The following is a 57,671-nucleotide window of genomic DNA, read 5'->3' as shown; positions in this document are numbered from 1 at the left end:
TCATGGTTGTGAAATATGTAAACCTGCAATCGCTTCTATTTTAGCCTCAACGTGGAACGACTTTATTTTAGAACCTGCCCATGTTGGCCTACAAGATACTAACGACACCTACCTCGCTAACATGCAAAAAGACGGCTCGTACTCTGTAGTACCGCGTATTGCAGGCGGCGAAATAACGCCCGACAAACTCATTGTCATTGGCCAAGTAGCAAAAGACTTTAACCTTTATTGTAAAGTGACTGGCGGGCAGCGCATCGATTTATTTGGTGCTCGTTTAGAAGAACTCCCGGTTATTTGGGGAAGACTCATTGAAGCTGGCTTTGAAACAGGTCACGCCTATGGCAAGTCTCTTAGAACGGTTAAATCGTGTGTGGGAAGTACTTGGTGTCGCTATGGTGTACAAGACAGTGTTGGCCACGCAATAGACATTGAAAACCGCTATAAAGGTTTACGCTCACCGCATAAATTTAAAATGGCTGTGTCGGGTTGTACCCGCGAATGCGCCGAGGCACAAAGTAAAGATATAGGTATTATTGCCACCGAAAACGGTTGGAATCTATACGTATGTGGTAATGGCGGTATGCGCCCTCGCCACGCCGATTTATTTGCGACTGATTTAGATACACCCACACTTATCAAATACATAGACCGTGTGTTGATGTTTTACATAAAAACCGCCGACAAACTACAGCGTACCTCTGTATGGATGGAAAACCTTGAGGGCGGTTTAGACTACCTTAAAAGTGTCGTAATAGACGACAGCCTCGGTATTTGCCAAGAGCTTGAAGAACAAATGGAACTTATTACTCAAACATACGCATGTGAGTGGAAAAAAGCGGTAGAAAGCCCTGAAGCGTCTAAGCGTTTTCGCCAGTTTGTTAATAGCCCTAATCCTGATGACAATATTTTATTTGTACAGGAACGTAATCAAATTCGCCCAGCAACAGATGTTGAAAAACGCGAGCAAAAAATGACTCAAAACCGTATCCCAGTAATGGAACTTGAAGAGGAGCAAGCTGATGTCTTGGCATAATATTGGAACAATTGATGACCTAGTTGCTAATAGTGGTGTATGCGCATTAGTTAATAATCAGCAAGTGGCTATTTTTTATTTACCCCAAAGCAAAGAAAGCGTGTTTGCCATAAGTAACTTCGACCCAATCGGAAAAGCAAATGTATTATCTCGCGGTATTATTGGCTCTATAGAGGGAAAACTGGTCGTAGCTTCGCCGTTATATAAACAGCATTTTTGCTTAGCAACAGGCGAATGCCTAGAGGTAGAAGCAATACATTTACCGGTTTTTGATGCAAAAATACAAGACGGCAACGTACTTATAAGCGCCGAACCAAAAATAATTAAAGCGGTCGCTTAAGGAGATTATTATGAGCGTGCTTTCTTATTTTTCAGGTATTGAAAATGGTTGGCTGAACAAAATTGTTAATAAGCTCATTAATGGCGCTGAGCTTACTAGTAGAGGAGCTAAAAACGGCCAAGTTTATATTATAGGAGCAGGCCCAGGCGATGCCGAGCTAATTACCGTAAAAGCGCAGCGTTTAATACAAACAGCCGACGTCATTTTATACGACTGGCTTGTAAGCGAAGATTTACTAAAAACATTACCTAAAAAAGCGCAGCGGGTATTTGTAGGCAAACGAGCCGGTATGCATTCAATGACACAAGCCAATATATGCACCCTACTTGTTAAATATGCTCAACAAGGGCTAAACGTAGTGCGTTTAAAAGGGGGCGACCCTAGTATATTTGCGCGCATAAACGAAGAAGCCGATGCCCTTACAAAGCATAATATTAGCTTTGCAATTGTGCCTGGCGTTACCACTGCATGTGCGACCTCTGCATATACAGGCATTCCGCTTACAGCACGTGATGTAGCGCGAAGCGTCACGTTTTTAACTGCCCAGTTTGCTGATCCTAAAAAACTGCCTAACTGGAGCAATTACGCCTTTGTGCAAGGCAACAATAATCCAACTTTAGTGGTTTATATGGGCTTAGGACGATTAAAAGAGCTAAGTAGCGGCCTTCAATCGGTAAATTGGCCAAGTACTACACCAATATCACTTATCGAAAACGCCACAACGAGTAAGCAAAAAGTAATTACCAGTACATTAGAAAATATAGTAAATGATCAGCTTAGTCATAACCTGCAAGGCCCTACCCTTATAATTGTTGGAGAAGTAATAAATCATAAAATGACTATTAGCCCAGAGCTTTTAGCTCAAACGGTTAATACTTAATGCAATTTTAATCCATAATGCACTTTTCGCGCTTATTTCCTCCCCAGGGGTAAGCGCGCTTTTTACTGCAATGCAAGCAGTGTGCAATATTCCCTTTTTATGCACCAAAAAGGGTAAATGTGTGTGCCTAAAATAAAGTTTAAAATACTCATAAAATAAAAATATAACAATAAGCGGCTGTTTTAGATTGATTTTCTATTCAATAATTAATTTTTTTCATGATTGGAACAAGGGTTGCACTTTAAAAACTAAAAAGTGCGGAACTAAACCTATGCAAACAAGCAATCCTCTCACAAAACAGTTTTTACTTGCGGCAAAGTATCAAGAAATACATGCCTTAAAACAATTGCAAAATAGTTGTGCTTCACTTACTAAACTGGGTGATTTTGTACACCAGTTACAAAAAGAGCGCGCTATGAGCAACATCTATTTAGCCTCTAAAAGCGTACATTTTAGTAATGAACTAACACAGCAAATACCCATTACACAAAGCGCTCAAAATACGTTTTATGACTCTCTTAAAACAACCTTTATATCTGATAATGCCGACCCTGGTCATTCAAGATTATACAATTTAATTACCTACAGCCTACAGGCACTTGATGTTCTACCAGCTTTGCGCCATCAAATAAACAAACAAAATGTAACCGCTGTTCATGCCACGCAATCATTTACACAACTTATAGCAAGTTTATTAAATATTATTTTAGAAGCTGCTGATGGTGCAAGCGATCCACATGTTACTCGCCTATTAGTTGCTTATTTTAATTTTATGCAAGGTAAAGAATACGCAGGCCAAGAACGGGCTTGTGGAGCACAAGCATTTGCAGCGAGTAAATTTACAGAAGAGCAAAAAACTAAGTTAGCTCACTTTGTTCAAGAACAAAACCATAGTTTTTCGTTTTTTGATGAATACGCTGACGATCACTTACTTAAATGTTATAGCTCACTCATAGAGCACCCGGTAAACAAGCAAGTGGATCAGCTAAGAAGTTTATTACAAAAGCTCGATGACGAAAATACGCAGCCTTTATCGCAGCTGAGTGAAGTATGGTACGAAGTAACCACAACACGCATCGATATTATGCATAAAATAGAGCAAAACATTAGCGATCATCTAATCGATTGTGCCGCAATGCAAATTGCATGTGCACAACGAAAATTAAATTCAAATAAGCAAATACTTAATACCTTAGAGCAACAATATCTGCCTGCAACCGACGGGCAGTTAGCACTCAAAGACAATGAGCCAACTAATATGGCGGCCAGTAAGCTCAACAGTAATAAAACCATGTACGATTTAATTTTAGAGCAAAGCCAACACATCAAACAAATTAACCAAGCATTGGTTGATGCAAAAAGAGTGATCACCGAGCAAAAAGTGATTCATCAAGCAAAATATATATTAATAGAGCAATTAAAATTAACCGAAGAGCAAGCCCATAAACAATTGCAAAAGCAAGCTATGGATTCCCACAGCTCGCTTTACAATGTAGCGCAAACAATTGTTGAATTGAGTGATGATTAACACTAATTTTTAAGCATTAACTGCATGTGCTGATTTTTTTGATCGTAAAATATAGGCGCGTGTGTGGTCGTACACTAAATTAAAAGTAAAAGCGTAAAGGGTTATAAAAAAGGTGACCCCAATATCCATTATAAATGCTTGCCAAAAATTAACGCTTAATATGAATGCCATTACCGGAATAGTGAATATTAGTAAGCCACCTTGAAATAAAATGACATGAAATACTCTAAACAATAACGAGCGTTTTTCTTTAGCGCCCGTGGCCACTTGGTCAAAAAACCAGTTAAAAATAAAATTCCAACACATAGCAATGGTCGCAACAATGATCATCGTGCCCGATAAAGCCCCAATTGCATGCTCTGTAAATAGTGCTAAACCTAAAATTGATAACGACACGGCTAAAACCTCAAACAAAACTGCCTGAAACACTCGCTCTGTTGTACCCATTTTTTCTGTCATCATATCCCCTTTTATTTTTTAATATTTAAGTGCAGTGATAATGACAGATTTAGTTAATTACAAAAGTTAGCAACTATCACTATAAGTGATAAGGTGAGTGCGAAGTTTTAAATCGAGTAGAATAAAATGTATAGCTTAGAGCAACTAAAAATATTTGTAACCGTAGTAGAAACAGGTTCTTTTTCAGCAACAGGGCGCAAGTTAAAGCGTGCGCAGTCAGGTATTAGCCAAGCGATTTCTAACCTTGAAATTGCAATAAATCAAACATTGTTTGACCGTAATAAAAACACACCCACTTTAACAAATAGCGGAAAAGCTTTGCTTCCTGTTGCTTATTCTATACTGCACCAACAAACTTATTTCGATCAAAAAGTTGAGTCTCTTGCTAAAAACTACGAACAAGACGTAGTCATTGCTATTGACGAAAGTATAAGTAATCACGGAGTTTTAAAAATAATAGCCCCCTTTGCAAAGCAGTACCCTGTTACAAACTTTGAGCTAATATCAGCGACTACGTTTGATATTGAAGAACTTATAAAAACAGGTAAAGCGCAACTAGGTATCATATATAGTGATGGCGAACTAAAAGTAGATATGGATTTTTTTCTGCTAGGCCAAGTACGATTTTTAACAATTGCGTCGCCACAACATGCGCTGGCTAAACTGAGCAAAGTAAATAGCAGTGACTTAAAAGCACACAGGCAATGTGCTCACCGTAGCCTTAATCAATCAGAGTTATGGTTTAGCTACGCTATAAGCGCTAAGGTGTGGTACGCCAATACCCATCAAACGCTCATCGATTTGGTAACACAAAATGTGGGTTGGGCATTGGTACCTGAGTTGGCAATAAAACAACAACTTAAACAAGGTGACGTAGTTGCCCTACCCGTAACACATGAGCAAGGCGGTTGGCTGACGCCTATAGGTTGTGTGGTATCAAGAAGTAAACCTACAGGCCCAGTTACTGAAAGTTTACTCACCCTTTTACAACAACACTTTTTAAAAGAAGGTGATTGGAAAGCTAACGTTTAGTAACACTCAAACGGCGTTAAATTGCGAGCTTCTTTTTAATCTTAGTTTGCCACTCAAGCGCAAGCTCGGGTAGTTCAAGTGCTGCTAGTAATACGCTCTCAAAATCTGGGTATTGTTTATCAAAAAACGCCTGAAACAACGTTTTAACCGAAATATTATGCTTAGCTTTATATTCAATAGTGACTGCATCGCCCGTTTTTGCCATACCTTGCTCAAGCACTCTAAAGTAAACACCGGTGTGGTAATACTGAGTAAATAATTTTAGGCTTTGTTTATTATTCAGAGCAATAGCCAATTTAAAGCACGGCACTCGGGGCTGGCTTACTTCAAGCAATGCGCTGCCAACACGAATACGATCGCCTATATGAATATTTTGCTCATCAAGGCCTGAAATTGTAAAGTTCTCACCAAAAGCACCGACTGCTAAATCATCATTCTCAAGGGTGCGCCTCCAATAATCATAATGATTGTGTGAAAACGCATAAACCGCTTTATCCACCCCACCGTGATTAACTAAATCGGCTTGTTCATCACCTATTATATTTAGCTTTTCAATAACAACAGGCTCATTGGTTGGCGTTTTAAAAATACCGGTTTTAACGGGTTTTCCGTTATGAACAACCGTTTTTATTTTAGAGATATTGGTAGAGATTATATGCATTTACTTAATTGCATCCTGTTCGATACTTTGCCATTTACTCAGTGCTTGCTTGTCGCTTTGTTTAAACTCAACCCAGTTTGATGAATCTTTAAAATGCTCTTTTTTCCAAAACGTGGCGTGATTTTTTAAGTAATCCATAATAAATTGTGCGCCTTCAAACGCAGCTTGGCGGTGGCGGGAGGTTACGCCAACAAATACAATTTGCTCCCCAAGCGCTAAATAGCCGACTCGATGAATAATGCTTATGCGAGCAAGTTGCCAGCGTGTTTGCGCTTGCTCGGCTATCGATTGCAGTAGTTGCTCAGTCATACCCGGGTAGTGCTCAAGCTCAAGTGCGATTACGTTATCGCCGCTGCTAAATTCTCGCACTAGCCCTGTAAACGTGACTACAGCACCATCGCTTTTATTATTACTGCTAAGTGCATTATGTTGCTCACCGACTGAAAAATCGTGGGTTTGTACTTTAATGCTTATACTCATTAGCCACCTGTCACTGGTGGGAACAAAGCAAGTTCATCCCCTGCTTTTACAAGCTCATCGCTTGATGACATAGTTTGATTGAGCGCACACAATACATCACGCTCTTCAAGCCATGCCTGCCAATGCGGTTTTTGCTCAACCAGCATATGTTTAAACGCTGTAATGCTAAGGGGGTGAGCTATATCAACGGTTAACTTATCGCACTTTAGGCGTTCTTTAAGTTGGCCAAAAAACAGTACCTTTACCTGCCCTGCAGCTGCATTCATATTATCTAAATTAGTCTCGCTGCCAGCTGCCATGCTTGCCTCCTGCTTTTTGTGTTACACGCATACCGTGTATTTCCATAAGCGGATCGGCGGCTTTACACATATCAAATAATGTAAGGGTCGCCACAGATACAGCGGTGAGCGCTTCCATTTCAACACCCGTTTTGCCCGCCAATTTACAGTAGCTGGTTACTTTAATTTGGCTATTTGCTTCATCAAGCTCAAAATCAACGGCTACTTTACTCAGTGCAAGTGGATGACAAAGCGGAATTAAATCGGCGCACTTTTTAGCGCCCTGAATACCTGCAATGCGTGCTACGCCTAGCACGTCACCTTTTTTATTTTGATTAAGCAGCACTTGCTCAAAAGCCTGTTTGCTCATTTTAATGTAGGCCTCGGCAGATGCATCGCGCAAAGTAACCTCTTTTAGCGATACATCAACCATGTTTGCTTGGCCATTTTCGTCTACGTGGCTCAGCATATTATTGCTCTCGTGATTCGCATTTTTTACCAATAGTAATATGCGGGGCAAAGTTACATGGCTTGTGCATTGAGTCTAACTGATCTTTTATAATACCTGTCCAGGCTGTTTTACATGCGCCCGTAGAGCCTGGCATACAAAAAATAACCGTGTTATTTGCAAGGCCTGCCAGTGCGCGAGATTGAATAGTTGAGTTACCAATTTCGCCGTACGAAATATGTCTAAATAGCTCGCCAAATCCATCTACGCTTTTATCAAACAGCGGTGCAAATGCCTCGGGTGTTGAATCACGCTCGGTAAAACCCGTTCCACCGGTGACTAAAATAGCGTGAATAGTATCATCGGCAATCCACTGCGAGGCAACTGCACGCATTTGATAAACATCATCTTTAACGATGTCTTTATCAGCTAAGTGATGGCCTGCTTCAGTAAGGGCTTTAATTAAATAATGGCCTGAGGTATCCGTAATTTCATCACGTGTATCGCTTACTGTCATTACGGCAATGTTTAGTGCTATTTGTGTCTCAGTTGTGTGGCTCATAGGGTTCTTCTCAATAAATTAGGTTTGTGTTGGTCAAATTGCTCATTAACAGCTTTAAATTGCGCCGGTGTATTAGTATTAACAAGCGCATGTGCTTTATCACATTTAAGCGTTTGCACACCAATACTATGGGTAAACTGTTTAATTGATTTATGACTATTTGCGTTTATGAGTAATTGTTTTAAATGACGTTTAACGCTTTGGGTGTTACGAATATACAGGGGTAACGGTTCATTTTCAAAGTGCCACGCATGTATTTGTGGCTGATTTGTTTGAAAGTGGAGGTTATCGCTTGCTGCAGATGCAATTTGCGATAATAAATTACAGGTAAGCAGTGGCATATCTACAGCGGTTACAAGTATATCCTGCTCTGTTGCCATTAAGGTTGAATAAATCCCCCCAAGCGGGCCAGAATCAGGGTAAATGTCGGGTATGTATTGCGAAGTAGCACTTTGTACATTACGACTTATGAGTACATTACTTGCTCCTGCTGCTTTTAATAATTCACAGGCATTTTGCAGTAATGTTTTATTTTTTAAAATGAGATTGGCTTTATCGCTACCCATTCTTGATGATTGCCCACCAGCGAGCACAACCCCCGTAAATACTGCTTTATTGCTCATTTTAGCCGCCCAGCATAGCTAAATGGGTTGTGGCGCCCGTTAAGCGCTTATCAAGCTCATGGCTAATAGTTTTATTGCCCATTGCCGCTTGAATAGCGTTTACAGTGGCTGGCGTATCTTGCTCATTTAAATGCGGACGTAAATCTATACCTTGCCCGGCAAATAAGCACAAATGTAATTTCCCTAATGACGATACTCTTAATCGGTTACAGCTTTTACAAAAATCTTTACTGTAGGGCATAATTAAGCCAATGCGACCCTCAAAATCGGGGTGACAAAACTCTTCTGCAGGCCCGTTTAATTTACCTCTCACTACCTGTAACCAACCTTGTGCTAAAAGCTGTGTTTTAACACTTTGCCCGCTTAAATGATTTTGTTCAAAAAAGGTGGCGCCATTGCCTGTTTCCATTAGTTCGATAAAGCGTACCGTTACTTTTTTATATTTCACCCAGTTTAAAAAATCCTTTAATTGGTTTTTATTAAACTGCTTAGCCAGCACGGCATTTATTTTTATATCTTTTATGCCAAGCTCAATTGCTCGGTCTATCCCTTTTAAAATATGGGTTAGCTTATCGTGCCCTGTAATTAATTTAAACATGCTCGGGTTTAAGCTATCAATACTAATGTTGAGCGCATCTAAGCCTGCACTATAAAACTCATCAATTTTATTAAATAAGTTAAAACCATTCGTTGTTATGGCTACTTTTTCTATACCTGGCGTGTTCTTACATTGCTTTATAATATCGGTAACGTCACTGCGTAAACACGGCTCCCCGCCTGTAATACGCACTTTTTTAGTGCCTAATTGCGCAAATGCATTTACTAAGGTGTTTATTTCGCTTTTATTTAAAAAGTTTCGAGGAGTATCGCACTGATACCCGTTTGGTAAACAATACGTGCAACTAAAGTTACACACATCGGTAATAGAGAGGCGCAAATAGTTAAACTGCCGACCAAATTGATCATTAAGCATATGCTTCCTTGTTTATTTACATTTCAACTGCAACATCAATACTTTGAGCGCTTTGCGTACTATGTTGCTTTATTAGTTGGCTTAACTGCGTTTTACACGAGCCACAGTTTGTGCCGCATTTTAGTTCAGACCCCAATTGTTCCACTGTATTTGCACCACTTTTAATGGCACTTATAATGGGTTGCTCACGTACTTTAAAGCAACTGCACACCTGCGCGCCTTGGGTAAACTCTTCATCGGGGGTTGCATACAGCAATGACTGTAATTGGCTAAACGTTATTAAAGGCTCTGCAAATAAATGATTTATCCACTCAAGTGATATGTCTTTTTGAACAGATGAAATTACCGCAACAAACACTAACTGCTCATTTTGAATGCATTGAACATGCATGGCTTTTGCCGTGCTCATTGCCGACCACTGCCCTTGTAGCCCTGTTAGTGTTTGGCAGTAATAAAGTAAGTCATTTTGTGCCTCATTAAGCGCTAACTGGTAATTAACACAATTGCTTGCGTTAACTTTAAGCCAAAAATCACTGTTTATTTTAAGCTCGGTTTTGCTAAAAAATTGCATGTACTGAGCAAACTGCGCTTTGACTAAATCAACGGCACCATGCTTACACTCAGCTTGGCCCGAAATCGGGTCTACAACCGATTGATAAAGCCCACTTACCGTAGCGGATGAGGCAAATTGCTTGTTCCAATGAATAGGCATAAAACACTCGCCTTTGCGCACAGCATCCGTTACTTTTGCATGCGCTGTAACTTGCCCCGTTTTAGCATTTGCTGTTATTAAATCGTTTGGCTTTATATTTAGTCTGCTGGCATCAATGGGGTTAACTTCAATATACGGGCGCGTTATGTGTGTTGAAAGCGCAGTACTTTTTCCGGTGCGGCTCATTGTATGCCATTGATCGCGTATTCGCCCTGAGTTCATTACAAAAGGGTAATCACTTGATGTTTGCTGCACAGGAAGTTTAGGCGTTATAGGTATAAAGCGGGCTTTTTTATCTACGGTGCTAAATTGTTTATTAGCAAAAACCTGCCCGTTTTTATATGGCTCATTTTTTAGTACCGGCCACATAACCGGTTTTAAATTATCGTATTGCTGCTGCGTAAGCCCTACTAAGCCTGATAAATTAAGCGCTCTGCTGCCGTTATTTTCAAAATCAGTTAGCTGAGCCCACTCATCAAAAATGCCGCTTGGGTCTGTAAAGTCAAACCCTTCAAAACCCATTTTTTGAGCAACTGAGCATATTATTTGCCAATCGTTTTTTGCCCCCGAGAAAGGCTCAACTAACGGCCGCTGCCTTGATATTCTGCGCTCTGAGTTAGTTACTGTGCCGTTTTTTTCACCCCATCCGGTAGATGGAAACGCCACATTAGCAAATTTTAGGGTATCGCTTTTGGCAATACAGTCAGACACAACCACCAGCTCACATTGCTCAAGTGCATGTTGTATTGCTGCGTTATTAGGCAGGCTCACCATAGGGTTGGTGGCCATTACCCAAATAGCTTTTATTTTACCTTTGGCTATTTCATCAAACATATCAATTGCATTACAGCCTGCTTTTTTAGCTATTTTTGGTGAAAGCCAATAGCGCTGTACAAGGGATTGATGTTCTTCATTTTCTATATCTAAGTGAGCCGCTAATTGATTAGCCAAGCCACCGACTTCGCGCCCACCCATTGCATTAGGTTGCCCAGTTATTGAAAACGGACCACAGCCCGGTTTTAACAACTTACCTGACGCTAAATGCGCATTTATAATGGCGTTACACTTATCAACCCCTGAGCTTGATTGATTAATACCCATTGAATAAAAACTAATGGCAGTTGAACTTTTTGCAAATAAGGCGTAAAAGTCACTGACTAGCTGTACGTCAATATCACAAAAGTCACTTACCGCATTAACACTCCACTTTTTTGCCTCAGCTAGCGCGGTTTCAAAACCGTTTGTATGCTCGTTAATAAACTGCGTATCTAAAAAGCTATGTTTACTTAAATAATTAAGTAAGCCGTTATAAAGTGCCCCGTCGCTGCCTGGTTTTATATTTAAAAAGGTATCGGCAAGTTCAGCTGTATCGGTTTTACGCGGATCAATAACAACTACTTTCATGTTTGGATTAAGCTTTTTTGCGCGCTCCATACGTTGATAAAGCACCGGATGCGTCCACGCTGCATTCGAGCCAATTAAAATAAGTAACTCAGTTTGCTCTAAATCTTCGTAGGTACATGGCACTACGTCCTCACCAAACGCACGTTTATAACCGGCAACCGCCGATGACATACACAGCCTTGAGTTTGTATCTATATTGCCTGAGCCTATATAGCCTTTCATTAATTTATTGGCAACGTAGTAATCTTCGGTGAGTAACTGCCCCGATACATAAAACGCGACCGAGCCCGGCCCGTGCTCTTTAATAATGGCGTTAAATCTATTAGCCACATATTTGGTTGCAGCATCCCAACTGGTAGGCTCGTTATCAATAAGGGGGGATGTTAAGCGGTTGTCGTTTCCGGTGGTGTCAAGCAAATGCGTGCCTTTAACACACAAGCGGCCAAAATTAGCGGGGTGCTCGCGCGTGCCTTCAAGTTTTGTTGGGGTATTATTTAATAATGAAATATCAACCCCGCACCCTACACCGCAATAAGCGCACGTGGTTTGTTTAAGCAAAGGCTTATTTGAACATGTGTTTAAAGTTTCCATACTGCTCTCTTATTGTGAGTGTTAAGCGCTTTGTGATACAGGCTCATCTACTGGCGTTAGCGTGGCAATTTTATTATTAAGTGCGCTACTGATAACGCTTTGCACTAATTTTTCACAGCCTCCACACCCCGTACTTGCCTTAGTGGCTTGTTGCACTGTATTTAAGTCACTACAGCCTTGCATAACAGCGTGTTCAATAGTGTGTTTTGTCACTTTGTGGCACGCACAAATAATGGCATCACTTGGTAAATCATCAGCGCTTAGTTCGCCGGTTTCACCTGCAAGTGGCATTATTAACGACTCTGCAGGCACACTAAGCTCTATACTATTTAAGTGGTACTGCAATAAATTATCGTAATCACTGGTATCGCCAACAAGTACAGCACCTATAAGTTTGTTGCCTTGCTCATTGATGACTATTTTTTTGTAAATACCGTTTGGCTGATCTTCAAAGTAATAGCTAATTGCGCCTTCACTGCGGGCGTGGGCATCACCAATTGAGCCTACTTCAACGCCCATTAATTTAAGCTTTGTGCTCATATCGGCGCCGCTAAATTCATCAGTATTGTTTGAATAATTGCTTAAAGGTGTGTCTGAAGCAGTACTTGAAAAAAGCTGTTTTAAAACATGCCCTGCCGCTACTTTTGCCATAGCGTAGCCCGGTGCTACAAGTCCAAAAATAAAGTTATTCCAAAGGGCGCATTCGCCTATTGCGTATATGTTTTTATCACTCGTTTGGCAATGATTGTTTATTACTATGCCGCCGCGCTCACCTAATTCTAAATTAAACTCGCGAGCCAAGTTATCGTATGGACGAATACCAGCTGAAAACACTATCATGTCGGTTTCTAGGGTTTGACCACCCTTAAAGCACATTTTATAACGGCTATTTTCACCCTCAATAATTTGCTCTGTAGCCACTGAGGTATGCACTGTAACACCAAGCTCAGTAATTTTATTTTTAAGTAACCGCCCACCAGCCCCGTCTATTTGTACACCCATAAGTTGTGGCGCAAATTCTATTACATGAGTTTGCAAGCCAAGCTGCTTTAAGGCATTTGCGGCTTCTAGTCCTAATAAGCCACCACCAATAACCACGCCGACTTTACTACCTTGTGCTGATTTTTTTATGGCGTGTAAATCGTTAATGGTTCTGTAAACTAGGCAATGCTCACGATCTTTACCTGGAATGGGTGGCACGAATGCAAATGAGCCCGTTGCCAGTATTAGCTTGTCGTACGTAAATGACTCACCTTTTGAAGTAGTCACCGTTTTTGTATCTCGGTTTATATCAACCACTTTAGAATGAGTATGAAAACTCACTTGCCAATCTTGATAGGTTTTACTGCAGGTAAGTGCTAAATCGTCTTCGGTTTTACCTTTAAAAAACGACGAGAGCTGAACGCGGTCATAAGCGAGGCGGTCTTCACCGCTGAGCACTGTAATATCAATGTTTTTGCTATCACCTTGTTGCGACACTAGTTGCTGTACAAAATGATGCCCCACCATTCCGTTTCCTACGACGACAACACGCTGCTTAATTGGCATTAAAATCACCTGTTTGATTTAAAGTACTAAATGCATAAATTAATACTTCAAACGTATAATTTGTTATGTGGTTGTTATAGCAATATGCAAGCCAGATATATAAGCATTATATTTCAGCAAGTTATCCAACTTGGTGCAGTGAAAATAAGATGATAGCACCACAAGCTGGCGCTATTGCACCAACTTGTAACACGTTAAATTACGAGGATTAAACTGTGCCTAAATACCTGTGTTTAAGTACTTGTGTAAGTACTCAAAATTTGGCGCTTACCCACACCCACAGTTTTTGGGTGTCAACTTTGCCCGCCGCATTGTCGCCTGCTGAATAATCTGCATATTTAGCGCCCACGGCATAGGTTTTATTAATAGGCTTAACGTATTGCACATTAAGCTCTGAGCCTAAATCATCAACCCCATTGACGCTGTCGTTTGCATCAAAGTTGTGATACGCCACTAACCATTTACCGCCAAAGGCTTTACCATTTAAGCTTACATAAGTGTCATCAAGTCCTTGTGCAGGAGTTGCTAAAAACGTATCAGCCCAACCATTAAATTTATGCATTGTGGCAAGCGGCGTAGCAAAACCATAATCGCCATTATCAGAACCCAGTGATTCAATACCGGCTTTTAATGTAACGGTTTCAATACCTAAACCGCCTAAATCTATCCCGCCTTCAAATGCATAATAATCCGCGTCAAAATCACTCATGCTAGTTGATGCAGATTGCGTGGCGTACTCTGCTTTATAGTAAAATTTAATATCACTGAGCGTTTTATTTCCATTAAAAGACACGCCATAGGTATCTAAGCTGTCATCATCTACTGCGTCGTTACTTAATAAATAACTGTATAAAACTACCTTACCCACGCTTGTTTTAAAGCTTGCATTTATAAGGTGATCGGATGAATCAATATCTTTGCTATCGGCAAATATACGGTTGCGCTTGCTTATGTAGCTATAGTGCAAGTTAATATCATTAAACGTGTAATTTACTGTAGCAGCATCAAAGGTTTGTCTGTCTTGCCTAAAGCCAACATGGCCCACAAACCGTTGCCCATCAAGTGCTATTACTTGCCTACCCACTTTAATTGCTAAAGCATCTTTGGCGTATTTTATAAAACCCTGATCTACCTCTGTGGTTTCTGGGTCGGCTATTACTGAGTAATTAGTATTTTTACCCAGTGTATTATTGTAATCGTCCACACCTAACAGGCTTCGGCTGTCTTCAACTTCAATAAGTGCAGAAAACCCATTCACTTCATCTGTTTTATGAGTAAGGCGTGTACGCAGCGTTAAACTACTTGCATCTTTTAGTGCGTTATCTTGCTCTGCGCTTTCAAAACGCAGTCTAAAGTTGAGATCGGTTTGCGCCGCTTGGCTTATTGAAGGCGCAGTTAAGCTACCCAGTATAAAAATAATAGGTAAGTTTTTTTTATGATTAAACATGTTTATCTCTTAATTTTTAATTATGAGTACGCACATCAAGGCTATAAATAAACACAACGAAATACTTTTCCAGACTAAAACTGGATCGCGTTTCATTATTGAGTCTTTCGGGGCGGTACTTTTTAAATGTGGGTTAGGTTTATTGATATCACTTATAAACTCAGAAAATGCGTGGTATCTGAATTCGGGTTTGGGAGCCAATGCTTTCATTAAAGCCTGATCTAACCAAAACGGGATATCTGCTCTGTGCTTTTGAATACTTGTGTATTGCCAGTGACTGTAATCTTTTGGTACATGATTATGCGCGAGTGGCTGATACGGCAATTTTGAACATAATAATTCGTACGCAACAACGCCTAGCGAAAATAAATCACTTTTAAAATCGGCGTGCATCGTTATAAGCGTCTCTGGTGCGGTGTAATCTACCGTACCTTGCGGGCAATCATCAGCAATTTGCTTTACCGACTCATCCATAGCCGCAACACTTACGGTGCCGTAATCGATTAATGTTACTTTGCCGTGAGCGTCTATCATCACGTTATCGAGTTTTAAATCGCGATGCACCATATCCAAACGCTGAAACGCTCTAAGTGCTTGTACTATTTGTTCAATAATACTGCGCACTTGGGTAATTTCTGGATGCGGCACATCATGCTTCCAATCACTGAGTGTTTGCCCGTCCATGTATTCGCAAATATGATATAAAAATCGGCTTTGCGATTGCGTATTTAAAACTTTCATTACATTGGGATGATTAATACGCTGGCCTACCCAGCCTTCTCTTATAAAGCCTTGAAGGTAGTGCACGTCGTCTTCAAAATTTATCGAAGGCGCCTTCAATACAACAGGCGGCGTATCGGGTGTTTGTTGCACTAAATAAATGTGCGAGCGGCTACTAGCATGTAATTCACGGATAACAGTAAAGTCATCAATTTTTTGGCCAACCTTTAACGGTGGCGGAATTTTTCGCCTAGTTAAAGAGTGATATAACTCGTCTAAATTTTGTTTTGCAATACTATTCACTTTTACAAGTAAGCAGCTTACGTTGTCGTCACTGCCTCTTGTTATGGCAAGCTCTGTCACTGCTTTTGCTGCGTGCTCTAAATTAGTATGCTCATCAATTAGCTTTTGTATATCACTGTATTGCAACACATCATGTACACCATCGCAGGTAAGTATATAAATATCATCAGCTTTAAGTTCAACTTCGTATACATCAATTTCTTGATGAAGCTGTGCGCCTAAAGCCCGCGTTAGGGTATCATTTACTTTATGGTCGCGAGTTATCGCCTCCATATTTTTTGTCCGTAAACGCGTAATTCGGGTATCACCTAAATGAAAAATATAACCCGTAGCCGATTTTAAAATAAGCGCTGTAAACGTGGTCATCCAATCTGCTTGGCGCTGGCCAAGGTGATTGTAATTAACCGATTGCGAATACAGCCACTGATTTAAACTGGCCAATACCTTAGATACCGACTTTTTAACGGCCCAACTTGGTGGTGTATTTAAATACTCATTTATAAAGTGCGTTACCGATAACTGTGACGCTTGTTTAGCATTTTTTGCTGATGAACACCCATCGGCCAAGCAGGCAATAATCCCTTTTGACTCTTTTTCTTGCGCTTGAGTATTAAGGGCAGCAAACGCATCTTGGTTTTCGGTTTTTATACCTTTGCTGCTGTGCCCACCAAACTCAACGTTAAGTTCGTTTGTAAGTGCGCTGGCTTTTTGGGTTTCATCAAACATAATTATGCCCTAAGTCACAGAAATAAGTTCAACGGAGCCATCTTCGTTTACTTCAGTGATGTGGCCATCTGGTTCTTTCATGAAAAATAATGCACCTAAACCTAACAATGCACTCGCAGCGATAATCATAAAGAATGTTTGGTAATCAACTAACGAGAGCGCCGTTAAATATACAACAGCCCCTACATTACCGTAGGCACCTGTCATACCTGCAATTTGACCCGTTAAACGACGTTTAATAAGTGGCACTGCGGCAAATACTGCGCCTTCCCCTGCTTGAACAAAAAACGAACACGCCATAGCAGCGGCAACAGCAAGCCAAAGCGGCCAGCTTGCGTCAACTAAGCCCATAACAAAGTAACCTACAGCTAGGCCTGTGGTAAGTACAATAAGTGTTTTACGACGACCCATTCTATCTGAAATCCAACCACCACCAGGGCGAGAGGCTAAGTTCATAAATGCATAAGCTGATGCTAATAAGCCTGCGTACACCATATCAAGACCAAATACTTCCATAAAAAATAATGGCAGCATAGATACAACAGCTAGCTCTGAGCCAAATGTAGTAAAATAAAGAATATTTAAAACAGCAACTTGCTTAAAGTCGTAACGATGAGATTCTGGAACAGGTTGTTTAAAAATATGGCCGTTTATATCAAACGTTTTATACACTTCGTAAATATAAAGCAGCACTAAAAACACGTATGTGCCAATTACAAAATTTTCAGAAAGTAAGTTTGCGCCAGTAGGAGACAGCTTCCAGGTAAGTAACGCCAATGCACCATACATAGGGAGTTTCATTATAAGTAGTAGTACAAAGTCACCTTTACTGGTTACTTCCATTGCCCCTACTTTTTTAGGCTTAAAGTATGTGCCGCCTTTAGGCGTATCAGTTACGTTTATATACCAAATAACACCAAATATTACGCTTAATACACCTGTTACACCGACCGCATAACGCCAGCCATCTTCGCCACCAAACATAAGCGCTAATATTGGCAGTAACATAGCGGCGGCTGCTGAGCCAAAGTTACCCCAGCCTCCGTAAATACCTTCGGCTGTACCTAGCTCGTTTGCTGGAAACCATTCACTCACCATGCGAATGCCCACAACAAAACCCGCACCAATAAAGCCAAGTGCAAAACGGGCGATAGCTGCTTGCTCAAACGTTGTTGCAAGTGCAAACATAAAACACGGAATACTACACGTAATAAGTAGTGCAGCGTAAACAATACGAGGTCCAAATTTATCGGTTAGCATACCAACCACAACACGGGCAGGAATGGTTAAAGCCACATTTAGTATGAGGAGTGTTTTTACTTGAGCCATAGTGATGCCAAGCGAACCTGCAATAGCACCCAATAATGGCGCATGGTTAAACCAGACAAAAAATGAGATAAAAAACACCATCCAGCTTAAATGCAGTATTTTCATTTTTCCGCTAAACGATATGAGATTAAACCCAGAACTCGGTTGCATGTTATTTTTCCTTGTAACGATTGTTGTTTTAAGCAGCACATACTACTTTGGTAGCATATAAACCGCGCTAGTTGTTAAATTAACGTTAACCACATTCAGCAATTACTAAGCCAACAATTATTAATCAACCGATTCAAAGACTTGCATTTTTCACAGTTGATAATTATTTCGCTTTGCACTACTAAAGCAGATTAAATGTGCGTTAACAGTGCAAAGATTTTTAAAGCTTTACTTGCTCTGGGTTTTAACTACTTGGTATTGTTACAAAAAAATTTGAGCAAAAATTTATGCAAAAACCGCCATTAACTTATCAACAGCAATTACGTTATTCTCGCCACATTATGCTTGTACAACTTGATATAGATGGACAAGAAAAACTGTGGCAGTCTCATGCGCTTATAGTTGGTTTAGGTGGTTTAGGCTGCCCGGTTGCACAGTACTTAGCAGCATCAGGAGTAGGAACATTAACGCTTGTAGATAACGATGTAGTTGATGCGACAAACTTGCAAAGACAGGTGCTTTATAAGCAAACAGATGTGGGTAGCTTAAAAACACACGCAGCTAAGGCGCAATTAACTAGCTTAAATGATGAAATAGATATACATACAATCGATACATTTTTAGGTGAAAACTCAAACCTTGATGAGCTATTAAGTAATATTGACATAGTAATCGATTGCTCTGATAACTTGCCTACACGTAACTTACTCAATAGCGCCTGTTATAAGGCTAAAATACCGCTCGTTTCGGGCTCTGCAATTAGAATGGAAGGCCAAGTTGCCTGCTTTACCATGCAGCAGCATAGCCACTGCTACGCGTGCTTATCGCAATTTTTTAATGAACAAACACAAAGCTGCTCAGAATCGGGCGTGCTCTCGCCAATCGTAGGGTTAATTGGCAGCATTCAGGCCACAGAGGCACTAAAAATTATGGCGGGTTTGCCAAGTAGCTTAAGTGAACATTTGTTGCTGGTGGATGGGCTCAGCATGGAATTCAACCGCTTTAAAATTCCTAAAAACAGTCAGTGTCCAACGTGTAGTAAGTAGCTCGCGTTTTAATTATTTACTCTAGGTTATGGATAGCGGCATAAAGTGTATCGCCCACGTTATAATTACTTTGATCCCATACTCTTGCTGAAAGTAAGCAATACAATGTTTGCCCATCTACGTTAAGTGTGAGCTGCCAATTGCTATCAATAACTTCAGCACTAGTCAGTATACAAACCAATACATTAGTGTTCTCTGAGTGTATTGGTTTAATAGCACTAATTGCAATTTGCTCGCTCTCTATAACTAGCTTACCACCTTGCTCAACGGCGTTTGGGGATACAAATAACTGCTGCTCGCTTTGTTTTATTTGAAGGTGATAAACACCATATTTTTCATCAAATTTAATAATGTCATAATTAAGTAAGCTCAGGGGTGTTTGTTTGTTGTTAACATAAATAGCCTTGGCGACTAACCCACTTGGCCCTTGGTTTATCACCTTACCTTTTTCAAGCTGAATGAGTGTATCGCAGCAAAATAAAAGCTCCTTTAAAGAGTGGCTCACTATTATAAATTTAATGTTAAATTTAGCTGCTAAATTACTCATAGTTGTTAGTATTTTAAAGCGAAGTGGCCAGTCGAGCGCACTAAACGGCTCATCTAAAATTATAAGCTTTTGACCTGCTAACAAAGTGCGTGCAAACACCACTCGTTGACGCTCCCCGCCCGATAAACTTTGTACATTGCGTTTAAGAAGTGGCTGTAACTCAAGAGCTGTAATCACTTCTTGCTCAGATAAGTCAGTTTGCCTATTAGCGCAGTGCTTTTGAGTAAATGCTAAGTTGCCGGCAACATCTAAATGAGGAAATAACGGACACGATTGCACTTGCAGTGTTACTCCGCGTTTATCACTAGGTAAATGATGCACAGGCTGATTATTAATATAAATACTTTGCTTGCCTTCAAGGCCACTAATACAACGCAGCAATGTAGACTTACCTGATCCGGACGGACCAAAAACACCTGCAATATTAAACGACTCTAATTGCAGGTTTATATCTAAATTAAAGTTATTAAGTGCTTTAAATAGGGTTAATTTAATCATGTTATTGTTTAACCCCAACGATGCTTTTATTAAATTTGAACAACAGCACTAAACACGCAAATGAAATAGCCAATAATATAAGAGAAAGCTGATGCGCAGCCGCGTAATTTAGCGATTCAACATGGTCGTACAAAGCAATAGAAACCACTTGTGTTTGCCCTTGAATATTACCACCAATCATTAATACCAGACCAAATTCACCCAATGTATGCGCAAATCCCAAGGCAAACGCACTACCAATACTGGGCTTGAGTAATGGTAAAATTAAATACACAAAGCGTTTATAGTGGCTTAACCCCAATGCGATTGCAGCTTCATTATAGGTTTGGTTTATTTGTTTAAAACCTGCAACCAAAGGCTGCATTACAAACGGCAATGAATAAAAAAGAGAACCAATAACCACACCTTGAAAACTAAACGCAAGCTGTGTACCCGTTAACCAAAACCAAAACTGCCCAAAAGCGTGCGTAGGCGAAAAAAGAACCAATAAGTAAAAACCTAATAAAGTGGGCGGTAGTACCAAAGGCATAGCAATTAATGCCTCTAAAAAAGGTTTAAACTTACCTTTATAGCCAGCTAACTTATAAGCAACCGGAATGCAAAAAGCGAGTAGTAATATAGCGGTTATAAAGGCAAGTTTAATTGTTAACCACAGCGCAGTTAAATCACTTTGAAGCATTGCTGTCCTTTGATCTGTATCCTAATTTAATAAGCTTAAGTTGAGTGCTGCTTGATATTAAAAAATCCATAAGCTTTTTAGCACTCGCCATTTTTTTTGTCGATTTTACAATAACGCCTTGCTGAATAATATCGGGATATTCACTCGCCTCTAGCACTTTGTAATCTAAATACTTAGGGTTTTGTGTATTGCTATACGCAGCTTTTAACGTAGACACCGCCACCAAACCAATTGATACATTACCACTTTGGACAAACTGAAAGGCCTGCGTAATGTTGTTACCATATACGTAACTTATTGGCTTTTTAAAATGGGCATTGGCATAAAATTCAGATGCACGACCATAAGGTGAAAAACGCGGATTAGCGATGGCTACTTTATTATTTACCTTATCAGCATTGGGCTGCCACAATGCAAGCTCACCTAATGCGTAGGTAACTAAGCTACTTTGACTTGCCAACCCTTCTTTTATTAATGCTTGCGGGCGAACATCATCTGCTGATAAAAACACATCGAACGGCGCACCATGTACAATTTGCGAATATAAAACCCCGCTTGAAGCGGCCGATATTTTTACTTGTACACCGGGTAAAGGTGATTCTTGCAGTAAAGTTTGTAACACAGTTTTAAAGTTACTCGCTACTGCGACATGCAATGTTTCTTTTGCGCTTAACGTGCTTGAGAACACGCAAAATACAAACAAAAAATAACCCAGCAATGTATTGTAAAGCTTTGACATTATAAGTATTGTTTTAAAAATAAAATGATTTAAGTAAGCAATATATATGAACGATGTTTGCAATGCACCCGGTTTATTACCAATAGAAACGGCAATTCAAAACATACTAAGCTCTATCAATGCAATTTCGCATAATGAAACCATTCCTATTATGCAAAGTGTTGGCCGGGTTTTAGCCAGTGATGTTAAATCTAATATTAATGTGCCTGCCCACAATAACTCTGCTATGGATGGCTATGCTGTTTGTATTTCAGATAAAAGCTTAACCTATACACAAGTAGGGAGCGTATTTGCAGGGCAAACGTTTGAAGGCACACTTACTCCCGGACAATGCGTAAGAATAATGACGGGCGCAGCTATTGCACCAGGTGCTAACGGTGTTGTAATGCAAGAAAACGCATCGGCTGATGGTGATAAAATCACATTCACTGCGCAGCCGGCCATTAATGAAAACATTCGTTTTGCCGGTGAAGACATTGCAATTAATGACGTTATTTTAGATGCAGGCGATAAACTCAAAGCCGTTGATGTAGGCTTACTCGCCTCTTTAGGTATTGCCGACATAAATGTTACTCGCAAATTAAAAGTCGCCGTCTTTTCTACAGGTGATGAGCTCATTGAGCCTGGACAGCCCCTTAAAAAAGGCGCTATTTATGAGAGTAACCGCGCGGTAATAATTAGTGCATTACAGCAACAAAATATAGATGTGCTTGATTTAGGCATCATCAGCGATGATAAAGCGCTCATTACTGAAGCTTTTTTAAGTGCAGATGAAAAAGCAGATGCTGTAATAAGTTCGGGTGGCGTATCAGTTGGCGAAGCTGACTTTACTAAAGAAGTATTAAATGAAATTGGTAATATCCATTTTTGGAAAATAGCCATGAAGCCAGGTAAACCTTTTGCTTTTGGTAAGTTACCCAACAGCTACTTTTTTGGCTTACCAGGTAACCCGGTATCAGCTGCAGTAACGTTTAATCAACTAGTAGAGCCTGCACTACAAAAGCTCTCTGGACTTGGGCAACTAACCCCTAAAATGCGTTTTAATGCTATTACAACATCAGTTGTTAAAAAACGCCCTGGCAGAGCCGACTTTCAGCGCGCTACGGCCACAACAAATGAGCAAGGTGACTTGCTTGTAACGCCATTTAATAAACAAGGCTCAGGCGTACTTTCGTCACTCAGTAAAGCAAATTGCTTAATTGTAGTACCCGCACAAAGCGGTAGCATCGCAAAAGGTGAAACGGTAAGTATAGAGTTTTTGTAAAATATATTTCATATAAACAAAAGCCCAACAAAGGTTGGGCTTTTCTTTATAAGTTAGTACTTTAAGCTAGTTAAAATAACGATTCGAAATCACCGTTAGGAAATAATACACCCGGAATACCACGTACAGCCGTTACATCTGCTATTTTAGTATCGCCAAAGTATAAGCCACCGCTGTAGTTGCTCCCAGCTTGTTTTACGTCAAGCCAACGACCATATTCGCCTTTTGCAACAAGGTTTATATTACCATTCACGTCTCTTATTCTTAAATCTAAAGCCCTATCTTGTATGCTTACAAAAATGTTTGTTGAAGTAAGCTCTGATAAGTTTGCAGCATCACCCACATACGCAAATTTAAAATCACTCGCACCACTTAAGGGAAAATCTAGCTCAAAAGTAAATGCTAAATCGTCATTTTCTTCTCCTATAAATGGTGACGATTCCACTGCTGTAATATGAAAATCTGTATTTTGAATACTACTTTCGTAATTACCAACAAAATCGAATGTTGATAGTGTGTTTGATACTTCACCAAATGAGTTTACAAAGCGCTCTAAGCTTAGCGATAAATCACCATCAAGCTTACCTTCAGCTTTACTAATAATTACATTGGTAGTTAACTGGGCAATGCCTGTCTCGGCATCTGGGTTTAACTCATTAACTACGTCAATTCCATCAAACTGTATAAGTAAATCGCTTACATCTACATTGAGCACTGTTTCACCATTGGTGATTGAAGCAGTCATCACGCCTTCAATTTGATCGCCAAGCACGCCGCTAACACGAAATGTCGGAATAGATAAATCTATAGTGATAGGTAAATCATCATATGTGCCGGTTATAACCCAAGCATAAGGCGATTTACTATAATCAATATCTAAGTCTCTAAGTTTATATTGCCCTGCTGGTGTCGAATCACCTGCTAATGGCGAGTAATTAGTAATAACTTCGTTTAGAGAGTTAATAAGTGCATTAAGCGTTTGCTGAGTATCCTCATCAAAAGCCCCCTCAAGCTCTTCAAATTTAGAATCCAGCTCATCTGAGTAACTTTTTTCTTGAAGCCTTGCAACACCAATAATATTACGAGTATCAACAAGTAATTCTCTTGAATCTAAGCTCTGAGTGTCTTGTGTTCTAGCTTGCCAATTAGAGTAGGTAGTGACACTTGCTATCGTTTGTTTTACTTCACCAGCAACGTTTTGTAATAACGCGTTGCCTTGCTCACTAAATAAATTATCGGTAACGTATTGCGCTGCCAACTCGCTATAATCTTGCCATGCTTGCTGGTCTTCTTGTTTAGTAGCAAAGTCAGTAAATGCATTTTCAACACTAAAACTTGTATCTGTGGCACCCGCGATTATTGCAGCGTAAGTATATGCATTAGTTACCATTTCAGCTTCAACACTTGCACTTAAATTACTATGTGTTAAATGGTAAAAAGGAGTTGCTGCTAAACTTGCTGCAACAGCACTGTAACCTTCATCAGAAATCGTTTTACTAAGCGGCGATAAATAAACTGTATTTACTCCTGGCGCACTAAAAGCACTCGCTTTGTAATTTAAAATGACCGCTGTTGGCTCTTGATAATCAATCAAGCGGTTTTCGTTTAAATCGTTAATATCCCCACGAACAGTTCTACCACAACCTGTAAAACGAGGACATGTTAAAGTAGTATCATCTGGAATAAATTCAAAGCTGTTAAAGGTAAGTGGATCTACACTAACGCTTACGGTATTGATATCCTCTACTGCAATCGACTCTTGAACAACCCCATCGCTATTAATTACATTTAAAGTGCCTTGAGAAGGCTGCCAATTTGCAACATAAAAATTTACAGTGGAAGATGTTGAAGCAACTGTAACGGCAACACTTTGAGTATCATCACTATCAGATGAAGAACCACCGCAACCAGCTAATGCGATAACAGCCCCTAAAGGTAAGATTTGTTTTAGCATCTTCATTCCTTAAAACTTAATGTTCATATACCAATTCACATTTGCATAATAGGCTTTATCTAAATCTAAACTATCAGTTTGTAAATTAAGACCAAAATACTCGTTTTCTATACCAACCAAAAAAGCCTCACTTTTTGTTTCGTAACCAGCTTGCACTTTCCAGTGGTCCCAAAAGTGAACACGCCCTTTTACCTGATTAAATGTGTCTTGATCGTAGCGTTTAATTGTTAGCTGAGTAGAAAAGCGCTCATTAATTCTGTAATCAGCAAATGCTTGTAAACGCATCTCCATTTCTAAATCATGTGATTGCGTGTTTCCATATGCAGATGTTTGTAGTGAAACTGTTGGCTGAGTAACAATATCGCCATTATCGTCTTCACTAAAAGGGATCTCTGTTGTTTGCCCTTTTACAGAACCACTATCGTCGTAATCAGTGTTATAAAGTAAATCTTTTACACTAAAGCCTACTTGAAGCTCATCGTTTACTTGCCAATCAGCAAAAATATCCAGGCTATAGCCTAAGCCATCAGGCCTATCAGAAGGAGTAAACTCTTTAAATAATATGTCTCTTGAAAAGTTGTAATCTACGGTTACAGCTCCTTCAATTTCATCACTGTATATTTGTCCGTTTACGGTAGCATCTTGGAAGTGAAAGCTGGCAAAAATAGATAGCTTGGGTGTAATCGTTAATGCGCTTTTGTCTAAAAATTTAAAGTCATACGATACAAAAACACCATTAGAAGTTGCTTGTTTAGCATCTAGATAATAAGTGTAAAACCTACCTTCAAAAGCTAAATCGTTTTTTTCTGTATGTGTATATAGCGCAGTATCAGGATCAAAATTAAGTACGTAATCGTAACGACTCTGTAGGCCAACTTTAAAATTTCCGTAACCAACACCTACTTCAAATATATTGTAGGTAAATGCACTATCACCCGATTTAAGTGGCGCATCAAAATCATCAACAAAGGCTTGTACTGGTTGTGCCTCGGTATAAATTTCTGCGTCAAAGTGAGTAAAAATTTGAAATTGATTATCTGCGGATGCAAGTGGAGAAATAAGAGCTGTCGAAAATCCTACCAAGAGAATTTTTTTTTTCATAATAAAATCGCTTTCTATAAAAAAAGGGAAAAGCACACGGCTTTTCCCTTTTAAAGTTTTAAATTACTTACTTTCGTCGATTAAATCAACATCTGTGTAATCAATTACTTCATCATCAATATACGTAATCGACACCCCATTTGTTACTTTAGTTGCTGTACCAAAGGTCATCATCATGCCATCGTACATCGCTTTAACATCGCCCATGTAACCTGCAGATTCAGTACCTGACATAGACAAGGTGTAGCCCATTGCGGCGTCGCCATTTACTTTAATTTCAAACATGGTTTTGTCTTCGTCACCACTACCATCAACCTCATACATAACACTAAAGTCTAAATCACCCGACACACCAGCTGCTTCTAGCATTGTTATGTCTGCGTTTTCCATGACGCTTAGGTTTAGCATCCCCATAAAACCTGAGTCACCATCCATAATTTCAACACGATTCCAAGCTTCAGACTTAATTAGCTCAGCGTCATCTACTGAACTTGCATCTACTGCTTCGTCAAACGTAAATACTAAACATGAATCAATTTGTGTAGAGTCAGTAATCGTACCATCAGCAAATGCTTGACACTCTTCAAGTGCATCTTCGGCTACATCACCTGTAACAAGCTCAACTGTTGCGTCGCCTTCAGTAGTTAGCATACCGCCCCAGGCAACAACTAATTGGTTACCTTGATAAGCTGCAGACGCTGTAATCATGCTATCTGTAGTCGAGTTTATAAGCACTAAAGTTAAATCGTCTAAGCTATATTCGTAAGCCCACTCAGGTTGACGAGTAGAAGTGCCTTCACCTGAGTTACCCATCTCAGCTAATTCACCAATAACGTCTGCTAAAACATCAGCTGCATCAACAACAGCGTGGCCACCAGTGTTCGTAAGTACCGTCATTGTAGAAAGTGACATTGAGGTTTCTTTAACCGACGCTGTTGCAACCGCAAGCTCTGCTTCTGCTTTAAGACCAAGTGCGGTTACTAGCTGAGCATTAGCAAGTAAAGCCTGAGTTACAGCAGCTTTGGCCATCATTTCTGCACTTTCAACTAACTCTGTGGCTTCAGCCATATCAGCTTCAGTTACTGCTACAGCTTCATATTCCGTTGCAGCTTCTAATGCTTGTTCAATCGCAAGCTCAAGTGCATATACAGCAGCAGAAAACTCTGACGCAGCAGCTATCGCAACATCAACTGATTCAACAGTTGCTTGTGCATCGTCACCCGAGTCAACGGCAGCTTGCGCATCAGCAAGTGCACTTGTTGAAGCGGCTTCAGCAGTATCTGCAACTGATTTCTTAACATCTGCGGCATCGGCAGTGTTTAGCGCAATTTCTTTAGCAGCTTCAACTTCAATTCCGTATTCAGTAATAGCGGCTTCTGCATCAAGAACTAACTGTGCTAGCGCTGCATCATATGTACTTACGTTTTCAACTTCTTTTAAAGCTAATGCCTGTAGCGCAGTTGCAGAATCCTGTATGCTTTGATAGTCAGAGCTTTGAGTTACAAGTAAAGACGCAGTGCTAACATAACCTTGTGCTTTAACATAAATTATATTTGTCGCAATTGCTAAACCAGCAGCTTCAGCTTCATTTTCAAGTGCAGCTACAGCCGCAACAAACTCAATTGCAGTCGCTGCGTCAGTTACGGCATCACCGATTTCTTGAACATCAGCAAGCATTTCTTCAGCTGAATCTATAGATGTTTGTAGAGCAGTAAGCTTAGTAGATGATGCATCAATTTGCGCTGATAACGCAACCGCTAAATCTGCAAAAAAGTCATCGTCTGCAACACACTCATCGCCAGTACAACCCAGCTCTTCTAAAGCACTTTGTACTACAGAAGCAATCTCTGCCAGCTCTGCATCGGTTGCTGCACCGTTTTTAACTGCGTTGTCTTTTGCTTCTTTTGCTTTAGCTGCAATACCAGCGGAGTTTTGTGCAAATGCATTAATCTCAGCAGTTGATGCATTAGGGTTATTAGCTAAGTAGGCTGCTTCTAATGCCGTTTTAATTGCACCTTCATCACCCGTTGCAATAGCTACAAACACGCTTGCAGTGCTAGATACAGAAGTCTGCAATGTTGCAGCAATATCAGTTGTACTTAAAGTACCAGCCGCAATACCGGCTTTAATACTTGCCATAGCATCTGAAATTGATGGTAAGCCTTGTACCGAAGACGACAACTGAGCAAGCATCAACACACCTTGTGAAAGGCTTTCTTCGCCGTCTACATCACTTAAATCTACCGCGCCACCATTTGATAGATCACCAATAAGTGCAGATAATAAAATTGCTGCATCTGGTCCTAAAACCTGAATTACTGTATTTAAGTTTGTTGAGGCAATAGTTTCAGAGTCAATTTCACCCTCGACTTCAAGCAGAGTTTGAGCAACTAGCGAAGTTAAAAAGGTTACGTTAGCTTTAAACGAACGTGCTACGTTTGCATCGCCTGCTGCGCCGCTCGCCTCAGATGAGTCGGCTTCTGCTGCCGCTACATATTTAACAACGGAAAGCTCTAGATCTGTTTTATACCACTCACCAAACTCAATGTTTGTGTCACCATCGTTAACATCATCTTCTTCAGGCGCTTCATCGTAAGTTCCACAACCGACGTAAGCGTCACATCTTAAGAAACTATCATCGCCTTCTTCTGAGGTAGTCACTGTAATATATACAGGGCCAGAAAAATCATCTTCTAAGTAAATGCTGTAGCGACCACTATCGTTAGTGATTAGCGCATCAGGGTTACCTGCAATTTTGCTTGCTTCTACTGCCGCATCTGCCGTATCTTGAGAAGTTGCCTCGCCTGTAAACGTTTCAACATCAGCTGAGGCTTCTAATCTAAATGCAACAGGTACACTTTCGCCCGATGTGCCTAAAGTCATTACGCTGACAACGGCGCCTTTCATAGCACCTTTAACAGCTTTACCTGTTACTTCTACATTAAATTGTGCTTCATCAGATGATGTTACCGATTCAACGGGAGGAACGTAAATGTTTCTATCGTTGTCTGAACCACAACCAGCTAAACCTAATGTTAGTGCAACAGAAGCTGCGATTGGGGTAATCTTAGTCATACGTTGTGCCATTTATCTCTCCTAGATAGCCTGCAATGAGTACCAGTAATTATTTTATTAATATGAATGTTAAGATTTACATAAAATACAAACGCATACACAATTAAAACCTTTACTACCAGCTGGTTGAATTTATGTTAAATAATATTTTTTTTGCAACCTTCCTATACAATTAAAGTGAATGTTTTTAAAACAAGTCAAACGATGCTTTTGCATAACCTTTACCATTTTTCAATAACATATGTTAAAGACATTAAAAAGCATTGCTCTAACGTACAATATATCCACTATGTTAAGTGAATATTACATTTAATTTAGTTTGTTAATAAGATTCTTCAAGTAAATGCTGCATATACATGTAAAAAAACTCATTTAGGATTGTGTAGTGAAAAATCATGAGACTTTAAAGGCGGGTTTCTAGAGGGATAGCCTGAACACAAAGTTTATAACGTGATGAATCAATATGAGTTTTAGCTAAACATTAACGGCAACGCTTGTTGCCGTTAATGAGAATGTAAAACTATTGAGGAACCTTTACTAACCCCTCCATCAGTACGCGAGCGCTTCGGCTCATACTGGCTTTGGTAACTTGCCAGTCGCCCTTTATATTTTTAGCTTCGGCCCCTACTTTTAACGTGCCCGAGGGGTGACCAAAGTTAACTTCGTTTAACGCTCCGCCACCAGCTGCAATATTTACAAGTGTGCCTTCAATAGCTGCAGCTGTGCCAATAGCAACTGCGGCTGTGCCCATCATGGCATGGTGAAGCTTGCCCATCGACATTGCGCGTACTAATAAGTTAATACTGTTTGCACTAATATGCTTATTACTCGACGATGTGTAGTCTGCGGGTTTAGCAACAAACGCTACTTTAGGTGTATGTTGGCGCGCTTGTGCTTCGTCAATATTAGTAATTAACCCCATTTTTACTGCGCCATAAGCACGAATAGTTTCAAGCTTTTCAAGCGCTGCAACATCATTATTTATGTCATCTTGTAGCTCAGTGCCGGTATAGCCAATATCGCTTGCATTGATAAATACAGTAGGAATGCCTGCGTTGATCATGGTCGCTTTTAAAGTGCCAATACCTGGTACTTCTAAGTCATCCACTACACTGCCTGTTGGAAATAACGCGCCATCGCCGTCGGCTGGGTCTAAAAACTCAAGCTTTACCTCAGCGGCAGCAAAGGTAACACCGTCGAGCTCAAAATCACCGGTTTCTTGTACTTCACCATTGGTTATAGGCACATGAACTAAAATACTTTTTTTAATATTTGCTTGCCACACACGCACAATAGCAACGCCGTTGTCGGGCACTGTATTTTTATCAACTAAGCCATTCGTTATTGCAAATGCGCCTACAGCTGAAGTTAAATTACCGCAGTTACCGCTCCAATCTACAAACGGTTTATCAATGGCAACTTGCCCAAATAAATAATCAACATCGTGGTTAGGTTGCTCACTTTTACTTAAAATAACTGTTTTACTGGTACTTGATGTAGCACCGCCCATACCATCGGTTTGTTTGCCGTATGGGTCGGGGCTGCCTATAACACGTAGTAATAAATTATCGCGCGCCTCACCTGGCACTTGGGCGGGCTTTGGCAAATCAGTTAAATTAAAAAACACGCCTTTACTGGTGCCGCCACGCATGTAAGCTGCCGGTACTTTAATTTGTGGTTTAAACATAGTGTACGCCCCTTATGCTGATTGCGTTGCTTCTAAAAAGTCTTGTGCAAAACGCTGTAGTACACCGCCAGCGGCGTAAATAGAAAGCTCTTCTTGGGTATCAAGGCGGCACTTCATCGGTACAATTAGCACCTCACCACTTTTACGCGTAATCACTAAATCAATGGTCGCGCCAGGTGTTGGTTCGCCTTTAACATCAAAGCTTTCGCTACCATCAATGTTAAGGGTTTTACGGGTAGTGCCTGGTTTAAATTCAAGCGGTAATACACCCATGCCAATTAAGTTAGTACGGTGTATGCGCTCAAAGCCTTCTGCGGCTATCACTTCAACGCCTGCAAGCCTTACGCCTTTTGCAGCCCAATCGCGAGATGAGCCTTGGCCATAATCGGCGCCCGCTACAATTATTAGCGGCTGTTTGCGCTGCATGTAAGTCTCGATTGCTTCCCACATTCGCGTGTTTTCACCCTCAGGCTCTAAACGCGTGTATGAACCTTGTTTAACTTCGCCGTTTTCATCAAGCACCATTTCGTTTAACAATTTAGGGTTTGCAAACGTAGCACGCTGCGCTGTTAAGTGATCGCCTCGGTGCGTTGCGTACGAGTTAAAGTCCTCTTCTGGGACATTCATTTGGGTTAAGTATTCACCCGCCGCACTGCTTGCCATAATTGCGTTTGATGGTGATAAATGATCTGTTGTAATGTTATCGCCAAGTACAGCAAGTGCGCGCATGCCGGTCATGGTACGCTCACCTGCAAGAGCGCCTTCCCAGTATGGCGGGCGGCGAATATACGTGCTTTGCTCGCGCCAGTTATAAAGTGGATCGTTGTCTTCACCGTAATCTACGGTTAAATCAAACATAGGCTCGTACACTTTTTTAAATTGCTCTGGCTTTACGCTTTGTTTTATTACTTCGTCTATTTCTTCATCGCTTGGCCATAAATCTTTTAGCGTTATATCGTCGCCGTTTTGATCTTGCCCTAAACTATCTTTTTCAATATCAAAACGAATAGTACCCGCAATAGCATAAGCCACCACTAATGGCGGTGACGCTAAAAATGCTTGCTTAGCATACGGATGAATACGCCCATCAAAGTTACGATTGCCCGAAAGTACCGCTGTTGCGTATAAATCGCGATCGATTACTTCTTTTTGAATAACAGGGTCAAGTGCGCCGCTCATGCCGTTACAGGTAGTACATGCAAAACCCACAATACCAAAACCGAGCTTTTCAAGCTCTGGGAGTAAGTTTGCCTCTTCAAGGTAAGATTGCACCGCTTTAGAACCCGGCGCTAGAGATGTTTTAACCCACGGTTTACGCATTAAGCCTTTGGCATTTGCATTACGAGCAATAAGCCCAGCAGCAATCACGTTTCTTGGGTTACTGGTGTTAGTACAACTGGTAATAGCCGCAATAATACATGCGCCATCTGGCATTAAGCCTTCTTCGCTTTCAACAACCCCCGAAATACCTTCTTTAGCTAAATCGCTTGTTGATACTCGGCGATGCGGATTTGAAGGCCCAGCAATATTGCGTCCAACGCTTGATAAATCAAAGGTCAAAACACGCTCATACTTTGCGGTTTTTAAACTATCGCTCCAAAGGCCTGCCGTTTTAGCGTAGTTTTCTACAAGCGCTATTTGCTCTTCATCACGCCCTGTTAAACGCAAATAATCTATTGTTTTATTGTCTATATAAAACATGGCCGCAGTGGCACCAAATTCTGGCGTCATGTTTGAAATAGTTGCCCTGTCGCCAAGGGTGAGAGCATCGGCACCTTCTCCGTAAAATTCTAAGTAGGTTGATACTACACGTTGAGCGCGTAAAAACTCGGTAATAGCCAGCACAATGTCGGTGGCGGTAATGCCAGGTTGGCGAGTGCCTGTAAGCTCAACACCTACAATGTCTGGCAGGCGCATGTACGAGGCACGGCCAAGCATTACGCTTTCGGCTTCAAGCCCACCTACACCTACAGCAATTACGCCAAGTGCATCAACATGCGGGGTGTGGCTGTCGGTACCTACTAAGGTATCGGGGAATGCAATGCCATCGCGGTTTTGAATAACAGGCGACATTTTCTCAAGATTAATTTGATGCATAATGCCGTTACCTGGCGGTATAACATCAATATTTTTAAAGGAGGTTTTAGTCCAGTTTATAAAATGAAAACGGTCATCGTTGCGTCTATCTTCTATTGCACGGTTTTTTTCAAATGCTTCAGGATCAAAGCCTGCGTGCTCAACCGCTAATGAGTGATCAACAATCAGCTGTGTTGGCACAACCGGATTTACTTTTGCCGGATCCCCACCTTTTGCAGCAATAGCATCGCGCAGGCCTGCTAAATCAACTAATGCAGTTTGGCCTAAAATATCATGGCACACCACGCGCGCCGGATACCACGGAAAATCTAAATCTTGTTTGCGCTCAATAAGCTGATTAAGCGCATCGGTTAGCATATCAGGCTCACAGCGGCGCACTAAGTTTTCGGCAAGTACGCGCGATGTGTAAGGCAATGTGGCATAAGCGCCTGGCTTTATTGCATCTACCGCAGCTTGCGTGTCGTAGTAATCTATATTTGAGCCGGGCAATGGTTTTCGGTATTGGGTGTTATTAATTATGGTCATAATACATGTTCGCTAATAAGTGACGGGAAGTAAAAGACGAAAACGTGAGCGTGTTGCTCACCCTATACCAATCCGCTTAATTAAGTATTATTGCGGATTGGTATTATGCGTAACTAATCAGCCTCTTGATTCAATTGGCATGTAGCTGCGTGCCTCTGGCCCTGTGTAATCTGCACTTGGGCGAATAATACGGTTATTAGCACGTTGCTCTTTAACATGTGCAGTCCAGCCTGTAACACGGCTCATAACAAATATTGGCGTAAACAATTTGGTTGGAATATCCATAAAGTGATACGCCGATGCATGGAAAAAATCGGCATTACAAAACAGTTTTTTCTCGCGCCACATAACCTCTTCACAACGAACAGAAACCGGGTAAAGCACATCATCGCCCACCTCAGCCGCTAGTTTTTCAGAGAATTTTTTAATAATTACGTTACGCGGATCTGACTCGCGATAAATAGCGTGGCCAAAACCCATTATTTTATCTTTACGCTCTAACATGCCCATAACTTCTTGCTCGGCGTGCTCTGCACTTGTAAAGTTTTGAATCATATCCATAGCGGCTTCGTTTGCACCACCATGAAGTGGCCCACGTAGCGTGCCAATAGCGCCCGTTACACAAGAATGGATATCAGACAAAGTAGATGCACATACACGCCCCGTAAAGGTAGAGGCGTTAAACTCATGCTCTGCGTATAAAATTAGCGACACATTCATTACTTGGGCAAAAAGCTCACTCGGTGCTTTGTCGTGTAATAAATTTAAAAAATGCGCGCCTACTGAGTCGTCATCAGTTTGTGTTTCAATGCGAACGCCATCATGTGTAAAGCGGTACCAATAACAAATAATGCTTGGGAACACCGCAACCATACGGTCAATAGCATCGTTTGCTTTGCTAAAATCAAGTTCCATTTCTAGGTTACCCAGCATGGAGCAACCGGTACGCATAACATCCATTGGGTGCGCGTCTTTAGGAATATTTTCAAGCACGGTTTTTAGTGTATCTGGCAGGCCACGTAAACTTTTTAATTTTGCTTTATATTCAGCCAGTTCACTGGCTGTTGGTAGCTCGCCGCGCGAAAGTAAAAAAGACACTTCTTCAAACTGTGCTTTTTCGGCAAGTTCGCTAATATCGTAACCACAATACGTTAAACCAGAGCCCGTTTGCCCTACTGTACATAATGCTGTTTGCCCTGCTACTTGCCCGCGTAAGCCTGCACCGCCTAATGCTTTATCTACCATGATCTTCTCCTATCTTAAAATTGTGTGTGATTTTAATAGTTATTATTTGTCAGATTTTGATGAAAAAAGGTTATCAAGTGTGTTTTCGTAGGTGTGGTAATCTAAAAAGTCGTAAAGCTCAGCGCGTGTTTGCATATTTTCAATTTGGCTTTGCTGCGAGCCCTCATTTAAAATCGCAGAGTACACGTTAAGCGCGGCTTTATTCATGGCTCTAAATGCACTTAGTGGGTAAAGCACCATTTCAACACCTACCTCGCTTAACTGCTCTTTTGTGTAAATAGGCGTTTGGCCAAACTCTGTAATGTTAGCTAAAATTGGTACATTAATCGCTTTTGCAAATGCTTGGTAATCAGCAAGGTCGTGCACTGCTTCTGCAAAAATAGCATCAGCGCCCGCTTCAACACACGCAGCGGCGCGGTCAATTGCAGCACTTAAGCCTTCTTTTTGAAACGCATCGGTGCGGGCCATAATATAAAAGTCGCTATCGGTTTTTGCATCAACCGCCGCTTTAATGCGGTCAACCATTTCACCTTGGCTTACAATTTCTTTATTAGGGCGATGGCCACAACGCTTTTGCGCTACTTGGTCTTCAATATGAAAACCCGCCGCGCCTGCTTTGGTCATTTCTTTAACGGTACGCGCAATATTAAACGCGCCGCCCCACCCTGTATCGGCATCAACAAGTAATGGTAAATCGCTGGCACCAGTTATACGGCGAATATCTTCAAGTACGTTATCAAGGCTAGTCATACCTAAATCAGGCATACCAAAAGAGGCATTTGCCACACCAGCACCAGAGAGGTAAATAGCTTGATGGCCCATTTTTTCAGCCATCATGGCTGTGTAGGCATTAATAGTACCCACTACCTGCAATGGGCGGTTATTAGCAATAGCCTGTTTAAATTTTAATCCTGCTGACATTACTTTCTCCTCACTTTGAACGGTTGCTACATGGAGTAACTTATAGTTTTAGTTTTAATCTTAATTTTGGCTGTTTTTGTAGCGAAGCAGCTTATGCTCTCTACTTCGCTAACAAATCAAATTTGGTTTGAATATTGGCTTGCGATGCACTTATGTGTCGCTTCATCAGCATTTCGGCAAGTTCACCATCATGGTTTTCTATCGCGTTAATAATGGCTAAGTGCTCGTCAAACGCTTTAGATACACGCGGCCCCACCATACCCATTTGAACGCGGTACATACGAATTAATTGATAAAGCTCATTACATAACAAATGTATTAAGTGTGCGTTTTTACTGCCTTTAATAATGCGATAATGAAAGTCTAAATCGCCTGCCTCTTGATAGTACGATTCGCCTTCTTTAACGCGCTGCGTTTGCAAGTGCTGATTAAGCAATTGCTTTAAGCCTTTTACTTCTTCGGGTTCCATATTGTCGGCAGCGAGCCTACATGCTAACCCTTCAAGAGAACTTCGTACTTGGTATACTTCAATTAAACGTTCTGCTGTAAGCGCAACTACGCGGCAGCCCACGTTGGCTTTACGCTCCACTAAGTAACAGCTTTCTAAACGATTTAATGCTTCTCTAAGCGTGGCACGGCTTACACCGTAACGCTTTGCAAGCTCAGGCTCTGATATTTTGCTACCTTGCTCTATGCTGCCCTCTACTATTTCGCGGCGCATATCTACAAATACTTGATCAGATGCTGTAGTAATAGGTGTATCGTTTAAAAAAGGTTGTGTCATGGCTTCACATATAAATTGTCGACAATTGGTAAGTTAACTATGTGCTTAATAAAAAACCTTGTCAACCCTTAGCCCTACCTAAATGAGTAAAAAACACACCCATTGTCGACACCGTCAATATAAAGTCGTATAAAAATGCACTAAAGATGAAATAAAACCACAAAGTGTCGACACGTCATCAACAAACAAATTCAATATTTAACTCTGAAAAAACACTTTAAAAGTGCTAGTATCACGCTTTATTTTTAATGTACGAGCCACCCGTGAACGCTAACACTTATATCCCTGAGCATTTTATTGACGACGTAAAAACCTACTTACCAGCGCATCTACATTTAGACGATTTTATAAATGCGTGTCGTCGCCCTCTCAGAAAATCTATTCGTGTAAATACATTAAAAATAACGATTGAAGAATTTTTAAAACTTGCGCAACAAAAAAACTGGCAACTTACACCTATACCTTGGTGTAGTGAGGGTTTTTGGCTAGAACGCCCAAGCGATGAAGAACAAAATTTAGCATTAGGTAATACCGACTTACACCTAAGTGGGGCCATGTATGTGCAAGAGGCAAGCTCAATGCTTCCGCCTATGGCACTTAAGCAAAGTATTGAAAGCTTAGACTCACAAAATAACTATGTGCTTGATATGGCATCAGCACCTGGCTCTAAAACCTCACAACTTGCCGCTCTTATGAATAACCAAGGCGTGCTTGTTGCCAACGAGCTTTCGTCGTCTCGCTTAAAAGTACTGAGCGCAACGCTTAAACGTATGGGTGTAAGTAACTGTGCACTCTCGCATTTTGATGGCGTTATATTTGGTAACTACATGTTTGAATGCTTTGATAGCATTTTGCTAGACGCGCCCTGCTCAGGCGAAGGAACAGTGCGAAAAGATGCCGACGCACTTAAAAACTGGTCAATAGAATCAAATATAGAAATAGCTCAAGTACAAAAAGACTTAATTAAAAGCGCCTTTTACGCATTAAAACCAGGCGGTACGCTGGTGTATTCAACCTGTACGCTCACTCCACTCGAAAACCAACAAGTATGCGACTACCTATTAAGTGAATTTGGCGACTACATTGAGCCGCAATCACTTAGTGATTTATTTGAAGGCGCAGAAAAAGCCACCACCGCCGAGGGATACTTACATGTATGGCCGCAAACGTTCGATAGCGAAGGCTTTTTTATTGCTAAATTTAAAAAACACGCAAGCTGTATTAACCCAAACCAGACTGTTAAAAAAGGTGCGTTCCCGTTTAGCGAGTTTGATAAAAAAAACAGTGCCGCGTTTATGCAATCGATTAAAAAGCATTTTGGGTTAAAAACACTACCAGGTAAGTTAATGCAACGCGATAAAGAGCTGTGGTTATTTCCTGACGGGTTTGAAACCGTACAAAATAAAATCAAGTACGCACGTTTAGGTATTCAAATAGGTATAATCCATAAAAATGGCGTAAGGCTTACTCACGAATTTGCCACCGTTTTTGGGAGCGAATGTAAAAGCAATACGCACGCTTTATCAAACGAGCAAGCAAATGATTATTTTCAAGGTAAAGATATACGCTTAACTGAAGTAACTAATACAATAGGTGAAGTGGTGTTAACGCTGTGTGGTTGCCCTGTTGGGCTAGGTAAATGGCAAAAAAATAAGATCAAAAACTCTTTACCACGGGATCTCGTGCAAAACACTCAGTTAATAAGCTGGGCATAATCAATCTAATATTTTGTTGCAAAATGTAACAAAATGGCAGATTTAGTTATGCAATTCTAAATAGCTTGACTAAACTTTTAAATACTTTCTTCTCCCTAAGAATTACGAAAGTGCATTTAGTTAGCGCAAGGCTCAACTTAGAGTCATTTGTAGCCCAGAGCTCATAAAAATGGCTCTGGGCATTTTTATTTATCTTCTAAATTAAACTCAGTCAAATGGCCGTCGCCGTGGATTAATTGGTAGCGCGCTAAATCGCCCTGCTCTAGGGTGATTAAACTAATGGCGGAGTCGCTTACTAGGTACTTTTGACCTTCACCTTTGGTTTGGTGTTTATCTACTTCCATATGCCAGCGTTTGGTAAAAAAGTTAAGTGGGCTTTTAGGGCCGTATAAGATTGAATCGAGCTTATCGAGTACGTTAATTAGCTTACGCGGAAATTCATTTTTAATTCCGCTGGCGGTGAGTTGCCATATTCGGTTGGGATGGTCACCAAAACGCTTTTGCACCGAAAAGCAAAATGAGTAATGTACATCACCTGATAAAATAAGTGTCTCGTTTGGGGTATCGGTTCGTCTAAAAGTATCGAGTAGTTTTTTAGCTGAGCCTTCGTGCGCCATCCAGTTTTCTACGTCTACCATAAGCGGCTGGCCGCACATGTTGAACACAGCTTGTATTGCCTCTATTGATTTAACACCAAAAACGGGGGCTGGTGATACAATAATCACTTTATCGTGGCTTAGTAAGCTCTCTTCAAGCTCAGTGAGTCTTTCCCAGTCGAGCAACCCTGAAGGCTCATTAAAGTTACTCTCATTACGCCATCGGTGTGTGCGGGTATCTAGCACAACAACTTTAGGTATTGTTGTTAACTCGTAGTGCCAATAATTAAAATTATTTAAAAGTTTATCAAACGCTTGGAGCTGCCAAACATTATTAGCAGATTTACTTTGCTTAAAAGGCGTTAATAGCTCACCTGTTTTTATTAGTGCGTCATTCCCCATTCCTTGGAATAGCCAATAGCTAATTAAGCCATTATTAATAATGCGCTTACTGCACGGGTTTTGATTAATAGCTTGCTCCCACCCTGCGGTGAGGTTCCAATCGTCGGTTACATCATGATCATCAAATATCATTAATGTAGATACATTAGCGAATAACCGCTCTACTTCGTTTAGACCTTTCGCATAGTCAATCAGCGCTGTTTTTTCGGTATTAAAAATGGTCTGATTTTTTGAATTTTCACCTAAGTAACTCGCTTCTTTAATATTTACACATTGCCAAGCTAATGCACTAAAATTTAGTAAATATAGAGCAATGTACTCTTCAAAGTGAATTAGGTGGTTGTAGGCTTTTACACTAGAGAAATGCGGCTCGTCTTTTCTAAGCCAATAGCCAACACCCTGTTTAGGACGTTTTTGCCAAGGTGTTTTTGGTAGATATAAATGACGATTATAAAGTTGTTCGTTAATATCATCTGGCAGATTAAGCGCTAAGGTTTGCTCTTTATAAATACCCAAAACGTCAATTAACTGATGAATAACTAATAGCATAGGGCCCGCTACGTCATCAGCATAAACCTGATCACCGCTTAATAATAAAAGCTGAGCGCCTTGGTTATTATTATCGCGCTGTGTATTTTGCCACTCGCTTGCAGACACCAAACTGTCTTTTGCTGGGTGGTGCGCATTACGGCACGAGCCATGTAGTATATTTGTAAGTTTATTAGGTATTACAAACGCAGGCGCAGATTGGCTTGAATAACACCAAGGGGATAAATCAACTAAGCTGCCATCTATAATAAGTTCGTAGCTTAATAGACTATCAAGCGGGAATATAGTACTTACCGGTTTTATAATTACAAAGTGTAAATATAATTGCTCACCTAAAGCTACCGTTTGTTGCTCACTGTAGCAGTCAAGTTCAAGGACGTTTATTTGGCAGGTAGCGGGTTTAGAAGTGGCAAACTGAATACACACACCCGTTTGCTCTGCACGGCGCACCATTGGCCCCATTAATAAAATAGGAAGTAGCGCCGTATCAGTAATCATGTAGTTAGCCTTTAGCTGCTAATTTAAATAAAGAGTAGAAGTTATCGGTAGTCGCTTTAGCAAGCTCGTTAAAGCTAATGCCTTTAAGCTCGCTAATGTAATAGGCTACATCTTCAACATAGGCTGGCTGATTTGTTTTGCCTCGGTATGGGACAGGCGCTAAATACGGCGAGTCAGTCTCGATAAGTAACCTATCAAGTGGAATTTGTTTTACTACTTCTTTAAGTTCAACTGCATTTTTAAAAGTAACAATACCCGATATTGAAATATAAAAGCCCATATCAATCGCTTTTTTTGCCATATCCCAATCTTCTGTGAAGCAATGCAGGACGCCACCGCAATTTTCTGCTTTATGTTCTCGCATTAAATTAATTGTATCTTCTCGCGCATCGCGAGTATGGATTATTAAAGGCTTTTGTAATTCGTTTGCTACTTCTATGTGGCCAACAAAACTTGCTTGTTGAACTGCATGCGTATCTTTTGAGTAGTAGTAATCAAGCCCCGTTTCGCCAATAGCGACTACTTTTTGGTGCGAAGCTAAATCGATTAATTGCTGTTTGTTAAGCGCGTCTTTTTGATCAAGCGGATGTACACCACATGATGCTGAAACATCATCGTAGTGCTTTATTTTATCAAGCATGCTTGGGAATTGGTCAAGCGTTACACTCACGCATAAGAAGTGTTCAACTTGCTTTGCACGTGCTTTATCCAGTACTTGGTCAAGGTTTAAATCTAGTTTATCAAAATCGAGACGATCTAAATGGCAATGAGAATCTACAATCACTATATGGCCTGTATTGTTTTTTGGTTTTAAGTTACTTATTAAAGAGCACTAACAGCTCAATAAAGTTGAAATGGAATAAACTTATATATGCTTAAAACTACATGGTATAGGTAGGATTACCGGAGTTTAACATAGTCCCTAATAGCTTTTCGATTTTAGCATTTAAGTTTGTTTTATCATCTAAAAAGCTAATGCCTATCCCTGGTGGATTAGAGCTCTGCGCACCTTGCGGGGTGATCCACGCAACCTTGCCCGTTACTACGTCGTCCTCTAGGGCATCGGGTAACGTTACACGAAGCGCCAAAGAGTGCCCTACTTCGTAACGCATGTTAGTACGCACAAATAGACCACCTTTTTTTAAATAAGGCATGTAACAACTATACAACTCATCTAAATCATCTATATCTACTAAAAGCTCTTGCATGATAAATCCTATTGATTGCGTAACGTGTATGCTAATCGCGATACAGCAAGCGGTAAATTAAGGCCAAGTACTTGAATATTATTTTGTAAAAACTCCGCTAATGCATGTTGTGCATTTTGATAAGAGTCAAAACTCATCCCTTGTAAAAGCTGCTGCTTTAACTGCTCACTTAAAAACAGCGTAAATATGCGTACTAACTCTGGCTGCTTATTTATTATATCGACTAACGCATTGAAATTATGGCTTTGTTTAAAGTCAGTTGCAAACTTATAAAGTGTATCAATATTATTTAACTGTTCTTGCTCTTGCCACTTTTTTATTTGTAGTGGTTGATTATAAAAAAGAGTAAGCCAATTATAATGCGGGATTTCTAACGTTTGTAGCCATTGCTCTGCAAGTGCTGTATTTGTTACTTTTACCTCACTTTTAGCGCAGCGGCTTAGAATAGTGGCTGGAAGCTGAGCTTGCTGACTTGTTGTTAAGATTAAAAAGCGGCTATTAGTTGGTTCTTCAAGCGTTTTTAATAATGCATTAGCCGCAGCAACCGTCATTTTTTCACAGTTTTCAATAATCGCGACTTTATTACCATTTTGCGCCGCTGAATGATTCATAAAATCACTAATACCGCGTATATCATCTACGCCAATACTTTGGCCATCAACTTGCGTTAACCGCTTATCAGGGTGATTACCCGCAAGTGTTAATGAGCAGCTTTTACAATGCCCACAAGGCTTGAGTAAACTAGTATCAGACGTTGTTTGCTGATTAATATTTTGACATAAAAGTGCATTGGCAAGCTCATCACTAAGTGCAAATTTACCTACGCCTACAGGCCCACAAAATAATTGCGCATGATGAAATCGATTTGCACGAAAGCTTTGCGCTAAGCGAGCTTGTGTATCATGTAGCCATGGCAATGCCATATTATTTTAAGCCTTCAAAAAACGTATGTAGCACGTTAGTTATATTGCGATGTACTTTATCGATACTTTGATTTGCATCGACTGTTTTTATTGTATTGTCGTCATTTGCAAGCTCAACATAGCGCATACGCGTACGCTGAAAAAACTCAATGGCTTCTTGCTCGATTCTATCAAGCTCGCCACGGCCTTTAGCACGCTCAAGGCCAATTACTGGGTCTATATCAAGATATATAGTTAAATCGGGTTTTAACCCTTTTAATACCATAGACGAAAGTGAGGCTAGCGTATTAGCGCTAATACCACGTCCTCCACCTTGATATGCCTGAGACGATAAATCGTGGCGATCTGCAAGTACCCATTGGCCTTTATCAAGGGCCGGGTTAATTACGTTATGCATAAGCTGCGAGCGTGCCGCATACATAATAAGAAGCTCAGTTTCAAAAGCGATTTCTTCTTTGTGTTCAGCTTTTACAAGCGTACGTAATGATTCAGCTAATGGTGTGCCACCTGGTTCACGAACATTAATAAAGTCTATTTTTTGCTTATTTAAAAAGTCTTGGCATAGCGAAATCGCTGTTGATTTACCCGCGCCTTCAAGGCCTTCTATTACTATAAATTTTGGTTTCATAAAAAAGTTAGTTCTTTTTATTTAATATATAAGTGTTAACTGCCACATTGTGCTGCTTTAATGTGGTTGAAAATTGATGACTACCATCGCCTTTTGATACAAAGTATACATAGTCACTTTGCGGCGGGTTCACTGCGGCTAAAATAGCAGCTTTAGATGGCATTGCTATCGGTGTTGGCGGCAAGCCATTAATACGATACGTGTTATATGGCGTGTAGTCGCGTAAATCTTTACTTTTAATATCACCATCAAAATCAGCGCCTATTCCGTATATGACAGTAGGATCGGTTTGCAGGCGCATATTCGTATTTAATCTATTTACAAAGGCTGAGGCTATTAATGGGCGCTCGCTGGCAAGGCCGGTTTCTTTTTCTATTATTGAGGCCATTATCAACGCTTTATAGGCCGTATCGTAAGGTAAATCATCACTGCGTTTCTGCCATGCATCATCAAGCACTTGCTGCATTTTTTGCGCTGCACGTTTTAATACACTGCTTGCTGTGTCGTTATTATGATAGTGATAAGTATCTGGGAATAGCCAGCCTTCTAAATACATATCACTGTCGAGGATTTGCATACTTAGCGCATCATCTTTTAAATCGTTTTGTAGGTTAGTTGCTGTTTTAACAGTGTTTAGCACTTCACGTAAGTTTTGCCCTTCAATAATGGTAAAGCTAAAACTGACTTGCTCCCCTTGATTAATTTTTTTTATATTATTGATCACACTATCTGAAGTGAGTTCATAGAGCCCTGCTTTTAAATCAGTCAGGGTGGGATCTAACTTAGCAACGACTTGATAGCGCAAGCAGTCTTCAACCCAGCCTTTAACTTGCCATTGTTTGCACAACTGGTTAAAACCTGTACCTTTTTTTACTTCAAAATGGGTATTCGTAGAGACTAATAAAGGGCTTGTTATAGTCGCTTGTAACTGCTGATATCCTACAATTGTGGTAACAATGGCAAGTAATACTACCGATAAAATAACTTTTAACACTTAGCCTCCTTGGCTAATAATTCTTTTAATAGCAACTGACTTTTTGATACATCAAATATACGCGACTCAATGGTTTTAACCGGTATGACCGCCATTAAGCTATTACAAATAAATACTGCGTCTGCCTCTATTAAATCTGCGATGCTAACCACTTTAAATTCGACAGTTAATTTATCACATAACGATTGTAGATAAACCCCTTTGATCCCGCACTCGTCAAGCTGTGGTGTAAAAATACGTTGGTCTTTAATCGCAAATATATTAGCCGCTGAGGCTTCAATTACATTGTTATTGTAATCAAGCACTATAACATCGTCGCAGTGTTGACTTTGCATTGCTTTTTTTATTAGTACTTGCTCTAAACGGTTAAGAGTTTTAAGGCCAGCAAGTAAAGGCTGCGCCGCTAACTTAATAGGGCTTATTGCTAGGTTTACACCAACTTGATGTAAGTTCAAATAATTTTGGGGATAGGCAGCAACACTAAGTAAAATAGTTAAATTACACTTTGCTGGTAGATTATAGCCCCGCCCGCCTTCACCGCGAGTAACCACAATTTTAAGCACATTTAGTTTACATGATTGAATGTAATTGCCTATGTGCTCTTCTAGCTCAATAAAATTAATATTAGGAAAGCCAAGCCTTTGCGCGCATTCAGTTAAACGTGCTTTATGGTGAGCCCAATATTGTATTTTACCATCAACAACTTTAGCTGTAGTAAAAAAACCATCACCGTAATTTAAGCCTCTATCTTGTGTGCTTAAGGTACTATTTTGATCTGTTGTTATGATTGTTTGCATGTGTGTTGGCATATAAAAAAAGCCCAGTTAAACAACTGAGCTTTTATAATTTGGTTCGTTGTTAAAAAGATTATACCTTTTTAAATAGCAACGAGCCATTCGTACCACCAAAACCAAATGAGTTACATAAGGCAAAGTCTAACTTTGCATCTCGTGCGGTATGAGCTATGTAATCTAGATCACAGCCCTCATCTGGATTATCAAGGTTAATGGTTGGCGACACTTTTTGATCCGTTAGAGATAAAATAGAAATAATCGATTCAACCGAACCTGCAGCACCTAATAAGTGACCCATCATTGATTTAGATGAGCCTACCATTACATCTTTAGCGGCATTGCCAAAAATAGATTTAACAGCTGCGGTCTCTGCTTTATCGCCAGCATTGGTAGATGTACCGTGTGCGTTGATATAACCAACTTGCTCTGCGTTTACTTGCGCATCGTTTAATGCATTTTGCATAGCAAGTGCAGCCCCTGCACCGTCTTCTGGTGGTGAGGTCATGTGGTATGCGTCGCCACTCATGCCAAAACCAACCAGTTCTGCATAAATTTTAGCGCCACGTGCTTTAGCGTGCTCGTATTCTTCAACTACAACAACACCCGCACCGTCTGAAAGTACAAACCCATCGCGGTCTTTATCCCACGGACGAGACGCGGCTTGTGGGTCGTCGTTACGTGTAGATAACGCACGAGCTGCATTAAAGCCGCCCATACCAATTGGTGTACATGCTTTTTCAGCACCACCGGCAACCATTGCATCGGCATCACCGTAAGCAATCATGCGCGCTGCATGGCCGATATTATGCAAACCTGTAGTACAGGCTGTAACAATAGAGATATTAGGACCGCGAAGCCCATGCATCATTGATAAATGACCCGAGATCATATTTATGATGGTAGAAGGTACGTAAAATGGAGAAAGCTTACGCGGGCCACTGTTTAGCAGCTTAATGTGGTTCTCTTCAATAAGTGTAAGGCCACCAATACCTGAGCCAACTGCTACACCAATACGTGTTGCGTTTTGTTCTGTGATTTCAAGACCTGAATCTTTAAAGGCTTGAACACCCGCCGCAATACCGTACTGAATAAACAAGTCCATTTTTTTGGTATCTTTCGCTGACATGTATGCAGTTGCATCGAAGTCATTGATTAAACCAGCGAATTTAGTACCAAATTTTGATGTATCAAAGTGTGTGATTGTTTGAATACCACTTTTACCATCTAATAAGCCTTGCCAGGTTGATTGAACATCATTACCTAGCGGCGTCAACATTCCTAAGCCAGTTACGACGACTCGACGTTTAGCCACGGTTTGCCTCCAATAAGGGATATTTTTCACCAATTGATTAAAATATTATTATTTAAGTAAGCCGTTTAACTTACTAAGTTTAAATCTATTGGTATTACAAAGGGAATTCATACCCAAGCGACCTCAAAGTGCGAGTCTCAAACTCTATCAAGCACGTGTTATTAAATACATGTACTAAGGATTAAAAAGGCGAGTTTAAATCATGAACTTTGAGGTGGTTTGGATATAAAAATTAAAGGCAGCGAATGCTGCCTTTAACTTGCAATTAATTACTCAGCGTGAGCTGTAACGTAATCGATAGCAGTTTGTACTGTAGTGATCTTCTCAGCTTCTTCATCTGGGATCTCAGTGTCAAACTCTTCTTCAAGAGCCATAACTAGTTCAACAGTATCAAGAGAATCTGCACCTAGGTCGTCTACGAAAGAAGATTCGTTTTTAACTTCTTCTTCTTTAACACCTAGTTGTTCAATGATAATTTTCTTTACGCGTTCTTGGATATCGCTCATTCTTCTTTCCTTTATTAAAAACGCCAATGCGTTATTTTCAGATTGCGGCGTAGTTTACGCCGCATAATTCTCTGATTCAATGATTTGACCATAAATAATTGTCTGGTCAAACCTCTGAGTGTGTGTTTTGTCTTTTATCGCCTATTTTCACAGCGATTTCAAGTATGTTTAAAGCAAGATCACAAAAAATTCAATCTTTTTGAGGTAACTTACTTAACTTAATTGAGTGTCAATGTAAGTACGTTGGTTATTAAACCATGTACATCGCGCCATTTACATGCAAAGTTTCGCCTGATACGTACGCAGCTGCGTCAGATGCTAAATAACACACTGCTGCTGCAATCTCATCTGGCTGACCTAAACGACCTGCAGGTACGTTTGCAAGCGTAGCTGCTTTTTGATCATCGGTTAAATCATCAGTCATATCAGTTTGAATAAAACCAGGTGCCACTACATTTACTGTAATCCCACGAGATGCAACTTCACGTGCAAGTGATTTAGAAAAACCAATTACGCCAGCTTTTGCAGCAGCATAGTTAGCTTGGCCTGCATTACCCATAGTGCCCACAACTGAACCTATGTTAATGATACGACCATTCTTTTTCTTCATCATTGGACGTAATACTGCTTTTGATAAGCGAAAGATAGAGCTTAAATTAGTGTCGATAATATCGTCCCACTCACCATCTTTCATACGCATTAATAAATTATCGCGAGTAATACCCGCATTATTTACTAGTACATCAACATCACCAAAGTCAGCTTTTATCGCGGCAAGTGTTGTCTCAATCGAAGCAGGATCAGTTACGTTTAACGCATAACCTTTACCGTTATCAGCTAAATACTCACTAATTTTAGCCGCGCCTGATTCACTTGTTGCAGTACCTGCTACTTTTGCACCTTGTGCTACAAGTGTATTTGCAATTGCTTTACCAATACCACGGCTAGCACCTGTAATTAGGACTACTTTGCCCTCTAAAGAAAATAAATTAGACATTTTATATACTCTTATTTAGCAGCATCGATTGACGCGGCATCATTTACTGAACCACAAATCATTGCTTTATCAATTCGTTTTGCAAGGCCGGTTAACACTTTCCCTGGGCCAAACTCATAGCTTTGTGTTACACCTTGTGCAACTAATGCTTGTACTGTTTCTGTCCAGCGTACTGGACTGTATAGCTGACGTACCAATGCATCTTTAATTGCATCCGCTGTATTTTCAGCTTTTACATCAACATTATTAATTACATCACATTTAGGTGTATTAAATGTTAAAGCAGCTAGATCATTAGCCAGTTTCTCTGCCGCTGGTTTCATTAGCTCACAATGCGACGGTACACTTACACTAAGTGGTAATGCACGTTTTGCACCTGCGTTTTTACATGCTTGCGATGCTCTATCTACCGCTGCTTTATGCCCTGCAATAACAACTTGCCCTGGTGAATTGTAATTTACTGGAGAAACAACTTCGCCTTGCGCTGATTGCTCACAGGCAGCTTTGATTTCATCATCACCCAAACCAATAATAGCAGCCATAGAGCCTACACCCACAGGTACTGCTTCTTGCATGTATAAACCACGGTTTTCAACAAGCTTTACCGCTTCACTTAAGCTTACAACGTCACTACATACTAAAGCCGAATATTCACCTAAGCTGTGCCCTGCCATTACAGTCTCTGCATCAGGATTTGCTGCTAACCAATGGCGGTAAATAGCCACACTTGCAGTTAATAATGCAGGTTGAGTACGGTGAGTTTGGTTAAGGCTTTCTTCTGGGCCATTAAGCACAAGCGCAGCAAGGTCATAACCTAATGCGTTCGACGCCTCTGCAAATGTTGCTTTTACAATATCTGAGCTTTCTAATAGCTCGCTTAACATGCCAACGCTTTGAGAGCCTTGACCTGGAAATAGAAGTGCAATTTTTTGTGCCATACTTTGCTCTTTTTAATTAAACAAAAAATAGGTAATTAATACGGCACCTAAAATTTAATTGGCCGCCGTATCATTAGAATGTGTTTTTTCGAAAATTGCGGCTATTTTATCTGGAAGTTGGCGTTCAACTTCTTTTACCGCTTCATCGATTGCTGCTTGAAATGCTTTAGCTGATGCATTTCCATGACTTTTAACCACAATACCGCGCAATCCTACCAGAGAAGCACCGTTATACTGGTCGGGGTTCACCCTATTATAGAGTTTTTTTATAACGGGCTTAAGAATAAAGGCCATGCATTTGTAAACTAAGTGCTTTTCAAGGGCTTTTGTAAACTTATTCATAATAAGTTTAGCAATACCTTCACAGGTTTTTAATGCAACGTTGCCAACAAACCCTTCACATACGATTACATCAGCCTTGCCTGAAAAAATATCACTGCCTTCACTGTATCCAGTGTAATTAATATGGGGGCTTTGCTGCATAAGTTGCGCGGCTTGTTTAATACCTTCATGGCCTTTTATATCTTCTGCACCAATGTTTAGTAAACTTACTTTGGGGTTTTCGCAGCCAAGAGCTTGCCCAGCAACCACTGAGCCCATAATGCCAAACTGATATAATACTTCTGCATCGCAGTGCACATTTGCGCCTAAATCGAGTAAATAAACAGGGTTTTCTTGCTCGGTAGGCACCGCAGATATTAATGCTGGACGCTTAACGCCTGGCAGCATTTTTAATACATAATGTGCCATAAAAAATAATGCGCCGGTATTACCCGAGCTAACACACGCTTGAGCCTCACCTGATTTAACTAAATCAAGGGCAACACGCATAGAAGAGTCTTTTTTTGAACGCACAGCAATGGCAGGTTCACAGGCATTAGTAACTATTTCGCTACAGTGGCGAATAATGAGTCTTGGGTGAGATAAAGAATCGAGAGAGTCGAGTTCTTTTTGTATTACTTGCTCGTTACCGCACAATATAAGCGTTAAATTGGCATGAGCATTTACTGCGCAAACGGCAGCGGGGATAGATGAACGGGGGCCATAATCGCCCCCCATCATATCTAACGCTATGGTTAGATTAGTCAGCATAAAAGCAATCTCTTAGTTAGAAATTACTTGAACGCCTTTGTAGTAACCATCTGCAGTCACATGGTGACGACGATGAGTCTCACCAGATGTTTGGTCTACAGTTAAAGTTGGACCACTGATCGCATCGTGTGAACGGCGCATGCCGCGTCTTGCACGAGACTTTTTGCTTTTTTGTACAGCCATAGTCTTCTCCTAAGAATCTTTCTTAAGTTGTTTCAAAATATCAAATGGATTAGGTTTATCATCTTCCGCCTTTAACACACCAAAGCTGGCAGGCTTTGCTGAATAACTGCATGAAGCTTCGTTGTGAGTGGCAACTAATGGAATTGCTAAAATCAGTTCGTCTTCAATTAAATCAAAAACGTTAATTTCACCATTTTCATCAAGTGCTACTTCATCGTAGTCTTCTGGAAAAATATCTAAATCTGTATCTTCACCTACTGGCGAACAAACAAAATCTTGAACCAAATCCAACCCTAAATCACCATTACAACGTTGACAAGTGACAGTTACGTGTGTGGACAAATTGCCGCGAATCACAACTAAACCTTGGTCGTCGTTTTTGCAATGAATTTTTACCGCTATTTCACCTACTTCTTCCTGCACAACTTTCTCTAAACGAGTAAGTTTTTCAAGCGGTACAATTCCGTCATACGATAAACGGTGCTGCGCTGCTTTGCCTGGATGAAGAGTGATGGGAATTTTCACCTTTTGCATAGGGGCTGCATCATATAGATAGTTAATTGGTTAGTCAAAGTAAAAAACCATTTTCAGGTAGTTTTTCACGTGTTTTACTTACGGATCTGATTTATCCTAACTCAAACTGATTTTCATTAGGAAAGTAATTCATGAAGTACCCACTTATATTAGCGTCAAGCTCACCTTTTAGGCAGTCTTTATTACAAAAATTTAATCTACTATTTGAATCATTTTCGCCAGATATTGATGAGTCACCACAAGCAAACGAAACGCCTGAGCAGCTAGTAAAACGCTTAAGTGAATTAAAAGCACGTGCTGCGCGTAATCACTTTGACCAAGGCTTAGCTATAGGATCCGACCAAGTCGCCGTGTTTAATAATCAAATTTTAGGTAAACCACATAATAAGCAAAACGCCATAAAGCAGTTATCTTTATTTAGCGCCAATACTGTAACATTTTTAACTGGCCTTTGTGTTTACGATATTGCTGAAGATAAAATAAAAACAGTAATAGAACCATTTGAAGTTGTTTTCAAAGCACTCACCCATGAGCAAATAGAAGCATACTGCGATGCCGAGCAGCCCTATAACTGTGCAGGAAGTTTTAAAAGTGAAGGGTTAGGTATTTGTTTATTTGAAAAATTAAATGGGGACGATCCTAATAGCCTAATAGGCTTACCGCTAATTAAACTCAGTCAATTATTAGCTGAGTTTGGTATTGATGTATTAGCGGCTCAAACACCTCAAGCAAATTAAATTACTTACTGAGTAATATCTGTTGCAACTGCTGGTAATTATCAACAGTTGCAACAGGTGTTAACTCACTTAGCTGCTGGGCATTATGTACACCCATGGTAACCCCTATTCGGTCCATATTTGCGGCTTTGCCCATTGCCATATCAATTTTTGTATCACCTATCATTACAGCGTCATCGGCGCTTACGCCAAGTTCTTGCAATAATTGATAAAGCATATCTGGCGATGGCTTAGACTGTGCGTCATCACTTGTACGTGTTGCACTAAAAAAATGCCTAAGCTGGCTTTGATCAAGTAAGCGCTCTAGTCCACCTCGCCTTTTGCCTGTAGCAACAGCTAATATTATGCCTTCCTCTTGTAAGGCGTTAAGTACATCTGCAACACCATCAAAAATGGGCGTTGGGGTCTTATCAATACGGTATTGATGCTTATACTCCTCAACTAAAGCATTATGCTGTTCTATCTGCTCAGGAAATAAAACGTCAATAGCACGTTCAAGCGACAAACCAATTATATTTTTAATCGCATCATCACTGGGCGGCGTTATATTAAGCGACAAAGCACTTTGTCGAATACAGTTAACTATTTTGCTAACTGAATCCATTACCGTGCCATCCCAATCAAAAATAACCAGCTTATATTTTTTAATTGGCGTTGCTTTTATCACTGTTTTGCATCTCGTAATTTTAATAATGTATTTTTAAGCGTTTTATCTAAAGGCGCTTCTATACGCATGGTAGTTTCATTTTTAGGGTGGTAAAAACTTAAATCGTGCGCGTGTAAAAATAAACGGTTTAAGCCAACTTTACGCATAGATTCGTCAAACCCTTGGTCGCCATACTTATCATCACACGCTATAGGGTGACCTTTACATTGAGTATGCACACGAATTTGATGCGTTCTACCTGTCACTGGCGATGCCTGTACAAGTGAGCAATCGTTAAAACGCTCAAGCACTTTAAAGCGAGTATGCGAAGGCTTACCCTCAACATTATCTACTCGTACTACACGCTCGCCCGATTTAAGCGTATTTTTACGCAAACCCTCTGTTACGTTTTTAGTTTTAGAATCCCACTGACCTTCTACAAGCGCCCAGTAGTTTTTTTCCATCGTTTTTTCGCGTAACTGTTCATGTAATGCTGTTAATACTGAGCGGCGTTTAGCAATTAATAAACAACCCGACGTATCACGGTCTAGCCTGTGTACAAGCTCAAGACTGCGCTCATCAGGGCGAAGTGCACGCAAAGCCTCTATTAGGCCATAACTTAAACCACTACCACCATGTACAGCCATACCCGAAGGTTTGTTGATTACAATAAGGTATTTATCTTCAAACAAAATATCGTCTTCAAGGCGAGTTACTTTATCTAGTTTAGAGGGTACAAACTCTTCACGCTCCGACACTCTAATAGGTGGTATACGCACTACATCGTCTAGCTGTAACTTATAAACAGGTTTAATACGTTTTTTGTTTACACGTACCTCACCCTTACGAAGAATTTTATAAACTGCGCTTTTAGGCACCCCTTTTAAATGGGTAATAAGAAAGTTATCAATACGCTGACCTAAATGGTCTTCGTTGATTGTAACAAAAGATACTTGTAAGCCGGTTTTTTCTGACATTGCCTAATCACTGATTTAAGTAAAATAATTTAGTTGCTAACACGGTAAAAATAGTGGGATAATCAGCAGCGCAAATATTTAGTATTTGCAAATAACAACGGTGCTTTTTAACACATTAAAAGATTCGTGATGCACATTCTGGGTAGCCGATCATACAGATCCGAGTTAAGTTTTCCAAAGCTTTTATGCCTCCTCAGTTAACACGTGCGATCAATTAACAGCAATGCGCGTAATATATTGCTGCTTAAGTTTGAACATGAAGTGACTTTTAACGTACTAGAAAAAGCAATGAACAGATAATTTGTCTGATAGTGACGACGTAAGAACGCGTCGTTCAGCACTAGCTCAATTATTGTAGTACCGTACAGCAGCTTATTTAGAACTAAAAAAATCTAATAAATAAGCGTTCATTAACATTGGCAGCGACTCTTGCTCGTAAACTGGCTATTAGCTAAGCATCAAATATGCCCAGCTCACCATCTTATGAGCCCTACGCGCCTAATATGAATGACATTTAGTAAGATTGATATGACAGGCCGACTTCTGGGTAAAACGTGTAACGTAGCTGAAAAGCCGACAGTTTTAGCACCATAAAGAATTTAATAGTGTGATTACACGCTATTGTTTGCCAGCATTTAAAAATACTGCATACGAAATACAGAGCAGTTCCGTTAAAGACCCAGTCGTGAGGCTGTATATTCTAAAAATAGGAACAACTGAACAGGCGATAAAACATCGTCATGTCAGCGACAAAAATTAAGTAGAGTAACAATATGAAACGTATGCTAATCAATGCAACGCAGCAAGAAGAAATGCGCGTAGCACTGGTTGATGGCCAGCGCCTTTATGATTTAGATATCGAAAGCCCAGGTCACGAACAGAAAAAAGCCAATATTTACAAAGGCAAAATCACTCGCATTGAACCATCTCTTGAAGCAGCATTTGTTGACTACGGTGCTGACCGCCATGGTTTCCTTCCTTTAAAAGAAATTGCCCGTACATACTTCCCACAAGGTTATACTTTCCATGGCCGTCCGAACATTCGCGACGTTATAAAAGAAGGTCAAGAAGTAATAGTACAAGTTGATAAAGAAGAACGCGGCCAAAAAGGCGCAGCGCTAACTACTTTTATCAGTGTTGCAGGTAGCTATTTAGTCCTTATGCCAAACAACCCTCGTGCTGGCGGTATTTCTCGCCGTATTGAAGGTGATGAGCGCACTGAACTAAAAGAAGCGCTTAGCCGCCTAGAACTTCCTAAAGGTATGGGCTTAATTGTTCGTACAGCGGGTGTTGGCAAATCGTTTGAGGAACTTAACTACGATTTAAAAGCATTATTAGTACACTGGGATGCGATTAAACAAGCAGCCGACAGTGCTAAAGCGCCGTTTTTAATTCACCAAGAAAGCAATGTAATTTTCCGTGCAATACGTGACTATTTACGTCGTGATATTGGCGAAATCCTAATTGATAAACCACGTGTTTTTGAAGAAGCTAAAGCGCACATTGAGCGTTTTCGCCCTGACTTTATGAGCCGTGTTAAGCTTTATCAAGGTGACACGCCGTTATTTACGCATTACCAAATTGAAAGCCAAATTGAGTCTGCGTTCCAACGAGAAGTTCGTCTACCATCTGGTGGTTCAATTGTAATTGACCCAACTGAAGCACTTACTTCAATCGATATCAACTCGTCTAAAGCAACTAAAGGCGGCGATATTGAGGAAACAGCCCTTAATACCAACCTAGAAGCTGCAGACGAAATTGCACGCCAATTACGTTTACGTGACTTAGGTGGCTTAATCGTTATCGACTTCATTGATATGACACCTCCACGCCATCAACGCGAAGTTGAAAATCGCTTAAAAGATGCTGCTCGACCAGATCGTGCTCGCGTACAAATAGGCAAAATTTCTCGCTTTGGTTTACTAGAGATGTCGCGCCAGCGTTTGCGTCCTTCACTAGGTGAAGCAAGCCAAGGCCCATGTCCACGTTGTAGCGGCCAAGGTACTATTCGTTCTAACGAATCAATTGCACTTTCTATCCTTCGTTTAATTGAAGAAGAAGCAATTAAAGACAATACAGCACAAGTAAATGCACAAGTGCCTGTTGCCGTTGCTGCTTATTTACTAAATGAGCAACGTCGTAGCGTTCACCGTATTGAAAAGCACCATAAATGTGATGTCGTGATTATTCCTAATCAACACATGGAAACACCACACTACGAAGTGATGCGCTTACGTAAAGACGAAACGCTTGAAACAGTAAGCTACGAGCAAGTTGTTGCGCCTGAGCCAGAAGCATTCGAAATGTCTAAGTCGCCTTCTGCACCAGTACGTGAAGAGCCAATGTTAAAAGGCGTTGTAATGCCTTCAACTCCGGCTCCACAAGCTACACCAACAAAAACTGAAGCACCTGCTGCACCGGTACAAACTAAAACTGAAGGTGGCGTATTAGCTGCTATCGGTAATTGGTTTAAGTCGTTATTTGTGAGTGAATCTGAAGAAGAGAAAAAAGCAGCCGTTGAGAAACAGCAGCAAGAAACTCGCAATAATAACAACCGTCGTGGTAACGATAATCGCCGCCGTAATAACAATCAGCGTCGTCGTAATAACCCACGTTCAAAACCTCGCAACGAGCGCCAAGGTGCTGAAGAAGAAGTTAAAACAGACTCAACAGCAACAAACGAGACTCAAGAAAGAAACGAAAATCGCAATAAGCGACGTCGTAACCCTAATTCTCGTAAACGCCCTGAGCATAAAAACGCAGATAAAGATCAAACTAAAGCAGATACAACGGCTAAAACTGATACTGATTCTAAGCCTGCTCAAGCTGCAGAACCAAAAGAGCAAAAGCCTAAAGTTCGTCGCCAGCGTCGTAACGTGCGTAAAAAAGTACGTGTACAAGATGAAAGCGCAGAGCAAGCAACTACAACAACAGAGCAAACATCTGAGCAGTCTGTAGTAGCCGATAAGCCGCAAACTAAAGAGCAAACGCCAGTAGTTGAAAAACAAGCACAAGCGCCTGCTGAAACAGTTGAAGCTAAACCAGCTAAAGTTGAAGAGACACCTGTTAAAGAAGAACAAGTGGCAAATGTTGAATCTACTGATGAAGCTGTAAATGCTGATGATGAGCAAGGTCAAACACGTACACGTTCACGTCGCTCACCACGTCATCTTCGTGCATCGGGTCAACGTCGTCGTCGTCCTGAAGGCGAAGCAGAAGTTAAATCTGATGATGCACCTGCATTTGTACCAGTTGCTGATCAAGCTGCCGCTGAGTATGAAGCAGAACTAAAAGCTAAATCAGAAGAAACGCCTGTTGATGCTTCACAACAAGTTGAACAAGCTATTGCAGCTGAAGACTTAGCAAAAGTTGAAACAGTTCAAGATGAGCAACCAGCTAAAGTTGAAGAGCCAGTAGCCACTGAGCAACCAACTAAAGTTGAAGAGCCAGTAGCAACTGAGCAACCAGCTAAAGTTGAAGAACCAGTAGCCACTGAGCAACCAGCTAAAGTTGAAGAACCAGTAGCAACTGAGCAACCAGCTAAAGTTGAAGAGCCAGTAGCCACTGAGCAACCAGCTAAAGTTGAAGAGCCAGTAGCCACTGAGCAACCAGCTAAAGTTGAAGAGCCAGTAGCAACTGAGCAACCAGCTAAAGTTGAAGAGCCAGTAGCAACTGAGCAACCAGCTAAAGTTGAAGAGCCAGTAGCCACTGAGCAACCAGCTAAAGTTGAAGAACCAGTAGCCATTGAGCAACCAGCTAAAGTTGAAGAACCAGTAGCCATTGAGCAACCAGCTAAAGTTGAAGAGCCAGTAGCAGCAGAGCAACCAGCTAAAGTTGAAACCGTGGCTAACGCTAAAACAGTAATAGCTAAAGGTGCTGCAAGTGCCCCTATGGCTCAGCCTACTCCAGTTGCTGATAGCGAAGTTAAACACACATCTGTTGCAATGGCTCACGATAAACGTGAACTAGTGCCAGATAGCGGCTTGCGTGCAGGGTCAGTTAAACCTGCAGGTCGTGCGAGTTCTGCAATGACAAACACAATGAGTGCTGATTAATAATTAACACTCATCAATAAAGCCCCGCTATTAACAAATAGCGGGGCTTTTTTGTTTTAATACCTACTGGCTTATATATGAGTAGTAATAAAGCTAGCCAATTTGAAAAAGCGTAGCCAATAAACCGTAGCGTGTGTTTTCTTGTTTATTCCTCTTTCACTTCATCTTAGTCCAATAGATTTTTAAATGGTTTTATTAGTAAAAATTAAATAAACAACAGCGCTACTTCACGCGTACAGCCAAACTTTAACACCGTAATAATACTTGAAGACGCACAACTTGTTAGCGTAACGGGCAAAGCCCGAAAATAGTAATTTTCACAAAAAGATTAATAGACGCTACGCTTTTAAAACCAGAATAAAGCTAAATTACAGCCAATAAAAAAGCGTGATATAAATATCACGCTCTTAAATCGGCTTTAACTAGGACAAATGAGTTTACTCGCTTTCATTTTCCATAAAGCGCTGAAGCTGATCTTTTAAATTTGGCGGAATACCTTTTATTACAAGTGTATCTGTTGCCTCGTTATAAGTTACACGTTCACCTAAATGTTTTCGCTCAAAACTTACGCTTACCCCACCGCCTAAGCCTGAAAACTTGACCATGCTGGTTACTGTTTTTTTATCGACAGGAAATGACTCTTCTAAATCATAACTTTGCTCTTTGCAAAAACTATCAAATGGGCTGTCATCACCTTTAGTAAGGGTAGCCGAAAGCTCGCTTACGTTTGCATCTTCACCGGTAGTTACACAGTCGTTACAGTAATCAAAAACTTGTTTACGTAAATCATCTTTTTCTGATTTATCAAATTGTTGCTCAGATAAGTAATCCTCTACTGCGCTTAACATAACTTGGCTTTGCTGCTTGGGATCAATGCCTTCTTCACAACCTAAAAAGTCTAAGAAAAAGTCAGCAACTTTGCGCCCTGCACGGCCTTTAATAAACGAAATATAGCGATTATCTTCTGCTTGTGTATCCCAGGCTGTTAAATCAATTCG

At 40.5% G+C, this 57,671-nt stretch carries 51 protein-coding genes (2 of these 51 cut by a window edge); 10 read left to right on the top strand and 41 right to left on the bottom strand.

Going from position 1 to position 57,671, the window contains the following annotated elements:
* The 4 genes from nirB to J8L71_RS10780 all read left to right on the top strand — a co-directional run.
* Window positions 1–1,033, top strand: the 3' end of a protein-coding gene (gene nirB, locus J8L71_RS10795; RefSeq protein WP_211000540.1) for a nitrite reductase large subunit NirB. It extends 1,544 nt beyond the left edge of the window; only the last 1,033 of its 2,577 coding nucleotides appear in the window; the start codon falls outside the window, past its left edge; the stop codon is at window positions 1,031–1,033.
* Window positions 1,020–1,373 carry a nitrite reductase small subunit NirD gene (gene nirD / locus J8L71_RS10790; RefSeq protein ID WP_211000539.1) on the top strand — a complete coding sequence of 118 codons (354 nt, stop codon included), beginning with the start codon at window positions 1,020–1,022 and terminating at the stop codon, window positions 1,371–1,373. Before nirB ends, nirD begins: the two co-directional genes overlap by 14 nt.
* Before the next feature lie 10 nt (window positions 1,374–1,383).
* Window positions 1,384–2,253 (top strand): uroporphyrinogen-III C-methyltransferase, encoded by an 870-nt coding sequence (gene cobA / locus J8L71_RS10785; protein WP_211000538.1) that lies wholly within the window; start codon window positions 1,384–1,386, stop codon window positions 2,251–2,253.
* A gap of 271 nt (window positions 2,254–2,524) precedes the next feature.
* Entirely contained in the window at window positions 2,525–3,781 is a 1,257-nt protein-coding gene (locus J8L71_RS10780) for a nitrate- and nitrite sensing domain-containing protein (RefSeq protein ID WP_211000537.1), read from the top strand.
* 9 nt (window positions 3,782–3,790) lie between these two features.
* Here the strand turns inward: J8L71_RS10780 and J8L71_RS10775 are convergent, their stop codons facing one another.
* The gene (locus J8L71_RS10775) at window positions 3,791–4,240 is read right to left on the bottom strand and encodes a PACE efflux transporter (RefSeq protein ID WP_211000556.1); all 450 of its coding nucleotides are present in this window, start codon (window positions 4,238–4,240) and stop codon (window positions 3,791–3,793) included.
* Window positions 4,241–4,366: 126 nt separating this feature from the next.
* On the opposite strand from J8L71_RS10775, the gene J8L71_RS10770 reads away from it, so the two are divergent.
* Window positions 4,367–5,272: a LysR family transcriptional regulator gene (locus J8L71_RS10770; RefSeq protein WP_211000536.1), complete on the top strand. Its 906-nt coding sequence runs from the start codon at window positions 4,367–4,369 to the stop codon at window positions 5,270–5,272.
* Between the two features lie 16 nt (window positions 5,273–5,288).
* On the opposite strand, the gene J8L71_RS10765 is transcribed toward J8L71_RS10770, so the two are convergent.
* The 12 genes from J8L71_RS10765 to J8L71_RS10710 all read right to left on the bottom strand — a co-directional run bounded on the left by J8L71_RS10765 (window position 5,289) and on the right by J8L71_RS10710 (window position 18,227).
* Window positions 5,289–5,933 carry an MOSC domain-containing protein gene (locus tag J8L71_RS10765; RefSeq protein ID WP_211000535.1) on the bottom strand — a complete coding sequence of 215 codons (645 nt, stop codon included), beginning with the start codon at window positions 5,931–5,933 and terminating at the stop codon, window positions 5,289–5,291.
* Complete coding sequence (gene moaE / locus J8L71_RS10760) at window positions 5,934–6,413, bottom strand: molybdopterin synthase catalytic subunit MoaE (RefSeq protein ID WP_211000534.1); 480 nt, start codon at window positions 6,411–6,413, stop codon at window positions 5,934–5,936.
* The gene (locus J8L71_RS10755; protein ID WP_211000533.1) at window positions 6,413–6,712 is read right to left on the bottom strand and encodes a MoaD/ThiS family protein; all 300 of its coding nucleotides are present in this window, start codon (window positions 6,710–6,712) and stop codon (window positions 6,413–6,415) included. The genes moaE and J8L71_RS10755 overlap by 1 nt, the downstream gene beginning before the upstream one ends.
* On the bottom strand, window positions 6,690–7,160 hold the full coding sequence (gene moaC, locus J8L71_RS10750) for a cyclic pyranopterin monophosphate synthase MoaC (protein WP_004587754.1): 471 nt from the start codon (window positions 7,158–7,160) through the stop codon (window positions 6,690–6,692). Before moaC ends, J8L71_RS10755 begins: the two co-directional genes overlap by 23 nt.
* A gap of 1 nt (window position 7,161) precedes the next feature.
* Window positions 7,162–7,701: a molybdenum cofactor biosynthesis protein B gene (moaB, locus tag J8L71_RS10745; RefSeq protein ID WP_211000532.1), complete on the bottom strand. Its 540-nt coding sequence runs from the start codon at window positions 7,699–7,701 to the stop codon at window positions 7,162–7,164.
* A complete protein-coding gene (locus tag J8L71_RS10740; RefSeq protein ID WP_211000531.1) occupies window positions 7,698–8,324 on the bottom strand; it encodes a molybdenum cofactor guanylyltransferase in 627 nt (208 codons plus the stop codon). Before J8L71_RS10740 ends, moaB begins: the two co-directional genes overlap by 4 nt.
* A 1-nt stretch (window position 8,325) precedes the next feature.
* Window positions 8,326–9,297: a GTP 3',8-cyclase MoaA gene (gene moaA, locus J8L71_RS10735; RefSeq protein WP_211000530.1), complete on the bottom strand. Its 972-nt coding sequence runs from the start codon at window positions 9,295–9,297 to the stop codon at window positions 8,326–8,328.
* Window positions 9,298–9,313: 16 nt separating this feature from the next.
* Window positions 9,314–12,004 (bottom strand): nitrate reductase, encoded by a 2,691-nt coding sequence (locus J8L71_RS10730; protein ID WP_211000529.1) that lies wholly within the window; start codon window positions 12,002–12,004, stop codon window positions 9,314–9,316.
* Window positions 12,005–12,025: 21 nt separating this feature from the next.
* Entirely contained in the window at window positions 12,026–13,552 is a 1,527-nt protein-coding gene (locus J8L71_RS10725) for an FAD-dependent oxidoreductase (protein WP_211000528.1), read from the bottom strand.
* Window positions 13,553–13,805: 253 nt separating this feature from the next.
* Window positions 13,806–14,999, bottom strand: a complete 1,194-nt coding sequence (locus J8L71_RS10720; RefSeq protein WP_211000527.1) for an alginate export family protein — start codon at window positions 14,997–14,999, stop codon at window positions 13,806–13,808.
* A 9-nt stretch (window positions 15,000–15,008) separates the two neighbouring features.
* The gene (locus tag J8L71_RS10715) at window positions 15,009–16,748 is read right to left on the bottom strand and encodes a bifunctional protein-serine/threonine kinase/phosphatase (RefSeq protein WP_211000526.1); all 1,740 of its coding nucleotides are present in this window, start codon (window positions 16,746–16,748) and stop codon (window positions 15,009–15,011) included.
* Between the two features lie 9 nt (window positions 16,749–16,757).
* Entirely contained in the window at window positions 16,758–18,227 is a 1,470-nt protein-coding gene (locus J8L71_RS10710; RefSeq protein ID WP_211000525.1) for a NarK family nitrate/nitrite MFS transporter, read from the bottom strand.
* Window positions 18,228–18,514: 287 nt separating this feature from the next.
* On the opposite strand from J8L71_RS10710, the gene moeB reads away from it, so the two are divergent.
* The gene (gene moeB / locus J8L71_RS10705; protein WP_211000524.1) at window positions 18,515–19,273 is read left to right on the top strand and encodes a molybdopterin-synthase adenylyltransferase MoeB; all 759 of its coding nucleotides are present in this window, start codon (window positions 18,515–18,517) and stop codon (window positions 19,271–19,273) included.
* Window positions 19,274–19,289: 16 nt separating this feature from the next.
* Here the strand turns inward: moeB and J8L71_RS10700 are convergent, their stop codons facing one another.
* Genes J8L71_RS10700 through modA form a run of 3 tightly spaced genes read right to left on the bottom strand, consistent with a single transcriptional unit; the run spans window position 19,290 to window position 21,736 of the window.
* Window positions 19,290–20,318 (bottom strand): ATP-binding cassette domain-containing protein, encoded by a 1,029-nt coding sequence (locus J8L71_RS10700; RefSeq protein ID WP_211000523.1) that lies wholly within the window; start codon window positions 20,316–20,318, stop codon window positions 19,290–19,292.
* Between the two features lies 1 nt (window position 20,319).
* On the bottom strand, window positions 20,320–20,997 hold the full coding sequence (gene modB, locus J8L71_RS10695; protein ID WP_211000522.1) for a molybdate ABC transporter permease subunit: 678 nt from the start codon (window positions 20,995–20,997) through the stop codon (window positions 20,320–20,322).
* On the bottom strand, window positions 20,984–21,736 hold the full coding sequence (gene modA / locus J8L71_RS10690) for a molybdate ABC transporter substrate-binding protein (protein WP_211000521.1): 753 nt from the start codon (window positions 21,734–21,736) through the stop codon (window positions 20,984–20,986). Before modA ends, modB begins: the two co-directional genes overlap by 14 nt.
* Before the next feature lie 46 nt (window positions 21,737–21,782).
* Between modA and glp the strand changes: the two genes are divergently transcribed.
* Window positions 21,783–23,000, top strand: coding sequence for a gephyrin-like molybdotransferase Glp (glp, locus tag J8L71_RS10685; protein ID WP_211000520.1), 1,218 nt, complete (start codon window positions 21,783–21,785; stop codon window positions 22,998–23,000).
* A gap of 70 nt (window positions 23,001–23,070) precedes the next feature.
* On the opposite strand, the gene J8L71_RS10680 is transcribed toward glp, so the two are convergent.
* From J8L71_RS10680 to J8L71_RS10645, 8 genes are all read right to left on the bottom strand, one after another.
* Window positions 23,071–24,954 carry a hypothetical protein gene (locus tag J8L71_RS10680; RefSeq protein WP_211000519.1) on the bottom strand — a complete coding sequence of 628 codons (1,884 nt, stop codon included), beginning with the start codon at window positions 24,952–24,954 and terminating at the stop codon, window positions 23,071–23,073.
* Between the two features lie 9 nt (window positions 24,955–24,963).
* Window positions 24,964–26,055: a hypothetical protein gene (locus J8L71_RS10675; protein ID WP_211000518.1), complete on the bottom strand. Its 1,092-nt coding sequence runs from the start codon at window positions 26,053–26,055 to the stop codon at window positions 24,964–24,966.
* 63 nt (window positions 26,056–26,118) lie between these two features.
* A complete protein-coding gene (locus J8L71_RS10670; protein ID WP_211000517.1) occupies window positions 26,119–29,142 on the bottom strand; it encodes a hypothetical protein in 3,024 nt (1,007 codons plus the stop codon).
* A gap of 508 nt (window positions 29,143–29,650) precedes the next feature.
* On the bottom strand, window positions 29,651–30,817 hold the full coding sequence (gene prpF / locus J8L71_RS10665; protein ID WP_211000516.1) for a 2-methylaconitate cis-trans isomerase PrpF: 1,167 nt from the start codon (window positions 30,815–30,817) through the stop codon (window positions 29,651–29,653).
* 12 nt (window positions 30,818–30,829) lie between these two features.
* A complete protein-coding gene (acnD, locus tag J8L71_RS10660; protein WP_211000515.1) occupies window positions 30,830–33,439 on the bottom strand; it encodes a Fe/S-dependent 2-methylisocitrate dehydratase AcnD in 2,610 nt (869 codons plus the stop codon).
* 117 nt (window positions 33,440–33,556) lie between these two features.
* Entirely contained in the window at window positions 33,557–34,684 is a 1,128-nt protein-coding gene (gene prpC / locus J8L71_RS10655; RefSeq protein ID WP_211000514.1) for a 2-methylcitrate synthase, read from the bottom strand.
* A gap of 42 nt (window positions 34,685–34,726) precedes the next feature.
* On the bottom strand, window positions 34,727–35,605 hold the full coding sequence (gene prpB / locus J8L71_RS10650; RefSeq protein ID WP_211000513.1) for a methylisocitrate lyase: 879 nt from the start codon (window positions 35,603–35,605) through the stop codon (window positions 34,727–34,729).
* A 100-nt stretch (window positions 35,606–35,705) separates the two neighbouring features.
* The gene (locus tag J8L71_RS10645; protein WP_058549737.1) at window positions 35,706–36,389 is read right to left on the bottom strand and encodes a GntR family transcriptional regulator; all 684 of its coding nucleotides are present in this window, start codon (window positions 36,387–36,389) and stop codon (window positions 35,706–35,708) included.
* Window positions 36,390–36,652: 263 nt separating this feature from the next.
* Between J8L71_RS10645 and rsmF the strand changes: the two genes are divergently transcribed.
* On the top strand, window positions 36,653–38,104 hold the full coding sequence (rsmF, locus tag J8L71_RS10640) for a 16S rRNA (cytosine(1407)-C(5))-methyltransferase RsmF (RefSeq protein ID WP_211000512.1): 1,452 nt from the start codon (window positions 36,653–36,655) through the stop codon (window positions 38,102–38,104).
* Between the two features lie 185 nt (window positions 38,105–38,289).
* Here the strand turns inward: rsmF and J8L71_RS10635 are convergent, their stop codons facing one another.
* The 14 genes from J8L71_RS10635 to yceD form a co-directional block, all read right to left on the bottom strand.
* Entirely contained in the window at window positions 38,290–40,149 is a 1,860-nt protein-coding gene (locus tag J8L71_RS10635; protein ID WP_211000511.1) for an alkaline phosphatase D family protein, read from the bottom strand.
* 4 nt (window positions 40,150–40,153) lie between these two features.
* Window positions 40,154–40,933: a YchF/TatD family DNA exonuclease gene (locus J8L71_RS10630; RefSeq protein ID WP_138683901.1), complete on the bottom strand. Its 780-nt coding sequence runs from the start codon at window positions 40,931–40,933 to the stop codon at window positions 40,154–40,156.
* Window positions 40,934–41,030: 97 nt separating this feature from the next.
* Entirely contained in the window at window positions 41,031–41,357 is a 327-nt protein-coding gene (locus J8L71_RS10625) for a PilZ domain-containing protein (RefSeq protein ID WP_058549716.1), read from the bottom strand.
* Between the two features lie 8 nt (window positions 41,358–41,365).
* A complete protein-coding gene (locus tag J8L71_RS10620) occupies window positions 41,366–42,280 on the bottom strand; it encodes a DNA polymerase III subunit delta' (protein WP_211000510.1) in 915 nt (304 codons plus the stop codon).
* A 1-nt stretch (window position 42,281) separates the two neighbouring features.
* A complete protein-coding gene (gene tmk / locus J8L71_RS10615) occupies window positions 42,282–42,908 on the bottom strand; it encodes a dTMP kinase (RefSeq protein WP_211000509.1) in 627 nt (208 codons plus the stop codon).
* 7 nt (window positions 42,909–42,915) lie between these two features.
* A complete protein-coding gene (gene mltG / locus J8L71_RS10610; protein WP_211000508.1) occupies window positions 42,916–43,902 on the bottom strand; it encodes an endolytic transglycosylase MltG in 987 nt (328 codons plus the stop codon).
* Window positions 43,896–44,711: an aminodeoxychorismate lyase gene (gene pabC / locus J8L71_RS10605; protein WP_211000507.1), complete on the bottom strand. Its 816-nt coding sequence runs from the start codon at window positions 44,709–44,711 to the stop codon at window positions 43,896–43,898. Before pabC ends, mltG begins: the two co-directional genes overlap by 7 nt.
* A gap of 58 nt (window positions 44,712–44,769) precedes the next feature.
* Window positions 44,770–46,008 (bottom strand): beta-ketoacyl-ACP synthase II, encoded by a 1,239-nt coding sequence (gene fabF, locus J8L71_RS10600; protein WP_104642837.1) that lies wholly within the window; start codon window positions 46,006–46,008, stop codon window positions 44,770–44,772.
* A gap of 269 nt (window positions 46,009–46,277) precedes the next feature.
* A complete protein-coding gene (acpP, locus tag J8L71_RS10595) occupies window positions 46,278–46,514 on the bottom strand; it encodes an acyl carrier protein (RefSeq protein ID WP_002962377.1) in 237 nt (78 codons plus the stop codon).
* A 250-nt stretch (window positions 46,515–46,764) separates the two neighbouring features.
* On the bottom strand, window positions 46,765–47,511 hold the full coding sequence (gene fabG, locus J8L71_RS10590) for a 3-oxoacyl-ACP reductase FabG (RefSeq protein WP_211000506.1): 747 nt from the start codon (window positions 47,509–47,511) through the stop codon (window positions 46,765–46,767).
* An 11-nt stretch (window positions 47,512–47,522) separates the two neighbouring features.
* Window positions 47,523–48,449: an ACP S-malonyltransferase gene (fabD, locus tag J8L71_RS10585; RefSeq protein ID WP_211000505.1), complete on the bottom strand. Its 927-nt coding sequence runs from the start codon at window positions 48,447–48,449 to the stop codon at window positions 47,523–47,525.
* Window positions 48,450–48,503: 54 nt separating this feature from the next.
* On the bottom strand, window positions 48,504–49,541 hold the full coding sequence (plsX, locus tag J8L71_RS10580) for a phosphate acyltransferase PlsX (RefSeq protein ID WP_211000504.1): 1,038 nt from the start codon (window positions 49,539–49,541) through the stop codon (window positions 48,504–48,506).
* Window positions 49,542–49,553: 12 nt separating this feature from the next.
* Window positions 49,554–49,724 carry a 50S ribosomal protein L32 gene (gene rpmF / locus J8L71_RS10575; RefSeq protein ID WP_008109865.1) on the bottom strand — a complete coding sequence of 57 codons (171 nt, stop codon included), beginning with the start codon at window positions 49,722–49,724 and terminating at the stop codon, window positions 49,554–49,556.
* A gap of 9 nt (window positions 49,725–49,733) precedes the next feature.
* Window positions 49,734–50,258 (bottom strand): 23S rRNA accumulation protein YceD, encoded by a 525-nt coding sequence (gene yceD, locus J8L71_RS10570; RefSeq protein WP_058549707.1) that lies wholly within the window; start codon window positions 50,256–50,258, stop codon window positions 49,734–49,736.
* A gap of 131 nt (window positions 50,259–50,389) precedes the next feature.
* Between yceD and J8L71_RS10565 the strand changes: the two genes are divergently transcribed.
* On the top strand, window positions 50,390–50,995 hold the full coding sequence (locus J8L71_RS10565; protein ID WP_211000503.1) for a Maf family protein: 606 nt from the start codon (window positions 50,390–50,392) through the stop codon (window positions 50,993–50,995).
* 1 nt (window position 50,996) lies between these two features.
* Here the strand turns inward: J8L71_RS10565 and J8L71_RS10560 are convergent, their stop codons facing one another.
* A complete protein-coding gene (locus J8L71_RS10560) occupies window positions 50,997–51,662 on the bottom strand; it encodes an HAD-IA family hydrolase (protein WP_211000502.1) in 666 nt (221 codons plus the stop codon).
* The gene (rluC, locus tag J8L71_RS10555) at window positions 51,659–52,618 is read right to left on the bottom strand and encodes a 23S rRNA pseudouridine(955/2504/2580) synthase RluC (RefSeq protein ID WP_058549705.1); all 960 of its coding nucleotides are present in this window, start codon (window positions 52,616–52,618) and stop codon (window positions 51,659–51,661) included. Before rluC ends, J8L71_RS10560 begins: the two co-directional genes overlap by 4 nt.
* Before the next feature lie 773 nt (window positions 52,619–53,391).
* Between rluC and rne the strand changes: the two genes are divergently transcribed.
* Complete coding sequence (gene rne, locus J8L71_RS10550; protein ID WP_211000501.1) at window positions 53,392–56,673, top strand: ribonuclease E; 3,282 nt, start codon at window positions 53,392–53,394, stop codon at window positions 56,671–56,673.
* Between the two features lie 437 nt (window positions 56,674–57,110).
* Here the strand turns inward: rne and yejK are convergent, their stop codons facing one another.
* Window positions 57,111–57,671: the 3' portion of a nucleoid-associated protein YejK gene (gene yejK, locus J8L71_RS10545; RefSeq protein ID WP_211000500.1), read on the bottom strand. It continues 456 nt past the right edge of the window; the window shows 561 of its 1,017 coding nt (coding positions 457–1,017); the start codon falls outside the window, past its right edge; it ends in the stop codon at window positions 57,111–57,113.

The sequence above is a fragment of the Pseudoalteromonas sp. MMG007 genome (assembly GCF_018100985.1).
Classification (GTDB): Bacteria; Pseudomonadota; Gammaproteobacteria; order Enterobacterales; family Alteromonadaceae; genus Pseudoalteromonas.
This window is presented reverse-complemented; position numbering and strand designations above follow the sequence as displayed.

What these genes read in the sequence shown, in the direction of transcription:
- nirD (WP_211000539.1), top strand. Translation starts at nt 1,020, where the DNA reads ATGTCTTGGCATAATATTGGAACAATTGATGACCTAGTTGCTAATAGT.
- cobA (WP_211000538.1), top strand. Translation starts at nt 1,384, where the DNA reads ATGAGCGTGCTTTCTTATTTTTCAGGTATTGAAAATGGTTGGCTGAAC.
- J8L71_RS10780 (WP_211000537.1), top strand. Translation starts at nt 2,525, where the DNA reads ATGCAAACAAGCAATCCTCTCACAAAACAGTTTTTACTTGCGGCAAAG.
- J8L71_RS10775 (WP_211000556.1), bottom strand. Translation starts at nt 4,240, where the DNA reads ATGACAGAAAAAATGGGTACAACAGAGCGAGTGTTTCAGGCAGTTTTG.
- J8L71_RS10770 (WP_211000536.1), top strand. Translation starts at nt 4,367, where the DNA reads ATGTATAGCTTAGAGCAACTAAAAATATTTGTAACCGTAGTAGAAACA.
- J8L71_RS10765 (WP_211000535.1), bottom strand. Translation starts at nt 5,933, where the DNA reads ATGCATATAATCTCTACCAATATCTCTAAAATAAAAACGGTTGTTCAT.
- moaE (WP_211000534.1), bottom strand. Translation starts at nt 6,413, where the DNA reads ATGAGTATAAGCATTAAAGTACAAACCCACGATTTTTCAGTCGGTGAG.
- J8L71_RS10755 (WP_211000533.1), bottom strand. Translation starts at nt 6,712, where the DNA reads ATGGCAGCTGGCAGCGAGACTAATTTAGATAATATGAATGCAGCTGCA.
- moaC (WP_004587754.1), bottom strand. Translation starts at nt 7,160, where the DNA reads ATGCTGAGCCACGTAGACGAAAATGGCCAAGCAAACATGGTTGATGTA.
- moaB (WP_211000532.1), bottom strand. Translation starts at nt 7,701, where the DNA reads ATGAGCCACACAACTGAGACACAAATAGCACTAAACATTGCCGTAATG.
- J8L71_RS10740 (WP_211000531.1), bottom strand. Translation starts at nt 8,324, where the DNA reads ATGAGCAATAAAGCAGTATTTACGGGGGTTGTGCTCGCTGGTGGGCAA.
- moaA (WP_211000530.1), bottom strand. Translation starts at nt 9,297, where the DNA reads ATGCTTAATGATCAATTTGGTCGGCAGTTTAACTATTTGCGCCTCTCT.
- J8L71_RS10730 (WP_211000529.1), bottom strand. Translation starts at nt 12,004, where the DNA reads ATGGAAACTTTAAACACATGTTCAAATAAGCCTTTGCTTAAACAAACC.
- J8L71_RS10725 (WP_211000528.1), bottom strand. Translation starts at nt 13,552, where the DNA reads ATGCCAATTAAGCAGCGTGTTGTCGTCGTAGGAAACGGAATGGTGGGG.
- J8L71_RS10720 (WP_211000527.1), bottom strand. Translation starts at nt 14,999, where the DNA reads ATGTTTAATCATAAAAAAAACTTACCTATTATTTTTATACTGGGTAGC.
- J8L71_RS10715 (WP_211000526.1), bottom strand. Translation starts at nt 16,748, where the DNA reads ATGTTTGATGAAACCCAAAAAGCCAGCGCACTTACAAACGAACTTAAC.
- J8L71_RS10710 (WP_211000525.1), bottom strand. Translation starts at nt 18,227, where the DNA reads ATGCAACCGAGTTCTGGGTTTAATCTCATATCGTTTAGCGGAAAAATG.
- moeB (WP_211000524.1), top strand. Translation starts at nt 18,515, where the DNA reads ATGCAAAAACCGCCATTAACTTATCAACAGCAATTACGTTATTCTCGC.
- J8L71_RS10700 (WP_211000523.1), bottom strand. Translation starts at nt 20,318, where the DNA reads ATGATTAAATTAACCCTATTTAAAGCACTTAATAACTTTAATTTAGAT.
- modB (WP_211000522.1), bottom strand. Translation starts at nt 20,997, where the DNA reads ATGCTTCAAAGTGATTTAACTGCGCTGTGGTTAACAATTAAACTTGCC.
- modA (WP_211000521.1), bottom strand. Translation starts at nt 21,736, where the DNA reads ATGTCAAAGCTTTACAATACATTGCTGGGTTATTTTTTGTTTGTATTT.
- glp (WP_211000520.1), top strand. Translation starts at nt 21,783, where the DNA reads ATGAACGATGTTTGCAATGCACCCGGTTTATTACCAATAGAAACGGCA.
- J8L71_RS10680 (WP_211000519.1), bottom strand. Translation starts at nt 24,954, where the DNA reads ATGCTAAAACAAATCTTACCTTTAGGGGCTGTTATCGCATTAGCTGGT.
- J8L71_RS10675 (WP_211000518.1), bottom strand. Translation starts at nt 26,055, where the DNA reads ATGAAAAAAAAAATTCTCTTGGTAGGATTTTCGACAGCTCTTATTTCT.
- J8L71_RS10670 (WP_211000517.1), bottom strand. Translation starts at nt 29,142, where the DNA reads ATGGCACAACGTATGACTAAGATTACCCCAATCGCAGCTTCTGTTGCA.
- prpF (WP_211000516.1), bottom strand. Translation starts at nt 30,817, where the DNA reads ATGTTTAAACCACAAATTAAAGTACCGGCAGCTTACATGCGTGGCGGC.
- acnD (WP_211000515.1), bottom strand. Translation starts at nt 33,439, where the DNA reads ATGACCATAATTAATAACACCCAATACCGAAAACCATTGCCCGGCTCA.
- prpC (WP_211000514.1), bottom strand. Translation starts at nt 34,684, where the DNA reads ATGGTAGATAAAGCATTAGGCGGTGCAGGCTTACGCGGGCAAGTAGCA.
- prpB (WP_211000513.1), bottom strand. Translation starts at nt 35,605, where the DNA reads ATGTCAGCAGGATTAAAATTTAAACAGGCTATTGCTAATAACCGCCCA.
- J8L71_RS10645 (WP_058549737.1), bottom strand. Translation starts at nt 36,389, where the DNA reads ATGACACAACCTTTTTTAAACGATACACCTATTACTACAGCATCTGAT.
- J8L71_RS10635 (WP_211000511.1), bottom strand. Translation starts at nt 40,149, where the DNA reads ATGATTACTGATACGGCGCTACTTCCTATTTTATTAATGGGGCCAATG.
- J8L71_RS10625 (WP_058549716.1), bottom strand. Translation starts at nt 41,357, where the DNA reads ATGCAAGAGCTTTTAGTAGATATAGATGATTTAGATGAGTTGTATAGT.
- J8L71_RS10620 (WP_211000510.1), bottom strand. Translation starts at nt 42,280, where the DNA reads ATGGCATTGCCATGGCTACATGATACACAAGCTCGCTTAGCGCAAAGC.
- tmk (WP_211000509.1), bottom strand. Translation starts at nt 42,908, where the DNA reads ATGAAACCAAAATTTATAGTAATAGAAGGCCTTGAAGGCGCGGGTAAA.
- pabC (WP_211000507.1), bottom strand. Translation starts at nt 44,711, where the DNA reads ATGCCAACACACATGCAAACAATCATAACAACAGATCAAAATAGTACC.
- acpP (WP_002962377.1), bottom strand. Translation starts at nt 46,514, where the DNA reads ATGAGCGATATCCAAGAACGCGTAAAGAAAATTATCATTGAACAACTA.
- fabG (WP_211000506.1), bottom strand. Translation starts at nt 47,511, where the DNA reads ATGTCTAATTTATTTTCTTTAGAGGGCAAAGTAGTCCTAATTACAGGT.
- fabD (WP_211000505.1), bottom strand. Translation starts at nt 48,449, where the DNA reads ATGGCACAAAAAATTGCACTTCTATTTCCAGGTCAAGGCTCTCAAAGC.
- plsX (WP_211000504.1), bottom strand. Translation starts at nt 49,541, where the DNA reads ATGCTGACTAATCTAACCATAGCGTTAGATATGATGGGGGGCGATTAT.
- rpmF (WP_008109865.1), bottom strand. Translation starts at nt 49,724, where the DNA reads ATGGCTGTACAAAAAAGCAAAAAGTCTCGTGCAAGACGCGGCATGCGC.
- yceD (WP_058549707.1), bottom strand. Translation starts at nt 50,258, where the DNA reads ATGCAAAAGGTGAAAATTCCCATCACTCTTCATCCAGGCAAAGCAGCG.
- J8L71_RS10565 (WP_211000503.1), top strand. Translation starts at nt 50,390, where the DNA reads ATGAAGTACCCACTTATATTAGCGTCAAGCTCACCTTTTAGGCAGTCT.
- rluC (WP_058549705.1), bottom strand. Translation starts at nt 52,618, where the DNA reads ATGTCAGAAAAAACCGGCTTACAAGTATCTTTTGTTACAATCAACGAA.
- rne (WP_211000501.1), top strand. Translation starts at nt 53,392, where the DNA reads ATGAAACGTATGCTAATCAATGCAACGCAGCAAGAAGAAATGCGCGTA.